The sequence below is a fragment of the Caballeronia sp. LZ032 genome (assembly GCF_031451315.1).
Classification (GTDB): domain Bacteria; phylum Pseudomonadota; class Gammaproteobacteria; order Burkholderiales; family Burkholderiaceae; genus Caballeronia.
In genome coordinates, this window is sequence record NZ_JARUXP010000004.1 from 379,219 (window position 1) to 435,190 (window position 55,972).

Sequence of the window (55,972 nt, forward strand, 5' to 3'; positions counted from 1 at the left end):
CGTCCGCAAGGGATGACGCAAACGAAACGGGCTCCGTGCCTTGCGGCGCGGAGCCCGTTTTAGGGAAGGCGAGGCGGCTTAGCTGCCGTACACGTCGAAGTCGAAGTACTTCTTCTCGATCTTCTTGTAGGTGCCGTCCTTGATGATGTCGGCGATGGCCTTGTCGATCTTGGTCTTCAGGTCGGTGTCTTCCTTGCGCAGGCCGATGCCGGCGCCGTTGCCGAGCGTCTTCGGATCGTCGAGGTCCTTGCCCGCGAAGTCGAAGCCCGCGCCGCGCGGCGTCTTCAGGAAGCCGATTTCGGCCTGCACGGCGTCCTGCAGCGCGGCGTCGAGGCGGCCCGACGTCAGGTCGGCGTAGACCTGATCCTGGTTCTGGTACGGCGTGACCGTCACGCCCTTCGGCGCCCAGTAGGTCTTCGCGTAGGTTTCCTGGATCGTGCCTTGTTCCACGCCGACGTTCTTGCCCTTCAGGCTTTCGGCCGTCGGCAGGATGTTGCTGCCTTTCTTCGCGACCAGTCGCGTGGGCGTGTTGAACAGCTTGCTCGAGAAGGCGATCTGCTCGGCGCGTTGCGGGGTCATCGACATCGACGAGAGCACGCCGTCGAACTTCTTCGCCTTGAGGGCGGGGATCATGCCGTCGAAGTCATTCTCGACCCACACGCATTTCGCCTTGAGGCGCGAGCAGATCTCGTTGCCGAGATCGATATCGAAACCGACCAGCTTGCCGTCGGAACCCTTGGATTCGAACGGGGGATAGCTGGCGTCGACACCGAAGCGGATCGTCGAATAGTCCTTCGCCTGCGCGGCGGTGACGGCGGTGAGCGACGTGGCGGCGAGAAGGGACATCGTCAGTGCCGCGAGCAGTTTCTTCACTGTTGTAACTCCAGAAGGTGGTCGGTTCTACCCGGAAGGTCTCGTTTCCAGGCGACCGGCGCATGGTTGGGGCGCCGGATCAGGTGCATTCCGCGGATCGTGTCCGCTCAGAATCGGCAGAAGGTTACCAAGCCAAAAATGTTGGGGAGCTAGTGAAAGCCCCGATAGCGGGTCTTCGAAGCCTTGCGGTGTGAGGAAGGTGCTTCATGCGGCCTTCAACTCGATGTGCGGATGCAACCCGACGCGCACGGCCAGTGCCAGCAGCATGTCGAGGCTGAACTTGTCCCACTTGCTTCGGTTTAGGTCGGAAACACGCGGCTGGGTGATGCCGAGCGCCTGAGCAGCCTGTGCCTGGGTCCAGCCGCGGGCTTCGATCACCTGACGCAACGAAGCCATCAGGTCGGCGCGGAGACTGAGCAGGAGAGCCTCTTCCTCGGGAAAGCCGAGGTCGGCGAAGACGTTTCCGCTCGAATCTACAATGGGTTCGTTCATGATTCAGCCTCCAATCAGCCGATAGCGGCGAGCCGCCAGTTCAATACCTTCGTGTCGCGTTTTTTGGGTCTTCTTTTGGAACGCGTGAAGCACATAGACTGCGTCGCTGAACTTCGCGACGTAAAGTACTCGCCACTCTCCCTCGACATGAATGCGGATTCATACGCCCCCGCGCCGACTGTTGGCATGGGTTTGAAGTCATCCGGCATCAGGCCACGCTGCACGGCGTCCAGCTGGAATCCGGTGTGGCGGCGCGCTTCCAAGGGAAATTTGCGCAGATCCTCCAATGTTGTACCGACGAAGCGTAAGGTTTTCATCCCTACAATATACAAGTATATGTATATTTTTGAGGCTTGGGCAATGTGAAATTTGGTCGTCGGCGTGTGTTGTCCGAGTTGCTTCGAATTGGCGTGACTTGGGAAGGATTTCGCGGCTCTGCGTGCACTTGCTGCATGTTTGCGTTCCGTGTGCCAAACTCCGCAGGACGTACCCGGGCCGAGACCAATCTTCGAATATGTCCGACACGCTCAACCCAGTCGAAGCAGATCATGCGATGCGCCACTGGACCTACCGGTCCACTGGGAAAATCCCGATCGGTTCGGACCTGCACAAGCGCATGTTCTGCGAGATGCTCCTCACGACGCACAACCCGTACAAGCCCGCCGTCATCGACTGGCCGCCGCTCGAACCCGCCGCGCTGAAGCGCGTGACCTCGCTGCCCATCTGGGATATCGCGGTGCAGACGGAAGGGCGCGCATCGATTCGCGTCGCCACCTACGCGGCCACGGTTGCCGACGCGCATCTGCGCGAGGCGCTGCGCATGAACGGCGGCGAGGAGGCGCGTCACAAGCTGGTGTTGTCGAAGCTGGTGGAGGCGTATGGCATCGAACTCGCGCCGGAACCGCCATATCCCGCCCCCGCCGATCCTTTACGCGCCTGGATGCTGACCGGCTACAGCGAATGCATCGACAGTTTCTTCGCGTTCGGGCTGTTCGAGGCGGCGCGGCAATCGGGCTACTTTCCCGAAGCGCTGGTCGAAACCTTCGAGCCGGTGATCCAGGAAGAAGCGCGTCATATCTTGTTCTTCGCCAACTGGGTGGCGTGGTACCGGCGCAGCCTGCCGTGGTATCGCAAGCCGTGGTTCCTGGCGAAGACCGCGACCGTGTGGGTCTCGCTGATCCGCGACCGCATTTCCCTCGCGCGCGGCTTTGATACGAGCGGCGCCGCGCAGGACGCGAATTTCCCGGCGAATGTCGGCGATTCGGTGGCGGGCGATGTTTCGGTGCGCGCGCTGATCGAAACGTGTCTGAAAGAGAACGACCGCCGCATGGGCGGTTACGACGCGCGGCTCCTGCGCCCCGTCACCGTGCCGAAGCTCGCGCGCCTCGCGCTGCGCTTCATCCGCAAATAAGGCCTCATTCTTCCTGTTTCCGCTTCGCTGACGCATCGAAGCGCCGCGAGGCTTCCTCGACCTCCTGCCGGAAGCGCACCAGCGCGGCCACCTGCGTGTCCGGCGGCTGCAGCGCCGCCCACAGGACGTCCACGAGTTCGTTCGCCGTCGTCTCGATCTGAGCCTGACTCAAGCGCCGCTTCGCGAGCGTCGCATCCCACAGAACGTGCTCCATCGGGCCGAACACGAGCGAGCGCAACAGCCGCAGCGGCACGTCGCTGCGCACGTGGCCGAGCGCCTGGCCGTGCGCGAGCACGTCCATCAGCGGCGCGGTGTAGCGGCGCTGCAATTCCGTGAGCGCGTCCGACAGATCGTGCTGCTTGGTGCGGCCCTCCGACAGCACCAGCGAGCAGAGCCCGGTGCCGTTCATCAGCATGAGCCGCATGTGCGTCCTGACGATGAACGCAAACTGCTGATGCACCGTGCCGTCGCGCGGCAGGCCGGTTTCGAAGGCATCGATGATCTCGTCGTACCAGTCGGCGATCACGCGCGCGCACAAATCCCGCTTGCCGCTGAAATAGCTGAAGACCGTGGCTTCGGAGATGCCCGCGCGCTGCGCGATCTCCGCGCTGGTTGCGGCGTCGTAACCCTTCTCGGCGAAGACTTCGCGGCCGGCCTGGAGAATCTCCTTCACGCGCTGCTGCGACTTGATGCCGGCGGGCGCGCGGCGGCCGGAAGCGGTGGTATGCGTCGACATGATCGGAATGCAGCCCTGGAAACGTCTCGAATAAATGTGAGCGTAGCTCAAAAACCTATTGACGGCCAGCCAATTTGAGCGTGAAATTGCCCAATCCAGCGGTTACCGGCGTGGTGTGAGCCAGACTCAACACGCGGTAGCCGCCGAAAACATCCGTATTCACGAGGAGACGCTTCATGAGCAACCTGCCCGGTCTGAATTTCGCGTTGGGCGAAGACATCGACATGCTGCGCGATTCGCTCGCCCATTTCGCGGCGAAGGAAATCGCCCCGCGCGCCGGCGAAATCGACCATTCGGATCAGTTCCCGATGGACCTCTGGAAGAAATTCGGCGACCTGGGCGTGCTCGGCATGACGGTGTCCGAGGAATACGGCGGCGCGAATATGGGCTACGTCGCCCACATGGTGGCCATGGAGGAAATCTCGCGGGCGTCGGCGTCGGTGGGCTTGTCGTACGGCGCGCATTCGAATCTGTGCGTGAACCAGATTCATCGCAACGGCACCGAGGCGCAGAAGCAGAAGTACCTGCCGAAGCTCGTTTCCGGCGAGCATATCGGCGCACTCGCGATGAGCGAGCCGAACGCGGGATCGGACGTCGTCAGCATGAAGCTGCGCGCCGAAGAGAAGGGCGACCACTACGTGCTCAACGGCACGAAGATGTGGATCACCAACGGCCCCGACTGCGACACGCTGGTCGTCTACGCGAAGACCGACATCGAAGCGGGCGCGCGCGGCATCACGGCGTTCATCGTCGAGAAGGGCATGAAGGGGTTCTCGGTCGCGCAGAAGCTCGACAAGCTGGGCATGCGCGGCTCGCATACCGGCGAACTCGTGTTCGAGAACGTGGAAGTGCCGAAGGAAAACATCCTCGGGCAGCTGAACGGCGGCACCAAGGTGCTGATGAGCGGCCTCGACTACGAACGTGCCGTGCTCGCGGGCGGCCCGACCGGCATCATGCTTGCGTGCATGGACGCGGTGGTGCCGTATATCCACGATCGCAAGCAGTTCGGCCAGGCCATCGGCGAATTCCAGCTGATCCAGGGCAAGGTCGCCGACATGTATTCCACGTTGCAGGCGTGCCGCGCGTATCTCTACGCGGTCGGCCGCCAGCTCGACACGCTCGGCGCCGGCCACGTGCGCCAGGTGCGCAAGGACTGCGCGGGCGTGATCCTCTACACCGCCGAAAAAGCCACGTGGATGGCCGGCGAAGCCATCCAGGTCCTCGGCGGCAACGGCTACATCAACGAGTATCCGGTGGGCCGTCTGTGGCGTGACGCCAAGCTGTATGAAATCGGCGCGGGCACGAGCGAGATCCGCCGCATGCTGATCGGCCGCGAACTGTTCGCCGAGACGGCTTGAGGGCGCGACATGACGATCATCGAATCGAAGCTGAATCCGCGCGGCGAGGAGTTCCGCGCCAATGTGCAGGCGCTCGAAGCGCTCGTCGCCGATCTGAAGCAGAAGGTCGCGAAACTCGCGGAAGGCGGCGGGCAGGCCGCGCGCGACCGCCACGTATCACGCAACAAGCTGCTGCCGCGCGACCGCATCGCGCAGTTGCTCGATCCGGGCACGCCGTTCCTGGAGCTGTCGCAACTGGCCGCGTACGGCATGTACAACGACGAAGCGCCGGGCGCGGGGATCATCACGGGCATCGGACGCATCGCGGGGCAGGAATGCGTGATCGTGTGCAACGACGCCACCGTAAAGGGCGGCACCTACTATCCCGTCACGGTGAAGAAGCATTTGCGCGCGCAGGAAATCGCCGAGCAGAACCGGCTGCCGTGTGTCTATCTGGTCGATTCGGGCGGCGCGAACCTGCCGAATCAGGACGACGTGTTTCCCGACCGCGATCACTTCGGCCGCATCTTCTACAACCAGGCGAACCTGTCGGCGCAAGGCATTGCGCAGATCGCGGTGGTCATGGGTTCGTGCACCGCGGGCGGCGCCTACGTACCCGCGATGTCGGATGAATCGATCATCGTGAAGAACCAGGGCACGATTTTTCTGGGCGGCCCGCCGCTCGTGAAGGCCGCGACCGGCGAGGAAGTGAGCGCCGAGGATCTCGGCGGCGGCGATGTCCATACGCGTCTGTCGGGCGTCGTGGATCATCTCGCGCAGAACGATGCACATGCGCTCGGCATTGCGCGCAGCATCGTCGGCAATCTGAACCGCGTGAAGACGCCTACGCTGGCGCTGAAGGATCCGCTGCCGCCGCGCTACGACCCGCAGAGCGTCTACGGCGTGATTCCCGCCGACACCCGCAAGCCCTTCGACGTGCGCGAAGTGATCGCGCGCATCGTCGACGACTCCGCCTTCGACGAATTCAAGGCCCGTTACGGCACCACGCTCGTCTGCGGCTTCGCGCATGTGTGGGGGCATCCGGTGGGCATCGTCGCGAACAACGGCATTCTGTTCAGCGAGTCCGCGCTGAAGGGCGCGCATTTCATCGAACTGTGCGCGCAGCGCAAGATTCCGCTCGTGTTCCTGCAGAACATCACCGGCTTCATGGTCGGCCGCAAGTACGAGAACGAAGGCATCGCACGCAACGGCGCGAAGATGGTGACGGCCGTCGCCACGGCGAAGGTGCCGAAGTTCACGATCATCATCGGCGGCTCGTTCGGCGCGGGCAACTACGGCATGTGCGGCCGCGCGTATTCGCCGCGCTTTCTGTGGATGTGGCCGAACGCGCGCATCTCGGTGATGGGCGGCGAACAGGCGGCGTCGGTGCTCGCCACGGTGCGGCGCGACGGCATCGAGAAGAAGGGCGGCGCGTGGTCGAAGGAAGAGGAAGAGGCGTTCAAGGCGCCGATCCGCGATCAATACGAAGTGCAAGGCCATCCGTACTATGCGAGCGCGCGTCTGTGGGACGACGGCGTGATCGATCCCGCGCAGACGCGCGACGTGCTGGGCCTCGGGTTGGCCGCGACGCTGAACGCGCCCATCGAAGACACGCGCTTCGGCGTATTCCGGATGTGACGACAGGAGTTGGCGCTTTAGCGCCTTACTCCTGTCCTCTGCAGAGCAAAGACATGTTCAACAAGATACTGATTGCAAATCGTGGCGAGATCGCCTGCCGTGTCGCGGCGACCGCCAAGCGGATGAACATCGGCAGCGTCGCCGTGTATTCGGATGCGGACGCGAAGGCCAAGCATGTCGCTGTCTGCGACGAAGCCGTGCACGTGGGCGGCGCGGCGGCATCGGAGAGTTATCTGCGCATCGAGCGCATCGTCGCGGCCGCGCTGGCGACCGGCGCGCAGGCCATTCATCCGGGCTATGGCTTTCTCTCGGAAAACGAGGACTTCGCCAACGCCTGCGAGAAGGCGGGGCTGGTGTTCATCGGACCGCCCGTCGATGCGATCCGCGCGATGGGTTCCAAGGCCGCCGCCAAGGCGCTGATGCAGTCCGCTGCGGTGCCGCTCGTGCCGGGCTATCACGGCGACGACCAGGATCCCGCGCTGTTGCAGCGCGAGGCCGACGGCATCGGTTATCCGGTGCTGCTGAAAGCGAGTGCGGGCGGCGGCGGCAAGGGCATGCGCGTGGTCGAACGCAGCGAGGATTTCGCGGCGGCGCTGGCCTCGTGCAAGCGCGAGGCGGCCTCGAGTTTCGGCAACGACCGCGTGCTGATCGAGAAGTATCTGCAACGTCCGCGGCACGTCGAAGTGCAGGTGTTCGCGGACCAGCATGGTCACGCGGTCTATCTGTTCGACCGCGATTGCTCCGTGCAGCGCCGCCACCAGAAAGTGCTGGAAGAAGCGCCGGCGCCGGGTCTCGCCGATGAAACCCGCCGCGCGATGGGCGAAGCCGCCGTTGCGGCGGCGCGCGCGGTGGATTACGTCGGCGCGGGCACGGTCGAGTTCATCATGACGCAGGACGGCCAGTTCTACTTCATGGAGATGAACACGCGCCTGCAAGTGGAACATCCGGTGACCGAGATGGTGACCGGACTGGACCTCGTCGAATGGCAGTTGCGCGTGGCGGCGGGCGAGCCGTTGCCGCTCGGCCAGGATCAACTGAAGGTACACGGACACGCCATCGAGGCGCGCATCTACGCGGAGAATCCGTCGCTCGGCTTCCTGCCGTCGACGGGCACGCTCAAGCATCTGAGCATGCCGCACGCGGTGGAATTTTCCATCGACGGCGACGTGCGCGTGGACAGCGGCGTACGTCGCGGCGATGCGATCACGCCGTTCTACGACCCGATGATCGCGAAGCTCATCGTGCATGGCCGCGACCGCCGCGACGCGCTCGCCCGCATGGGGCGCGCGCTGGCGCAATGCGAGATCGTCGGGCTGTCGACCAATGTCGAATTCCTGCTGCGCATCGTGCAGAGCGAGCCGTTCAGCACGGGGGAGCTGGACACGGGGCTGATCGAGCGGCATCACGACGCGCTGTTCGCGCCGTCGAAGGTATCGCGCAAGCATGCGCTGGCGCTCGCCTGCGCGGCACTCCTCACGCGCGAGGGCGGCGAGGCGCATGGTCACTCGCCGTGGGATGCGCTGTCGCACTGGCGCATGGCGGGCGGCTACAGCCAGGATCTGAACTGGCGCGCGGCGGACACGGACGAAACGCTGAAGGTGATCTTCACGAAAGCCGGCGACAAGCGTCTGCAACTCAACGGCGAGCAGGCGCGCTTCGACTGGTCGCATAGCGGCGAGACCTCGTTCGCGGTGCAACTGGACGACGCGCTCATCAAAGGTCACGTCTTCACCGACGGCGATCTGTTCCACGTCTTCCACGAAGGCGCGGCGATGCAGTTCGAGTGGCAGAACCTGATGGCCCACGCCGGCGATGTCGAGCAGGAAGGTCGCCTCACCGCGCCGATGCCGGGCAAGGTGATCGCCGTGCTGGTGGAACCGGGCGCGCTGGTGCAGAAGGGCGCGCCGCTGATGGTCATGGAAGCGATGAAGATGGAGCACACCATCGTCGCGCCGGGGCCGGGCACGATCGGCGAGATTCTGTTCGCGGTGGGCGATCAGGTTGCCGACGGCTCGCAGCTGCTCGTGCTGGAAGCCGCGCAGGCCGCCTGAAAGCTAGCGCCGGCCCCGGGTGGGCGTGCCGAGCAGCGTGCTTTCGCTTTCGGTGCGCACCAGGATTTCCACGCGCCGGTTCAGCGCGCGGCCTTGCGCGGTGTCGTTGCTGGCGATCGGCCGCAGCCAGGCCGCGCCCTTGGTCGTGATGCGCTGGGCCGGCACGCCGCGCTGGATCAGCGCCTGCGCCACCGCCTGCGCGCGCGCTTCGGACAGGTTGCGGTTGTAGCCGAGCGAGCCCTGGTTGTCGGTGTGTCCTTCGATCAGCACAGGCCGCATGCTGCGCTTCAGCACGACGGCGACCCGATCCAGCATCGGCGACTGTCCCGCGCGAATGTCGACTTCGTCGGTGTCGAACAGCGGCGCCTCGGGCAGCCGGATTTCGACGCCACCCTTCACGGCAAGCGTCGTGATGCCATAGCGTGCATTGACCTCGTCTTCCTTCGAGCGGTTGAGCTTGGTCGAACAACCGGCCAGCAGCGCGAGCGCCACGCATGCCGAAGCCGTGGCCCGCAGCGTCATTCCCTGTGCGGTCTTTCCCGTCATTGAACCTTCCCTGCATCGATGCGGAGCTTCGATTATAGGGAGAGCGGCGCGCCGTCCCGCAAAGGGGGCGTCGGCACGCGCCCGGGCATGCGTGATTACAATGAACGGGGACGATTTTTGCTTCCGATTTTTGCTTGCTTATCCGCACCCTCACGAGGCCCCCGTTTTCATGCCCATCCCGCCGCGCAACGACTCGACGCCGGATCCATCCGGACGCACCTTCAAGATGCAGCGCACGGCTTCGGCGGTGCTGTACGCGGTTCTCGTGCTGGTGGCGCTGTACACCGCGCGCACCTTCATCCCGGCGGTCGTGTGGGCGGCCGTGATCGCCATCGCGCTCTGGCCGGCCCTCGGCTGGCTCGAACGCAAGCCGTTCTTCAAGCACCATCACATCGTGCTTGCGGTGTGCCTGACGGCGGCCATCGGCCTGTTGTTCGTGGTGCCGTTCTTCATCGTCGCGGCGCAGACCATCAATGAAGCGCACGACATGCTGCACTGGTTCCACGATGTCCTGCGCACCGGCTTCCCGATGCCCGCCTTCGTCGATCATCTGCCGATGAGCGCGCAGATCTCGCGCTGGTGGCAGGCGAATCTCGCGACGCCGCTCGATGCCTCGCCCGCCGTCAAGAACCTGCACAGCGCCACCGTGGTCGCGATGACCCGTCACTTCGGCGGGCGCGTGGTGCATGGTTTCTTCATCTTCGGCTTCATGCTGATGACGCTGTTCTTCGTATTCCAGGCGGGATCGAAGCTCGGGCAGCAGTTGCTCGCGGGCTCGCGCCGCGCATTCGGCGCCGATGGCGCGGCGATCGTGCGGCGCATGGCCGAATCGGTGCGCAGCACGGTGGTCGGGCTGGTGGTCGTGGGGCTGGGCGAGGGCGCGCTGCTCGGCGTCGCGTACATTGTCACAGGCGTGCCGCACGCGAGCCTGCTCGGCATGCTCACCGCCGTCGCGGCGATGCTGCCGTTCTGCGCGCCGATCGTCTTTCTTGGCTCGGCGCTGTGGCTGCTCGCGCAGGGCTCGACGGTCGCGGCCATCTGCGTCGCCGTGTTCGGGCTGATCGTCGTGTTCGTGGCGGAGCACTTCGTGCGGCCGGTGCTGATCGGCGGCTCGGCGCGGCTGCCGTTCCTGCTGGTGCTGTTCGGGATTCTCGGCGGCGCGGAGACTTTCGGACTCATCGGCCTGTTCATCGGCCCGGCGCTGATGACGATCCTCGTCGTGCTGTGGACCGATTACGTCGTGGAGCGGCGCAGCGGTCCGCGCGCGTGACCGGGCCTCAGCCGCGTTCCTGCACGCAGACCCACGGCGACGTCACTACCGCCCACAATTCGGGGTCGCGCGCGGCGAGATCGGCGGCGGTTTCGGCCTGCATGCGCTCGACGAGCCCGGCCGAGAGCCATTGCGTGACCTGGCGGGTGTCGTCATTGGCAACGGCTTCCGCGACGCTCACCAGATCGAGATCGCCCTTGACCCAGATGAGCTTGCCCTGCGCGAAGAAGCGTTCGAGTTCGGACCAGCCGATCTGGGCGGTTTCACCGAGGAGCCGGGCGTAGAGCGGGCTGGGCGTGGAAGCGTCGGACATGATGTGAGGCGGGGAGAAAACGAAAGGCGTCCGACACTATAGCGCAGTGCCGGACGCCTTCTGTTCTGACTTCTGCCGCGCGTGTCTTACAGGTCGAAGAACACCGTCTCGTTCGGCCCGCGCAGATGGACGTCGAAGCGATAGATGCTGCCCGACGATCCCGGCTTCGCCGCCGGACCCGTCTCGCGCTTCGCAATCAGCGTATGCCGGCGCTCGGCCGGAACGCTCTGCAGCACCGCGTCCTTCGCGTTGGCTTCGGCTTCGTCCTCGAAATAGATGCGCGTGTAGGTATGCAGCAGCATGCCGCGCATCAGCACGATCACGTCCAGATGCGGCGCGGAATCGTCAGCGGTCTTGCCGGGCTTCACCGTATCGACGATGAAGCGCAGCTTCGGATCCGTGCCCGTGCCGACGCGGGCAAAGCCGCGAAAGCCCGACTCGCGCGCTTCCTGCACGCTCTGCACATAGCGGCCCGAGGCATCGGCCTGGGCGACTTCGAGCAGCGCGTCGTTGACGGGTTTGCCTTCGGCGTCGAACACATTGCCGACCACGGCGATATGTTCGCCCGGCACCTCACGGTCCGCCGCCGATGCGGTGAACAGGCTCTTCAGGTCGAAGTTGTACTGCTCGGGAACCAGGCCGTAGGCGAAGTACGGACCGACGGTCTGCGAAGGGGTTTGCTTGAGCGTGGTCATGGGGTTCACTCCGCCGGCGTCTGGTCGGGGCCGCGCAGCACGATGTCGAATTCGTAGCCGAGCGCGTAGCCTTCCTGCGTGGTGTCGATGGAAAAGCGCGACACGAGACGGTTGCGCGCCTGTTCGGGGATGCCCTGGAAGATCGGGTCCAGTTCCAGCAGCGGGTCACCGGGGAAGTACATCTGCGTGACGAGACGCGAACCGAAATACTCGCCGAACAGCGAGAAGTGGATATGGTTCGGGCGCCATGCGTTCGTGTGATTGCCCCACGGATACGCGCCGGGCTTGATCGTCATGAAGCGGTAGCGGCCTTCGTCGTCGGTCAGGCAGCGGCCCGCGCCGAGAAAGTTCGGGTCGAGCGGCGCGTCGTGCTGATCCGCCTTGTGCACGTAGCGGCCCGCCGCGTTCGCCTGCCACACTTCCACCAGCGTGTTGCGCACGGGGCGGCCGCCCTCGTCGAGCACGCGGCCCGTCACCACGATGCGCTCGCCCAGCGGCGCGCCGTTCTTCGCGGCGTTGCGGGTGAGGTCGGCGTCGAGCACGCCCAGATCGTCGGCGCCGTAGACCGGCACGCGGCGATTGCGCAGGTTTTCCTTCAGCGGGATAAGCGGCAGCCCGGGGCTGCGCAGCACCGACGACTTGTAGCCCGGCGACAGATACGGCGGATGGGATTCCCAGTCGCGCGGCGTGAGGATGGGGGAGGTCATTCGACTGTCTCCTTGAATTTTGTGAGGTCCGAACCCGGTGTTTCTGACAAGTACTTTATAGAACGACGCAAGTTATGGAAAATGATGTTTCGTGCCATCTTGCATAACCAATCCTCATGGATACCGACTTCACCAACACCCGCGTCAAGTTCCGGCATCTGCAGTGTTTCCTGGCCGTCACGCAGCTCGGCAGCGTGCAGCGCGCGGCCGACAGTCTGTCGATCACCCAGCCGGCGGTGTCGAAGACCATCGGGGAACTGGAATCGATGCTGGGCGTGCGTCTGTTCGAGCGCGGCCGGCGCGGCGCGGTTCCGACCCGCGAAGGGCGCCTCTTCGCGCCGCATGCGAGCGCGTGCGTGGCGTCGCTGCGGGAAGGCGTCGACATGCTGCTGCGCGAGCGCGGCGACGTGCCCGGTTCCATCTCCATCGGCATCCTGCCGACGGTCGCGCCCGTGCTGCTGTCGCCGGCGCTGCTGTCGTTCCGGCAGCAGTGGCCGGCGGTGTCGCTGTCCGTCTGGACAGATTCGAATGCGCTGCTGCTGGAAAAGCTCAAGGCGGGCGAGGTGGATCTGGTGGTCGGCCGGCTGTCCGAGCCGGAGGCCATGCACGGGCTGTCATTCGAGCAGATTTATCGGGAACCACTGGCGGTGGTGGTAAGGCGCGAACATCCGCTTACGCTGGAAACGCCGTTGACGCCCGCGCTGCTGGCGCGCTTTGCCATCGTCGTGCCGCCGTTCGGCACGCTGATTCGTCAGTCGGCTGAAAGCGTGCTGACCGCGTTCGGCGCGCATGCGCTGACGGCGCTGGTCGAGACGCTGTCGGTGTCGCTTGGACGTTCGCTCGCGCTGAACAACGATGCCGTCTGGTTCGTACCTGCGGGCGCGGTGGAGCAGGACATCGCGCTCGGGCTGCTGGCCGCCTTGCCGATGCCGTTCGCCGGCACCGACGAGCCGATCGGCCTGATCCGCCGCAACGACGCGGCGCGCACGCCGGTGGAGGAGACGCTGGTCGATGCGCTGCGGGAAGCGGGCAGGGGCCGTGCCGGGAGCAAATGACCGGAAGGCATGAGCGGCGCGCAAGTTGCTTAAGGAGCATTTACCGCGCAGATCTGGCGCGAAAGAAATACTATGACGATAGGGTGGAGGAACGGCGCGGCTGCAACGAATGCGGGCCACGACGGTCAGAAGCAGATTCCGCCCGCGTCATGGTTGCCACCGTTTGACCGCACCGTACCCCGAACATGTTCGCAAGATGAAGACAGTACTGCTCGTCGACGACGACCCCGCCACCATCGAAGCCTGGACCCTCTGCATGGAGGGCGAGGACTGCACCGTGTTATGCGCGTTCGACGGCAATGGCGCCCTGACGATACTCGGCGAGCAGCAAGTGGATATCGTCGTTTCGGACTGGATGATGCCGGGCCTGGGCGGCGCGCTGCTGTGCCAGACGATGAAGAACGACACGGCGTTCTCGCATATCCCTTTCCTGATGATTTCGGGCCATCCGAATCCACCCGCATTCGTCAGCTACGACGGCTACCTGCGCAAGCCCGTCGACATGGAAACGCTCATTTCCGCTGTCAACCGCTTGTGCGCCGCGAAGAAGCGGCCACTTTACTGAGGGATGGCTAGCGCAGGATCGCCAGCGCTTCGTCCATCTGCGTTTGCGCGAGCCGGTTCAGTTGCTGCGGGATCTCGCAGTCGAGCGGCAGGCACGGCGTAACGATCACGCGGATATGTCCGCCCCGGTCCGGCCAGCCTTTCGCGGGCCATACCTTGCCGGCATCGTGGACCACCGGCACGACGGGCACCCGCGCCGCGCAGGCGAGGCGCACGCCGCCCGAGGCCAGCTTGAGCGGCGCATCGTGCGCGACGCGCGTGCCTTCGGGGAAGATCACCACCGAGTCGCCCTTCTTCAGCCGCACGGCGGATTCGCGCGTCACCGCGCCGTGAGCCTGGCGGATCGAGCCGCGATCGAGGCTCACCATGTCGAGCCCGCGCAGCACCCAGCCGAAGAACGGGATGTTCATGAGTTCGTGCTTGAACACGAAGCTGATGCGGCGCGGGAAAAGCGCCATGAAGGACAGCGTTTCCCAGGTCGATTCATGCCGCGACAGGATGATGCACGGTCCGGCCGGCAGGTGCTCCAGACCTTCGATGGAACAGGTGACGCCGGTGATGACGCGCATCATCGTGACCATCGCGCGGCACCAGAGCCTTGCAAGCCGGTAGCGCCCGTTACGGCCCACGAAGGGAAACAGTGGCAGGATCAGGATCGACCAGACGATGCCGCTGCCGAGCAGATATGTGGCGAACAGCCACTTGACGAGGGTGCGGCGCATCGGATTCACAAGATGACGGGAGGGTGACAGCGGAGCAAGCCGCAAGCATAGCGTATCGGGCCTGGCCTGGCCTGGCCGGGGCGGCTGCGGCGGGCGACGCCTCCAGCGGCCTCGCGCGAGCGATGCAACAATGGACCCCCGGTCAAACCATCACGCAGGGAAGCGAGCTCATGGAAAATCAGGCGCCCAGGGATTTCGACGAAGGCATGCTCGAAGTGGGCGACGGCCATTCGATCTACTGGCGGGCACAAGGTCCGCGCGACGCGCCGGTGATGCTCGTCGTGCATGGCGGCCCCGGTGGCGCGATGAACCTCAAATGGGCGGACGTGCTGGAGCCGGACGCGTGGCGCGTCGTGTTCTTCGACCAGCGCGGCTGCGGCAAGTCCACGCCGTTCGGCAAGCTGGAGCACAACGGCATCGAGGCGCTGGTCGGCGACATGGAAAAACTGCGCGAGGCGTTGCAGATCGAGCGCTGGGCGCTGTTCGGCGGCTCGTGGGGCACGACGCTCGCGCTGGCCTACGGCGTCGCGCATCCCGAGCGCTGTCTCGGCTTCCTGCTGCGCGGCATCTTTTTGGCGCGGCGTGAGGACATCGACTGGTTCCTGTGGGACGTGCGCCGCGTCTTTCCCGATGCGCATCGCGCCTTTCTCGACGCCATCGAGACAGCCAGCGGCAAGCGGCCCGCCAGCGCGCCGGAGATCCTGCAATTGACCGAGGCGCCGCTCGCGCGTTTCGACGAAGCCGGTACGCAGCTCGCGCGTGCGTGGACCCGCTACGAAACCACGCTGTCGGTCGTGAACAAGCCCGAGAAGGAACCGTCGGACGAGGCGAAGCGGCCGAGCGCGGAAGCCAATGCCGCGGCAATCTCGATGGCCCTGCTCGAACGCCACTACATGGCGCACGAATTGCCGCCGGCGCCGCTGCTGCCGCAGGTTGCGCGCATCGCGCATCTGCCTTGCCGGATCGTGCACGGGCGCTTCGACATGGTGTGCCCGGCCGACCAGGCGAGCGCGCTCGCGTCTCACTGGCCCGGCGCGCACCTGTCGATCGTGGATGCGGCGGGGCACTGGACTTTCGAGACCGGAAATGGGGCGGCGCTGCGCGCGGGCGCGGCAGCGCTTGCCGGCGCGGTCAAGCAGGCCTAGGCAGGAGAGCGGCTCAGAGAATCGCGGGCGCGTCTTCAATCAGACGCCGCCAGTCGAGATCCGCGCCGATCACGACGGGCTTCGACGCGCGTTGCGTCGCGATGGTCAGCGTCACGCACAGCGAGGTGCCCGTCACGGAGAGATACGGCGCGCTGGTAATGACCTGCTGCGGGTTGGCGTGGGCATCGACGAAATACGGGCGGTTGTCCCAGCGGCCCGTCGCCGGGTCGGCGATCGGCGCGAAACGTTCGCTCGGCGTCTTCGCGGCGGAACCGGCCAGCCCCGGCGTGAATTCGCGGCCCGCCTGATCCAGAAAGAAGCAACTGAGGGTGCAGGGCAGGGCGAGCAGTTCGGCGCAGGCGCTGTGCGTCGCGGCGCCGGCGGCGAAGCGCTCGGCTGCCTGCAACAGCCCCGCACGATACGGCAGCACCAGCAGATCGCCCGCCAGCCGCTCGGCGCGGCGCAGGTGGGCGAGCTGGTCGAAGACGTCCTCGAAAAGCGGCGTGGCCGCGCCGCGTGCGGCGAGTTGCGCGGCGGGCAGCCCGAACAGATAGCCCTGCACGAAGTCGACGTTCGAGCGCGCGGCGAGCATCAGGTCCTCGCCCGTCTCGATGCCCTCCGCCACGACGAACATGCCCGATTCATGCAGCAGATCGACGAGCTTCGGCATCAGCGCGTCGCGCATGTGGGCGCTTTTCGCGCGCACGAGGCTGCGGTCGAGCTTGACGATATCCGGCCTGAGCGTGAGCAGCCGGTCGATATTGGAATGGCCCGCGCCGAAGTCATCGACCGCGACGAGGAAGCCCTGCGCACGGAACGCGTGCGTCGCGCGCGCGATTTCGACGACATCGGTGCCGCCGGATTCGAGCACTTCGATCACGAGCCGCTCTGGCGCCAAACCCGCGCCGCGCGTGGCCGCGGCGAGCCGTGCGGCATAGCCGGGATCGGTGAAGGTCGCCGGATTGATATTGAGGAAGAGCCATTGCGCGGGCGGCAGCAGCGGCGCGGCGTTGCGCAGATGCGTGACGTGGCTCATGCGGTCGAGTTCGGTCAGCGTGCCCGCGACGATCGCCCGCCCGAACAGATCGAACGGGCCGATCAGCGCGCCATCGCCCGCATCGCCGCGCAGCAGCGCCTCGTAGCCGACCTCGCGCTGATGCGGCAGGCTGTAGATCGGCTGCAGGTGCGTGCGCAGCGTGATCCCGTCGACGATTTGCGTCCGTGCGGTCGCCACGTTCAGACGGCGGAGACCGGCGTCGCCTGCGCGACGGCCGTATTCGGCTCGAGGGACGCGCGCGCCGTCGGACGAGCGCAGAAAATGGCAGACAGGTCGATGAACAACACGGCAGTCACGCGTTTTCGTGGGGATGTGGGCAATATCGGCTGATCGTGCTCAAACTTGAGCAGCGGTCGTCCAGACGTCTGCACTGCGCGCCCGGATTGCCGCCTTGGCCGCCGCGACCTATCTTTGTTGATGCGGCGGTATGATCCGGCTGCAACTTCTGCCGCGTGTCGCTCGTCGAACGCTGCAACGAACCCTAGAGAGAGACTGATGGCGCAACAAAAAACCAACCCGAAACTCGAACAGGCGCTGACCCGCGGCGATCTCGCGATCCGTCAGGCCAACTCGGGCCGCGCCACCGCGGTGCTCCGCGCACTCGGCAAGATGATCGTCGAGGCATCGGCGACCATCGGCGTTGAAGCGCACGTCGTCATTCACGATGGCGACAAGATCTACGATCCCGCCGACGGCGTCTGGCCGCAGCAATTGCTGATTTCGCTCGATGGCCCGGTCGAGGAAAACGATCCGGATGAAATCCGCACCGTAACCCTGCTTGCCGATACCCCGGCCACGATTTTCCGCTGCGAATGGCAACGGGCTGACGGGAATCTCGGCCGTCAGGAAGGCAAGCCGCTCGCGATGGTCGCGTTCATTACCGACGTGGATATTCCCTGGCTCGACGAAGACGACTGATTTTTTCAGACTGTTTTGTCGTCATTCACACGGCCGACATGATTATGTCGTGCCAAAGGCGGACGTCTCTCATCGCAGAGCGTCCGCTTTTCGTTTGTTCATTCCATTCGGGGTGAATCCGGATTTTCTCCATTTATGCCATTTCGCAGGATCTGCGAAGCGCCGCGGACAGCAAACGTTACCGCGTCGCGTTTTTCCCGTGTTTTCCAGTATTTACGATGTCCTCCGAAAAGGTTTTTCGAACGCTATTCTTCATCAGGCTTCTCACGTCGTCAGCACAGCACGCCCTGGTTGCCATTTCACTCAATTTCCGGCCCGCATATATCGGTAGCGCATATGCATATTTCGGCTTGCGGCGGCTGTCTGACGGTCGATTCGTCGATTAGAAGCTTTCCTCCAATGCTTTAGCCTGAAATTTGCTGGGAAACGGCGGCAAGCGCGCACCCCCGTATTTGACTTCGTGAGAGGCTCGTTGAGCCGTGTCTGAGGAACTCACCCAAAACCGTCCTTCACACACGGACCTTTCCAATCGCCAAGAAAAAATGGGGTATTACAAATGGAACGTCTTAACCTTGCCAATCACACCGCCGCTAACCTGACTGAAGCAGCGGCCCGTCCGACTCTCACCGTGGTGCCCACACTTCAGAAAACGGAGCGGATGCCGTTTACGATTCGTATCGTCCGTGACGATGCGGGGCTCCAGAAGGCCGTGAGCATCAGACGTTCGGCCTATGGGCGACATCTGCCCGAATTCGCCGATACGATGACCATCGAATCGTCCGACCGCGATCGCGGTACGGTCGTGCTGCTGGCGGAATCGAAGCTCGATGGCGCGCCGCTCGGCACCATGCGCATTCAGACCAATGCTTACAGCCCGCTGGCGGTGGAGCAGTCGGTGCGTCTGCCCGACGAACTGGCCGGCAGCCGGCTCGCGGAAGCGACCCGGCTCGGCGTGGCGGGCGGAATGGTGGGACGGGTGGTGAAGGTGGCATTGTGCAAGGCGCTGTGGATGCTGTGCGAATTGCACGAGATCGACTACATGGTGATCACGGCGCGTACGCCGCTGGACCGCGAGTACGAAGCGATGCTCTTCAAGGACGTGTTCGGCGTCAACGAGTTCCTGCCGATGACGCATGTCGGCGGCCTGCCCCACCGGGTGCTGGCCAAGGATGTCGCCGCCGCGCGCCAGCGTTGGGAGGAGGCGCGTCATCCGCTGTTCAACTACATGGTCAATACGCACCATCCGGACATCGATTTGCATTCTGTAGATTTATCTTTTGAGTGGGAAACGGTAGGATGTTCCAAGACCCCGTTGATGGCTTACGGACGGTAAAAATATGGGTCTCGTGCGGGTAAAAAAGTACGGTCGTATCTAGGACGGTAATAGCAAAAAAAACCGGACACGGAGCGGTCCGGTTGGCCAGAAGCGGCGGCGCCCGGGGATTCACACGGCTCCGCCGCCGCTTTGCGCAGACGCATCGGGCGTCGGCGCACACGGGGGTTTTTCCAGGTATGGCGTCGGTTATTCCAGCTTCCCTTTCGCGTATCAGACGCAGCGGCTCGTGGATCGACGACGCGCTTTATGTCGTCGCGGTTTATGCCGTGCCCGTCCTGATTCTGCTCGGCACGCTGGCCACGCTTTATTTTCTGCCGCGCCAATATGAAACCCGCGGCGCCATTCCGCTTTCTTTACAGGTTGTCGCCGATCGGAGCGATATCACCGACCCTGCCGACGCCCTCGAGGCATTGCACGGGACCGCGCCGGTCACAAGCTACAGCACGCGTCTTTCCGAAAAACCCATCTGGTTCAGCTTCACCTTGCCCAGTATGAGCGCGGACGCGTCGACGGCTGCGGAATTGCCGTCGCGCCACGCGCAGACTCTCGCCTGCTGGAATGCCAGCACGCTCGCGCCGCTGGGGACGGCGGACCGTGACAGCGTCAGCGGCTATATGCATCCGGTCAAGGCCGGTTATTACATTCAGGCGGGCCACCTGCGCCAATCTGAAAACATTCTCTGTAAAGGCACATTTTCAGGTCCCGCGCAAATCAACGCTTTTGCCTGGGAATGGCAAGGCCTGCGCAGTTCAGCGCTCGATTTTCAGGAAAGCTCGGGTTTGATTGCCGGCGGCTTGCTGACGCTCGCCGTTTTCGTGTTTGTCACCGCGCTGATCAATCACGAGTGGACCTATGTGATTTTTGCGGTATGGCTGGTCGGCAATTTGCGCTTGTGCGCGAATGCAATGGGCTGGGACATGCAATGGCTCGGCCGCATGCTGCCGTCGGATTACCTTCAGCCGTTGCGGCAAATTACCTTCGCCGCTTATTACCTGCTGACCGCCGCGCTGTTTCAGCAGTTGTTCAGGCGTGAACTGCGAGTCGTCGGATACCGGTGGCTGCTGCGGGTCATTCAATACGTCGGCATCGTGCTGCTCGCCGCTGCACTCGCGCTGCCGTATGCGTATTTCATTCCGGTGCTGTGGGTCATCGCCGGCTTCGGCATCTGTGTGCTGCTGTTCTTCCTCGTCCGGCTTGTGTGGATGGCGCGCTCGCGCACCGTCCTCTGGTATGTGGCCTCGCTCGCGGTCGTGCTGTTCGCCACCTTTTCCGAAGTCCTGGGCGCGGCCTTCGGCCTGAAGTTCCTGGTCGGCGGCGTCAATACCGTGATGGCCGCGTTGTCGTCGAGCATGATGGCGGCATTCGCCATTGCCGAGCAGATGCGCGCCGAGCGCGATTTCCGCCGTCAGGCGCAGATGGAACTGCGCAACACCTACGAAGTCACGCCCATCGGGCTTTTCACGCTCGATGCCGAAGGTCGCTTCGTGCGCGCGAATCCGTCCTTGCGCGCGATGCTCGACCTGCAGAAGTCCGACTACAAGATCCGCCACTGGAACGACTATTTCGAGGCGGGCGCCTGGGGAGCGCTGCAGGCGCTGGCGTCGAAGGGCAGCGACGGCGAACTCGAAATGAGCGGTTCGCCCGAACGCGGCACCGGCGAGCGTCGTTATTTGCTGAAGGCCATTCGCTCGAACGGCTGGATCGAAGGCTCGCTGCAGGATACGACCGAGCGCTCGAAGGCCGTCGAGCGCCTGCGCTTCCTCGCCGAACACGATCCGCTGACCGGCTCGCTGAACCGGCGCGGCATCGAAAAGGCGATCGCCGCGCAAAGCGATGAAACGTTGCCGTGGGCGCTGGCCTATGTCGATCTCGACCGCTTCAAGCTCGTCAACGACCTGTTCGGCCATCGCAGCGGCGACGAAGTGCTGCGCCAGGTCGCGGCGCGCACGCGGGCGCATTTTGCGCGCAGCTATCCGGTAGGGCGTATTGGCGGCGACGAGTTCGTCTGCGTGATGCACGACACGTCGATCGAAGAGGCCATCGCGCAATGCCGCGAGCTCATTTCCATCCTCTCCGACGCGCCTTATCAGGTCGGCAATCGCGCGTTCCAGGTGAAGGCGTCGATCGGCCTGGTCGAATGTTCGCAGGGCGTGCGCGTGCAGGAAGCGCTGTCGCACGCGGACCGCGCGTGCCGCGAGGCGAAGAAGGTCGCGCACACGCATCTGGTCACGTATCGCAAGGGCGCAGCCGCGTTCGAGGAGCGCGCGGAAGAATTGAGGCTGGTCGAGACGCTCGGCCGCAATCGCCTGCCGCCGGGCCTGTTCCTCGTCATGCAGCCGATCATGTCGCTCGCGGCGCCCACCGAATCGCTCAACTTCGAAGTGCTGCTGCGCATGCGCGCGCCCGACGGCGCCACGCTGCCCGCCGGCAAGGTGATCGTCGCGGCGGAGGAGTCGGGCAATATCGCGGCCATCGACCGCTGGGTCATCTCCACACTCCTCGAATGGATCGAGGCGCACCAGCATCTGCTGGCCAACACGCAGTTTATCTGCGTGAACCTGTCGGGCGGCTCGCTCAACGACGAGCAGTTCATGGAGGACATCTTCGCGCTGTTCGGCCGTTACCAGTCCATCGTGCATTACCTCTGCCTGGAAATCACCGAGAGCGTGGCGCTGCACGATCTCGAGAACACGCAGCGCTTCATCGCGCGCGTGCATGACATGGGCGGCAAGATCGCGCTCGACGACTTCGGCGCCGGCTACACGTCATTCAAGTATCTGAAGGCGCTGTCGGCGGATGCGCTGAAGATCGACGGCGAGTTCGTGCGCTCGATGTGCGCGCATCCGGCGGATATCGCGATCGTCGAGGCGATCGTCGCGCTGGCGCGTAATCTCGGCATGCGCAGCGTCGCGGAGTGGGTGGAGGATCTGGATACCTTGCGGGCGTTGCAGGAGATCGGCGTCGATTACGTGCAGGGCTACCTCGTTGCGCGGCCGCAGGAGAGCACCGCCATTCTCACGGCGGCTTCGGCGGCGAGCTTCCTCAAGGATCCGGACGTGGTGAGCTTTGTAGAAGGACTCTCGGAGCCCGTCCAGGCCACCGTCTTCAGTTACGACTGGCAGGCGCGCGCGTCGGGCACGCACTGAAGCGCGCCAGTCCGTCGATCACGCGGTGTCCATCTCGTTGAGAATCTTGCTTGCCGCGATGGGAATGCGGGTGTCGTCCCATTGCGCGAGCCACTGGATTTCCTTGCGGGTGAAATAGCCCGGGTGATTGCGCAGCGCGAACTGCAGCGAATCGACGATGTGATCGCGGATGATCTGGGGCGCGTTGTCGTCGTTGACGATGGCGTGCAGCGCTTCGAGTGTGCTCATGTTTCGGCGAGGTTTTAATGAATGATCCTGCGCCGAACATACCCGACTAAAAATCGCGTCAAAAATAACGGTTGGGCCGTCAAGTCAGGCGCTCACGTGCTTGCCGGAAGCGGAGCAGGCGGCCTTACCCGATAAAATCAGCAGAATGAGCCACACGGGGACCTGTCCATGAAAGTTGTCCGACGCGCGCGGCCGCGCCGCGAGGCCCGCGCCGATGCCTGAACCCAAGCTCGAGCGGGCGTCTCCGGCCTCCACGCAATCCATCGGCTCGAACCAGCTGGGCATGCGCCAGTTCAACGAGCGCATCGTCCTGCAGGCCATCCGCCTGCACGGCGCGCTGCCCAAGGCCGATATCGCCCGCCTCACGCGGCTCTCGATGCAGACGGTCTCGCTGATCGTCGATCATCTGATCGGCGACGGCCTGCTCGCCAAGGAACCGCGCACGCGCGTGCCGGGACGGCTTGGCCAGCCGTCGGTGCCCATTTCGCTGCGCGCGGATGGCGCGTTTTCGATCGGCGTGAAGGTGGGGCGGCGCAGTCTCGATGTGCTGTCGATGGACTTCGCCGGCAGCGTGCGCGCGCGCGAAACCCTCGACTATGCCTATCCCGATCCGCGCACGCTGTTTCCGGCGCTCGAAAAGCGTCTCGCGCGCGTGACGGCCGCGCTCGGCGAGCACGCAAGCAAGATCGCCGGAATCGGCGTGGCTGCCCCTCTGTGGCTCGGCGGCTGGCGCGATTTCTTCGACACGCCTCCCGACGCGCTCGCGGCGTGGAACGAGATCGACATCCGCGCGCGCATCGGCGCGATGACCGCGTTGCCGGTCGAGTTCGCGAAGGACACGACCGCCGCCTGCGCCGCCGAACTCGTAATGGGGCAGGGGCGCGGTCTGCGCAATTTTCTGTACGTGTTCATCGGCACTTTCATTGGCGGCGGACTCGTGATCGATGGCCGGCTGCACGCGGGCCCCGGCGGCAATGCGGGCGCGATCGGTTCCCTGCCGCTCACCCGTAGTGCCAGCGATGGGCAGCCGGGGCAACTGCTCAATACGGCATCGGTGTATGTGCTGGAGAAGGCGTTGGCCGCCGCGGGCGCACCCGCCGAGGCGGCGCACGACGCACGCGCGTGGTCCAGCGCCTGGCGGCCGCTCGCGCAAGCGTGGATGAGCGAGACGTGTCCGGCCATCGCGCACGGGATCGCGTCGTCGTCGGCGTTGCTGGATCTGGAGGCGGTGGTGATCGATGGGGAAATCGATCGCACGCTGCTGCGCGCAGTGATTCGTGCCACGGATCAGGCCCTGTCCGGTTTCGACTGGCAAGGCATGACGCGGCCGCGTCTGGTGGAAGGGCAGATCGGCCCCGACGCCCGCGCGATGGGCGGCGCGATCCTGCCGCTCTATGCGCATTTCGCGCCGAAGCACGAACTCTTTCTGAAGCCGCTGGAAAGCTGACTCGCCCGCGAAGCCGCGCGCTTCAGTCCAGCGACAGCCGCACGGCGAAGGCAAGCAGTGCGGCCGAAAAGGTCCAGCGCTGCACGGTCTGCGCTCTCGGATGGCGCTTGAGCCAGCCGGAGAGATGCGTGGTGCCAGCGGCCAGCGCGAGGTCGAAAGCCATGCCGACAAGCACCAGCACCACGCCCAGTTCAAGCACTTGCGACCACACCGGCCCGGCTTCCGGATGCACGAATTGCGGCAGCAATACGGAGCAGAAGAGCAGCGCCTTGGGATTGAGGATGCTGCTCAGAATGCCTTTCGCATAGGCGGCGCGCAGCGTCGGCGCACCGGCGCCGGCGGGCGGAGTATCGAGTCCGAAGGCCGGCGAGCGGAAGATCTGGATCGCGACATAGGCGAGATACAGGCCGCCCGCGATGCGCACGCCGTCATAGAGCCAGGGCGCACTGCGCAACAGCGCGGCGACGCCGAGCGCCGAGAGCGTCACATGCGTGGCACGGGCGGAGGCCAGTCCGAACGCCACCGCGACGCCATGGCGGATGCCCCGGGTCGCGCTCGTTTGCAGGACGAGCGCCATGTCGGGCCCTGGCAACGCGTAGACGATGGCGAGCGCGCCGATGAAAACCCAGAGCAAATGTGCCGAAACCATGATGTTGAAACTCCTTTGCGAGGGCTCTATCGTGCCATGCCGCGCGCGGCGATTTATGGCAATTTCAGACACGCGTTCGCGTCTTTGAGCGGCTTTACCCTAGAATGATCGAGAATAAAAGGGGAAACCACCATGACCGACCTGGACCGAATCGACCGCGCGATGCTCGCCGCGCTTCAGCAGGACGGACGCATGCCGGTGGCGAAGCTCGCCGAGCGCGTCGGGCTGAGCGAAACGCCCTGCGCTCGGCGGCTGAAGCGCCTGGAGAGCGAGGGTTACATCGACGGCTATCGCGCCGTGCTGTCGCGCAAGGCGCTGCAACTCGGCGTCGTGGCGTTTGCGCAGGTGCGCTTCAGCGTTCACGACCGCGCGTTGTCCGATCGCTTCGAGCGCGAGATTCGGGGCATTTCGCGCATCCTGTCGTGCCACAACATTTCAGGCACCGCTGATTACCTGCTTCAAGTCGTGGCGCGCGATCTGGACGAGTACGGCGAGTTCTTGCGCGACGTCTTGCGGACGCTGCCGGGCGTCACAGCGGTGGAATCGATGCTGTCGCTGCGCGAGATCAAGCGCGACAGCGGCCTGCCGATGCCATGAATATTGTCTATACAAGAATGTCGCCACCTGAACTGAAAAGCATAAGAAACGGCCTCGGGTTCGCCCTAATACAACCCAAGTTGTATATACAAGAAGATGAGATCGATCATCCATTCAGGAGCTGCCCGTGACTTCATCTTCCCGTTTCCGCGACATCGAGATTCGCGCGCCGCGTGGTGTCCAGTTGAACGCCAAAAGCTGGCTGACCGAAGCGCCCTTGCGCATGCTGATGAACAACCTCGATCCCGAAGTCGCCGAGAATCCGCGGGAACTGGTGGTGTACGGCGGCATCGGCCGGGCGGCGCGGGACTGGGCGTGCTTTGACAAGATCGTCGAGACGCTGAAGCGCCTCGAAGCCGACGAAACGCTGCTGATCCAGTCGGGCAAACCGGTCGGGGTGTTCCGGACGCATGAGAACGCGCCGCGCGTGCTGATCGCCAATTCGAATCTCGTGCCGCACTGGGCCAGCTGGGAGCATTTCAACGAACTCGACGCCAAGGGTCTCGCCATGTACGGCCAGATGACCGCCGGCAGCTGGATCTACATCGGCAGTCAGGGCATCGTGCAGGGCACGTACGAGACCTTCGTCGAAGCGGGACGGCAGCATTACGCCGGCGACCTCAAGGGTCGCTGGGTGCTCACGGCGGGACTGGGCGGGATGGGCGGCGCGCAGCCGCTCGCCGCGACGCTGGCGGGCGCGTGTTCGCTCAATATCGAATGCCAGCAGAGCCGTATCGATTTCCGCCTGAAGACGCGTTACGTCGATGAACAGGCCACCGATCTCGACGACGCCCTCGCACGCAAGCAGCGCTATACCGCGGAAGGCCGGGCGGTATCGGTCGCGCTGTGTGCCAACGCCGCCGACGTGCTGCCCGAACTGGTCCGGCGCGGCGTGCGTCCCGACATGGTCACCGACCAGACGAGCGCGCACGATCCGCTGAACGGCTATCTGCCGAAGGGCTGGACCTGGGCGCAGTACCGCGACCGCGCGCAGAGCGATCCCGCGGGCACGGTGAAGGCGGCGAAGCAGTCGATGGCGGAGCACGTGCGCGCGATGCTCGCGTTCCGCGAACAGGGCGTGCCCACTTTCGACTACGGCAACAACATCCGCCAGATGGCCAAGGAAGAAGGCGTCGCGAACGCGTTCGACTTTCCGGGCTTCGTGCCGGCGTATATCCGGCCGCTGTTCTGCCGGGGCGTCGGGCCGTTTCGCTGGGCCGTGCTGTCCGGCGATCCCGAAGACATCTACCGAACCGACGCGAAAGTGAAGGAACTGATCGCCGATGACGCCCATCTGCATCGCTGGCTCGACATGGCGCGCGAGCGCATCAGCTTCCAGGGCTTGCCCGCGCGCATCTGCTGGGTCGGGCTGGGCCAGCGCGCGAAGCTCGGTCTCGCGTTCAATGAAATGGTGCGCAACGGCGAACTGTCGGCGCCGGTCGTGATCGGCCGGGATCATCTGGATTCGGGTTCGGTCGCGAGTCCGAACCGCGAGACCGAAGCGATGCGCGACGGCTCCGACGCCGTCTCCGACTGGCCGCTCCTCAACGCGCTGCTCAACACCGCGAGCGGCGCGACGTGGGTGTCGCTGCATCATGGCGGCGGCGTCGGCATGGGCTTCTCGCAGCATGCGGGCGTCGTGATCGTGTGCGACGGCAGCCATGAAGCCGATGCCCGCATCGCCCGCGTGCTGCACAACGATCCGGCGAGCGGCGTCATGCGTCATGCGGATGCGGGCTACGACATCGCCGTGGAATGCGCGCGCGAGCAAGGCCTCGATCTGCCGATGATCACGCGATGAAGACACTCTGGCATCACTGCCACGCCGCGACGATGGCGCACGGCGCGTATTCGATCATCGAGGACGCGGCGATCCTCACCGATGGCCCGCGTATCGAGTGGATCGGTCCGCGCGCGGCGGCGCCCGAATTGGATGGATGCAAGCGCGTCGATCTGCAAGGCGCATGGGTGACGCCCGGTCTGATCGATTGCCACACGCATCTCGTGTTCGGCGGCGATCGCAGCGGGGAGTTCGAAGAGCGTCTGCAAGGCGTGAGCTACGCCGACATCGCGGCGCGCGGCGGCGGCATCGCCGGAACCGTGCGCGCGACTCGCGCGGCGAGCGAGGACAGCTTGTTCGACGACGCGCGCACGCGTGCGCTCGGCTTGCTGCGCGAAGGCGTGACGACGATCGAGGTGAAGTCCGGCTATGGACTGGATCTCGCCGGCGAGCGCAAGATGCTGCGGGTCGCGCGCCGTCTCGCCGATGCCCTGCCGCTGACGGTGCGCGCCACTTGTCTCGCCGCGCACGCGTTGCCGCCCGAATACACCGCGCGCGCGGACGATTACATCGGCCATATCTGCGATGTCATGCTGCCCGCGCTCGTGGCCGAAGGGCTCGTCGATGCCATCGATGCCTTCTGCGAGCACATTGCCTTCTCGCCGCAGCAAGTGGAGCGCGTATTCTGGCGCGCGCAGGAACTCGGCGTGCCCGTCAAGCTGCACGCGGAACAGTTGTCGTCCCTGCACGGCGCGACGCTGGCGGCGCGTTATCGGGCGCTCTCGGCGGATCATCTCGAATACATGACCGAAGGCGATGCCAAAGCAATGGCGCAGTCCGGCACCGTCGCCGTGCTGCTGCCGGGTGCGTTCTATCTGTTGCGGGAAACGCAGTGTCCGCCGGTCGATGCGCTGCGCCGCCACCATGTGCCCATCGCGCTCGCCAGCGACATGAATCCGGGCACGTCGCCCGCGCTGTCGCTGCGCCTGATGCTCAACATGGGCTGCACGCTGTTTCGCCTGACGCCGGAAGAAGCGCTCGCCGGTGTGACGCTTCATGCGGCGCGGGCGCTGGGTCTCGATGCCACGCATGGCTCGCTCGAAGCGGGCAAGGCGGCGGATTTCGTGGCGTGGCGCATCGGCCGGCCTGCCGAACTAGCCTATTGGCTGGGTGGCGCGCTGCCCGCGCGGGTCGTGCGCGGCGGCGCGGAATTGGACTTTGCGCGTCTGCCTGCATAGACGGCGCGCATAAAAAAACGCCTCGCCCGGTGCGGGGCGAGGCGTTGCCTGCCTCAATCTCGATGGGTGCTTACGTGCTGCGCTTGCGGATCATCCCCCAGATGACCAGCAGCACGATCGCACCGATCACGGAAGCGATCCAGCCGGCCGGTTGCCCCGGCTGATACCAGCCGAGCGCGCGACCCACATAGCCAGCGATCAGCGAGCCGGCGATGCCAAGCACGATGGTCATGATCCAGCCCATGTTGTCGTCGCCGGGCTTGACGGCGCGCGCGATCAGGCCAACGACGAGTCCCACGATCAAAGTACCGATGAATGCGAACATGCGCTTGCTCCTTAGCAGTAGTTGACGGCTTCTGACCTGAGCTGCCGGTTGTTTCCGGGAACATCCGGCAGCTTCAAATTAGCACGGCGCACTGCGTTTGGGTATGACAGGGCCATGCCGAAGCCCGCGAGGCCGGGATCGGCCATTCGGACGGTTGCATCAGCACGAACAATGCCGCGCGTCGTTGACACGGTAAAATTCGCGGCATTGCCTCACTGCCTGCTTGCGCATTCACGCCATGACCGATTCCGAATTTCCCTCCGCCGACGAAGCCATCCACGAAGACCGCCTGTGGCGCGATGACGGCTGGACCGCGCGGGTCATCAAGAACGAAGACGACGACGGCTGGGCTGTCGCGATGATCCAGGCGGGCGAGGCCGAGCCCGCGCTCGTCGGCCCGTGGACCATGGGTCGCGACAAGAAGAACCCCAAGCCGCTCGACGGCGCGGCGTTCCGCACGCTGGTGAAGACGGCCTCGGAAGTGCTGCGCCGCCACGAACAACAGCGGCATGCGATGCTGCACAAGAACGTGACGATCGAGGTGAACGGCGAGGAAATCACCGTGACGCTGGAGATCGTGCCCGACGAAGACGATCCCTACGCCAATCTGAAAGCGCTCGATGCCTTCGGCACGCAGCTCGCGCATGTGCGCGTCTCGCCGGCGTTCAAGCTCACGAAGGCGAGTGCCGAGCGCTGGGCGGAGAACGACTTCACCAAGCCGAACTGAGCCACGGCGGCGGGTGCTTCAACGTCGAAACAGGGCAAGCAGACGCCGCGCGCGCATGCGCAGCCATGAAGACCATGTACGCCGCGCTTCGCGCCGGGTCACCGTCAGCGTGATGAACACTTCCGTCGCGGGCGCACGCTTCGCTGCATCGAACCGGGCGGTCCACGCGCACGTCCGGCAGTCGCGCGTCAAACAGGTATTGCAGGGCGGTTGATTGCAGCTCATGACGGTCCTCGGCGGCTCCGCTTCATGATGGGCGAAGCCGTTTCGCAAAGGGATAGGACAGGTCTGATTGCCACTTGAAGCGTAACGCAAACCATCGCGTTGAAATTGCGCCAGAATCAGCTAAATCGGCGCTCCGCCGATTCACCCCGGGAGAAGGCGATGCATCACCTGTTGATCTACGAACTGTGTGCGGATTATCTGGCGCGTCGCGGCGAGTTTCGCGATGCGCATCTCGCGCTGGCGTGGGCCGCCGTCGAGCGCGGCGAGATCGTGCTGGCAGGCGCGCTCGACGCCCCCGCCGACCGCGCCATGCTGCTGTTTCACAGCGATTCGCCGGCGGTGGCGGAGGCGTTCGCCAAGAACGATCCGTATGTGACCAACGGCCTCGTCACGCGCTGGGAAGTGCGCAAGTGGAATACGGTCGTCGGCACGAACGCAGCGACGCCGGTGCGCTGACCTCTACGCCTGATAAAACGTCATCAAGCGTCCGCCGTCTCCTCTTCCGGACGATCGCGGCGCGGCCCGCCGCGCCGCTGCGCCGAGCGATACAGGTTCGTCAGCGTGTCGTCGATCAGCTGCGAGCGCTCGAACAGCGTCGCCAGCCAGTCGACGAACACCGACACGCGCGGCGTCGCCTGACGGCTCTTCAGGAACGCCACCGACACCTTGAGCGGCGGCGCCTTCAGATCCGGCAGCACTTCGTGCAGCTGGCCGGAGCGCAGATACGGCTGCGCCGCGATGCGCAGCGGCTGGATCAGCCCGAGCCCCTCGATGCCGCAGGCGAGATAGGCATGTTCGTCGGCCACTTGCACGAAGCCGCGCATCTTCATCGTGACGGGCTCGCCGTCCACGTCGAAATCGAAGTCGGCAGGGCGGCCTGTTTTCTCCGACACGCAGTTCACCGCGACATGCTGCGCCAGCTCGCCGAGCGTCGCGGGCGCGCCATGCTTCTCCAGATACGCGGGGCTCGCGCACGTCACCTGTTCGAGCACGCCGAGACGCCGGGCGATCAGACCGGAGTCGGGCAGTTCGCCCAACTGCACGCTGCAATCCACGCCGCTGCCGACCAGATCCACATTGCGATTGCCGATGCCGAGCGAGAGCTCGATCTGCGGAAAGCGCGCATGGAATTCCGGCAGCGCGGGCACGACGATGGACGTCGCGACGGTATCCGGCATTTCCACCCGCAGGCGGCCGCGCAGGCGTTCTTCGCCCGCGCCGAAACCGGATTCGAGTTCGTCGATGTCGGCGAGAATCTGCGCGCTGCGTTCGTAGTACGCCGCGCCGTCGACGGTGAGATTCAGGCGCCGCGTCGTGCGTGCAAGCAATTGCACGCCGACCAGCGCTTCGAGTTGTTGCACGGTCGTCGAAACACTCGCGCGCGGCATGCCGAGTGATTCGGCGGCGCGCGTGAAACTGTTCGTATCGACGACACGCGTGAAAACACGCATGGCATGGACGCGATCGATCACGTTGAGTTTTCCCTTGATGACGATTGAATGGCGATGCGCGAGAAAAAGCGTCTCCGCCGCGGCTGCAAGGCTGCGGAAAAAGGGCGCATCGGCGATGGTTAGATCGTACGGACGGGAGACGTCAACGTGAATACACAAAACTGGAGGATTCTTGCCTGATCCTTTTTTCAGGGTGGACCCTGACGAAGAGCATCGGGCAAGACGCCATGCGGCTCAGAGCGTCGGCATCTCGCCGCGCAGGCGCCCGGCCATGCCATTGAAGTCCGAGCCCGACGGCGCCTGATACAGCCGCAGCCCCATCTCGGGAAGGATGGACAGCAGATGGTCGAACACGTCGCCCTGGATGCGTTCGTATTGCGTCCATGCGGTCGTCGCGGTGAAGCAGTAGACCTCCACCGGAATGCCCTGCGACTCCGGCTCCATCATCCGCACCATGATCGCCATGTCCTGGCGGATCTCCGGATGCCGTTGCAGATACGCAAGCCCATAGGCGCGGAACGTGCCGATATTCGTGAGCCGCCGGCGATTGGCCGGCTCGTTCGCAAGTTCGCCGAGATTGCGGTTGGCCTGCTCCACTTCCGTCTGCTTCTGCTCGAGATAGTCGTGCAGCAGGCGGAAGCGCAGCAGCCGCGCGGTCTCCTCTTCGGTCAGGAAGCGCACGCATTGCGCGTCGATGCGCAGCGTGCGCTTGATGCGCCGCCCGCCCGATTCGAACATGTGCCGGTAATTGCGGTAGCTCTCCGAAAAGAGCTTGTAGGTGGGCACCGTCGTCACGGTGTTGTCCCAGTTCTGCACCTTGACCGTGTGCAGCGCGATGTCCTTCACGAAGCCGTCGGCGGCGGCCTGCGGCATCTCGATCCAGTCGCCGATGCGCAGCATGTCGTTCGACGTGAGCTGGGTGCTCGCCACCAGCGACAGCAGCGTGTCCTTGAACACCAGCAGCAGCACGGCCGAAAGCGCGCCGATGCCGGACAGCATCCAGAGCGGCGAACGGTCGATGAGAATCGACAGCACCAGCACGCCGCACACCAGCGCGAGCGCCAGCTTGCCGATCTGGATATAGCCCTTGATGGAGCGCGTCTGCGCTTCCTTGCTTTCCGCATAGACGTCCTGCCAGGCGGACAGCGCGCTGCCGGCGGCGAGAAACGCGCAGATCCACGCGCCGGCATGCGCGACGCGGCCGATCATCGTGGCCCAGTGACCGACGTGCGGCACCTCGTCGATACCGAGCGCGACCGTCGCGAAGGGCACCGCGTACCAGAGCCGGTGATAGGCGCGCCGCCGGATGAACGCCTGATCCCACTTCACATGACCGGCCAGCACCAGCAAGCGGTGCGCGAAATACAGGACGATGCGCGCGACGACCCATTGCACGAACAGCGCGATGAGCGCGAGCGCGATGAATCCCGCGAGGGTCTGCGCCCATGGATGGGCATCGAGTTGTTGCGGCAGCGTGCCGGGAAGGAAGTCGAAATTCATGCTGGGTCGTTGGCCGGTGGGCGCACACCTTGCAGCGCGTCTGGCCCCGTATTGTGCATGAAGGCGCGAGGCGGGGGCATCGGACAGGGCCGAACCGCGGTTCCTGGGGGAGCGGTGACAAAGCCTCCCGGAAAACCCGAGTTCGATGAAAATGAATTTTTTTTGGCGAGTTTTTCGAGTAAATATACTTTCATCGCTCACTGGCAACGAACTCGCGCGCTCCATGTCCCGAACGCAGTCAGTCCCCGCTCACATGCAGACAACGGCTCATGCCGATGATCTGATCGCCGCGCGCATCACCGCGGCCATGCCGACGCTCACGCCGATCCACCGGCGCATGGGGGCTTTCGTGCTGGCCAACCTGTTCCGTTCGGCGACCATGCGGATCGACGAACTGGCGGGCGCGGTGGGCGCATCGGTGGCGACGGCGAACCGCTTCGCGCGCGCGCTCGGCTTCTCCGGCTATCCGGCGTTTCGCGAGGCGCTGGTGCGCGGCTTCGAGGCGACGATTGCGCCGGTCGAGCGGCTGCGGACCGCGCTCGAACAGCCCGCGAGCGCCGCCGACGTGTTCGACGCGTCGCTGGCGCAGGCGGCGGCGAACCTGCATCTGGCGCAAACCTCCGTCGATGCCGCGACTGCCGAGACCATCGTGGACGCCATCCTCGCCGCGCCGCGCGTGTTCGTGCTGGGCTATGGCGCGAGCGCGTTCCTCGCCGGACTGATGGAGCACGGCCTCACGCCGTATTGCGCGAACGTGCAGTCGCTGGCGCTGATGGGCGGACCGTCGCACGCGGCGCGCCGCCTGTTCACCGCGACGCCCGGCGACGTGCTCGTGGCGATTGCATTCCCGCGCTACGTGGACGACACCATCACGCTGGCGCGGCGCGCGCGCGCTCACGGCTTGCGCGTGATCGCGCTGACGGATCATGCCGCCTCGCCGCTCGCGCAAGTGGCGGATCTCGTGCTCGCGATCCGCGCCGAGCGGCGGCTTGCGGCGAATTGCGATACGGCGGTGCTGGCCGTCATCGAAGCATTGTGCGATGCGGTCGCGCACCGGGCGAAGCGCTCGGTGGAGGCCGCATCGGGTCTGACCGAATTCGTGTTGCCCTGGCTCGTCGTGCCGCCGGTGCCGTCGGCGTCGAACGAAACGCCGGGGCTGCGGGCCAGCCGGCCCGCCACGTCAAAGCGACATCTTCAAACGGAACCGCGCGAATCATGAACGCCATCCCCGTCATCGCCATTCACGGCGGCGCAGGCACCATCGTGCGCAGCGCGATGAACACCGACGCCGAAGCGCGCTATCACGCCGCGCTCAACGAGATCCTGGGCGCGGCCCAGCGCCTGCTCGCCGGGGGCGGCAGCGCGCTCGACGCAGTCACCGAGGCCGTGCGCCTGCTTGAAGACTGTCCGCTCTTCAACGCCGGCCACGGCGCCGTGTTCACGGCGGCGGGCACGCATGAACTCGATGCTTCCGTGATGGACGGCGCGACGCTTGAAGCCGGTTCGGTCAGCTGCGTGACGCGCGTGAAGAATCCGGTGCTGGCCGCGCGCCGCGTGCTCGAGGTGAGCGATCACGTGATGTTCACGGCAGCGGGCGCGGAAGCGTTCGCGGCGGCGCAGGGGCTGGAATTCGTCGAGCCGTCGTACTACTACACCGAGGCGCGCCATCAGCAATGGCTCAAGGCGCGGGGCACCTCGCGCACGATGCTCGATCACGACGCCGCGACCTTTGCGTTCGCGGGTGCGTCTGAAATACAGGACGCGCCGGGCGAAGACGATCCGCTCGATCCGGCGAAGAAGTTCGGCACGGTCGGCGCGGTCGCGCTCGATGCGCACGGCCACCTCGCGGCGGCGACGTCGACGGGCGGCATCACCAACAAGCAGGCGGGCCGCGTCGGCGATGCGCCGCTGATCGGCGCGGGCTGCTACGCCAGCGACGCCACCTGCGCCGTGTCCACCACCGGCACGGGCGAGATGTTCATCCGCATGCTCGCGGCGTATGACGTGGCGGCGCAAATGGAATATCGCGGCGTGTCGCTCGACGAAGCCTCGCACGATGTCGTGATGAACAAGCTGCCGCGCATCGAAGGACGCGGCGGTCTCGTCGCCGTCGATGCGCGCGGCAACGTCGTGCTGCCGTTCAACACCGAGGGCATGTATCGCGGCTACGCGCGCGTCGGTGAAGCGCCCGTCACGGCGATCTACCGATGATCGATACGGCCAACACGCTTCCCGGTTCGCGCGTCATCGACGTGCGTGATCTGTCGGTGTCGTTCCGCTCGCGTGCGCGCACCGTCGAGGCCGTGCGCAAGGTATCGTTCGCCGTCGACCGTGGCGAGACGCTGGCGATCGTCGGCGAATCGGGTTCGGGCAAGTCGGTGACGTCGCTTGCGCTGATGCGGCTCGTCGAGCATGGCGGCGGGCGGATCTCGGCGGGCAGCATCGACTTCAGGCGGCGCAACGGCCAGGTGCTGGATCTCGCGAAGGCTTCCTCGGCGACGATGCGCGGCGTGCGCGGCGCCGACATCGCGATGATCTTCCAGGAGCCGATGACCTCGCTCAATCCGGTCTTCACGGTCGGCGACCAGATTGCGGAAGCCATTGCGCTGCATCAGGGCAAGAGCCGCGGCGAATCTCGCGCGGAGGCGCTGCGCCTCCTCGATCTCGTGCGCATTCCCGAATCGAAACGCGTGTTCGCGCGCTATCCGCACCAGTTGTCGGGCGGCATGCGCCAGCGCGTGATGATCGCGATGGCGCTCTCGTGCAAGCCCGCACTGCTGATCGCCGACGAGCCCACCACTGCGCTCGACGTGACCATCCAGGCGCAGATCCTGCAACTCGTGCGCGGTTTGCAGGACGAGATGAACATGGGCGTGATCTTCATCACGCACGACATGGGCGTGGTCGCCGAAGTGGCGGATCGCGTGCTCGTGATGTATCGCGGCGAAAAAGTGGAGGAGGCGGATTCCGACCAGCTGTTCCACGCGCCGCAGCACCCGTACACGAAGGCCTTGCTTGCCGCGGTGCCCACGCTGGGCGCGATGCACGGCACCGACCGTCCGGCCAAGTTCCCGATCCTCGAAGTCGCGCCGGTGGAAGCCGCGCCCGACGATGCAAGCGCGTTGCGCCCTTCGGCGGCGGTGGAACACGAGACCCAACCCGCCGTCGATCAGGCCACGCCGCCCATCCTGCGCGTGCGCGACCTGGTCACGCGCTTCCCGGTGAAGACGGGCCTGTTCGGGCGCACGACGGCGGCGGTGCATGCGGTCGAACGCGTGAGCTTCGACTTGCGCCCGGGCGAGACGCTGGCGCTCGTCGGCGAATCGGGCTGCGGCAAGTCGACCACCGGGCGCTCGCTGCTCAGGCTGGTGGAAAGCCAGAGCGGTTCCATCGAATTCGACGGACGCGACATCAGCAAGCTGCAAGGGCACGAACTTCAGGCACTCCGGCGCAATATCCAGTTCATCTTCCAGGACCCGTTCGCCTCGCTCAATCCGCGTCTTACGGTGGGCTTCTCGGTGATGGAGCCGCTGCTGGTGCATGGCGTCGCGAGCGGCCGCGAAGCGCAGGCGCGCGTGGACTGGCTGCTCGACAAGGTCGGCTTGCCGCCAGAAGCCGCGCAGCGCTATCCGCACGAATTCTCGGGTGGACAGCGGCAACGCATCGCCATTGCACGCGCGCTCGCGCTGAATCCGAAGGTCGTGATCGCCGATGAATCCGTCTCCGCGCTCGATGTTTCCGTGCGCGCGCAGATCGTCAATCTGATGCTCGATCTGCAACGGGAACTGGGCGTCGCGTATCTGTTCATCTCGCACGACATGGCCGTGGTCGAACGCGTGAGCCATCGCGTGGCGGTGATGTATCTGGGGCAGATCGTCGAGATCGGGCCGCGCGCCGCCGTGTTCGAGGCGCCGCGTCATCCCTATACGAGAAAGCTGATGAGCGCGGTGCCGGTGGCCGATCCCGCGCGCCGCCATGCGCAGCGCATGCTCGCCGCCGATGAAATCCCGAGCCCGATCCGCGCGCTCGGAGACGAACCCGTAGTCGCGAAACTGGTTGCGGTCGGACCAGACCACTTTGTCGCCGAGCATCACGTGGGCGGCGCTTACTAAAAGCACTTCAACAAGGAGTCAACCGATGCCGTCCTCTCGTCCTCATTCGTTGCGCGCGCTGATTGCAGCCGGCGCCTTCGCGACGCTCGCCGCGCTCGGCCCGGTCACGGCGGCGCATGCGCAAAGCACCGCCGTGATGGCCGTCGCCTCGACCTTCACGACGATGGATCCGTACGACGCCAACGACACGCTCTCGCAGGCGGTGGCGAAGTCCTTCTACCAGGGGCTGTTCGGCTTCGACAAGGACATGAAGATCCAGAACGTGCTCGCCACCAGCTACGAGGCGAGCCCGGACGCGAAGGTCTACACGATCCACTTGCGCCACGACGTCAAGTTCCACGACGGCACCGACTTCAACGCGGACGCGGTGAAGGCCGTGTTCGACCGGGTCACGAATCCGGACAACAAGCTCAAGCGCTACAACCTGTTCAACAAGATCGAGAAGACTGAAGTGATCGACCCGTACACGGTGAAGATCACGCTGAAGATTCCGTTCTCGGCGTTCATCAACGTGCTGGCGCATCCGTCGGCGGTGATGATCTCGCCGACCGCGCTCAAGAAGTACGGCAAGGAGATTGCGTTCCATCCGGTCGGCACGGGGCCGTTCGAGTTCGTCGAATGGAAGCAGACTGACGACCTGAAGGTGAAGAAGTTCGCCGGCTACTGGAAGAAGGGCTTGCCGAAGATCGACATGATCGACTGGAAGCCGGTGGTGGACAACAACACGCGCGCCGCGCTGATGCAGACCGGTGAAGCGGACTTCGCGTTCTCGATTCCGTTCGAGCAGGCCGCCGCGCTCAAGGCGAGCCCGAAGGTGGACCTGGTTGCGGCGCCGTCGATCATCCAGCGCTACGTCAGCATGAACGTGCTGCAGAAGCCGTTCGACAATCCGAAGGTGCGCGAGGCGCTCAACTACGCCATCAACAAGGAAGCGCTCGTGAAGGTCGCGTTCGCGGGCTACGCGGTGCCGGCCGAAGGCGTGGTGCCGCCGGGCGTCGATTACGCGACCAAGCTCGGCCCCTGGAAATACGATCCCGCGAAGGCGCGCGAACTGCTGAAGGAAGCGGGCTATCCGAACGGCTTCGAGACCACGCTCTGGTCCGGCTATAACCACACGACCGCGCAGAAGATCATCCAGTTCGTGCAGCAGCAGCTCGCGCAAGTGGGCGTGAAGACGACGGTCGAAGCGCTCGAGGCAGGGCAACGGGTGCAGCGTGTCGAGAGCGCGCCGGATCCGAAGACGGCGCCGGTGCGCATGCTGTACATCGGCTGGTCGTCGTCGACGGGCGAAGCGGACTGGGCCATTTCGCCGCTGCTGGGCGGCTCGTCCTTCCCGCCGAAGCTCTTCAACACCGCGTACTACAAGAACGACAAGGTCGACGACGATCTCGCGAAAGCGCTCGCCACGACCGATCGCGGCGAGAAGGCGAAGCTCTACGCCGACGCGCAGAAGCAGATCTGGACCGATGCGCCGTGGATCTTCCTCGTCACGGAGAAGGTGGTGTACGCGCACAGCAAGCGTCTGTCCGGCGCGTACGTGATGCCTGACGGCTCGTTCAGCTTCGACGAGATCGCGCTCAAGTAATGGCCCGTGGCCGGGCTTCGCCGCCCGGCCGCTCTCTCACTCAAAACGATGCTCACTTTCCTCGTCAAGCGTCTGTTCGGCCTGCTGCCGACGCTCGTCATCGTCGCGGTGCTGGTGTTCTTCTTCGTACACATGCTGCCGGGCGATCCGGCGCGGCTCGCCGCCGGCCCCGAAGCCGACGCACAGACCGTTGCGCTGGTGCGCGCCGATCTCGGCCTCGACAAGCCGCTGCCGCAGCAACTGGTGAGCTTCTTCGGGAAGATCGTGCAGTTCGACTTCGGCACCTCGACGCGCAGCAAGCGGCCGGTGTCGACGGAAATCGCCGAGCGCTTCATGCCGACACTCTGGCTCACGCTCGCGAGCATGGTGTGGGCCGTGATCTTCGGCATGGCGATCGGGATTGTTTCGGCGGTGTGGCGCAATCGCTGGCCCGACCGGCTCGGCATGACGCTCGCCGTCTCAGGCATTTCGTTTCCGGCGTTCGCGCTCGGCATGCTGCTGATCGAGATTTTCTCGGTGAAGCTCGGCTGGCTGCCGATTGTCGGCGACGGCACCTGGAAGGGCTACGTGCTGCCGTCCATCACGCTGGGCGCGGCTGTCGCGGCGGTGATGGCGCGCTTCACGCGGGCGTCCTTCGTCGAGGTGCTGGGCGAGGACTTCGTGCGTACCGCGCGCGCGAAGGGCGTCCACGAGCCGATGGTCATCGTCAAGCACTGCCTGCGCAACGCAATGATCCCGGTCGTCACGATGATGGGCCTGCAATTCGGTTTCCTGCTCGGCGGCTCGATCGTGGTCGAGAAGGTGTTCAACTGGCCGGGGCTCGGACGGCTGCTCGTCGATGCCGTCGAGATGCGCGACTACCCGGTGATCCAGGCGGAAGTGCTGCTGTTTTCGCTCGAATTCATCGTGATCAATCTGGTCGTGGACGTGCTGTACGCCGTCATCAACCCGACCATCCGTTTCAAGTAAGTCAAGTGAGGACCGCATGAGCGCGACCGCAGAAAGCGCAGTGAATGCCGCGCAGGAGATCCGCACGCCGTGGCGCGAATTCTGGCGCAAGTTCAAACGGCAGCATGTTGCATTGATCGCGGCGGGGTTCGTGTTGCTGCTGGTGGTGATCGCGATCATCGCGCCGTATATCGCGCCCTATGATCCGGAGAACTACTTCGACTACGACGCGCTCAACGCGGGTCCTTCGGCGGCGCACTGGCTCGGCGTCGATTCGCTCGGGCGCGATATTTTGAGCCGGATCCTCGTCGGCAGCCGCATCTCGTTGACGGCAGGCTTGCTGTCGGTCGTGATCGGCGCGGTCATCGGCACCTTCTTCGGGCTGCTCGCCGGTTACTACGAAGGCTGGTGGGACCGCATCGTCATGCGCGTCGCCGACGTGCTGTTCGCGTTTCCGGGCATTCTGCTTGCCATCGGCGTCGTCGCGATTCTCGGCAACGGCATGGTGAACGTGGTGTGCGCGGTCGCGATCTTCAGCATTCCCGCGTTCGCGCGGCTGGTGCGCGGCAACACGCTCGCGCTCAAGCATCTGACTTACATCGAGGCGGCGCGGAGCATCGGCGCGTCGGACTGGACGATTCTCGCGCGGCACATCCTGCCGGGCACGATTTCATCGGTGGTCGTGTACTTCACGATGCGCATCGGCACGTCGATCATCACTGCCGCCAGCCTGTCGTTCCTCGGCCTCGGCGCGCAGCCGCCGACGCCCGAGTGGGGCGCGATGCTCAACGAAGCACGCGCCGACATGGCCATGGCGCCGCACGTCGCGATCTTCCCTAGCCTGGCCATCTTCTTCACGGTGCTCGCCTTCAACCTGCTCGGCGACGGCCTGCGCGACGCGCTCGATCCGAAGCTCGACCGGCCATGATGCAGGCACCGCATATCGGCAGGTTGCGGACCGGCGCGCACGGCAGCATCGCGGACGTCGCCGGCGTAAGCGTCGGTCATTGCACGCTCGATCAAGGCGCGATCCAGACCGGCGTCACGGTATTGCGTACCCATCCCGGCAATCCGTACCGCGCGAAGACGCCCGCCGGCGTCTGCGTCATCAATGGCTTCGGCAAGAGCATCGGACTCGTTCAGGTGGAAGAACTCGGCGTGCTGGAAACGCCCATCGCGCTGACCAACACGTTCGGCGTCGGCACGGTCGCGAATGCGCAGATTCGCGCGGCGATTCGCGCGAATCCGCGCATCGGGCGCGAGGAGCCGAGCGTCAATCCGCTCGTGCTCGAATGCAACGACAGCTATCTCAACGACTTGCAGGCGCTTGCCGTGGACGAAGCGCATTACGGCAGCGCGCGCGATGCCTGCAGCGCCACGTTCGAGCGCGGCGCAGTGGGCGCGGGGCGCGGCATGTCGTGCTTCGAACTGAAGGGCGGCATCGGCACGGCGTCGCGCGTGGCGCGCGTCGAGGCAAGCGATTACACGACCGGTGCGCTCGTGCTCGCCAATTTCGGCCGCTTGCCGCAACTGACCATCGACGGTGTGGCGCTCGGCCGCGAGTTGCACGGCGATGCGAAAGCACAGCCCGAGCAGGGCTCGATCATCATGCTCGTCGCCACCGACGCGCCGCTCGATGCGCGCCAGTTGCGGCGGCTCGCGCAGCGCGCGGCGGCGGGCCTCGCGCGCACCGGTTCGGTTTATGGACATGGCAGCGGCGACATCGCGCTGGCCTTCTCGACGGCTTATACCGTGCCACACGACGCCGCTTACGTGAACGTGCCGCCGCTGCTCGCCGACGCCGCGCTCGACCCGCTGTTCCAGGCCGCCGCCGACAGCATCGAGCAGGCCATTCTCGACGCGCTGTTCAGTGCGCAGACGGTCACCGGGCGCGACGGCCATCGGCGTGTCTCGCTCAACGAAGCTTTGCAGGCGCGATCATGAAAGTCCTTATTTCGACGGATATCGAAGGCATCGCGGGCGTGTTCCATCCGGAGCAGGTGCGCGCCGGCAACGGCGAGTACGAGCAGGCGCGCCGCTGGATGTCCCGCGAGGCCAACGCGGCCGCGCTCGGTGCGTTCGAAGGCGGCGCGACGCAGGTATGGATCAACGATTCGCATGGCGGCTTTCGCAATCTGCTGCCCGACCTGTTCGATCCGCGCGTGCGCCTCGTGCTCGGCAAGCCGCGTACGCTCGGCATGATGGCGGGTCTCGAAGCCACGCCCGATGTGGTGTTCATGATCGGCTATCACGCGCGTGCGCAAAGCCGCGGCATTCTCGCGCACACCATTAACAGCGCGGCGTTCGCGCGCGTCACGCTCGACGGCGAGGAAACCGGCGAAGCGGGCCTGTATGGCCGGCTCGCCGAGGAACGCGGCGCACGTGTCGCGCTGCTCACCGGCGACGACGTATTCGGCGCCGAAACGCTGCCGGTGTTTCCCGGCGCGCGCTTCCTGTGCGTCAAGACCGCGCACGGCTATTCGAGCGGCGTGACTGAAACGCCCACAGCCGCCTGCGAGGCGATCCAGCTCGCGGCGCGCGAGACTATCGAAGGCGCGGCTTCGCTTGATCGGATGCCCAAGCTTTCACGCGCTGAGCATCGCTGTGAACTGCGCGCGCAGAGCAGCGCCTACGCCGATCTCTTCGGCCAGTGGCCTGCGCTTGAACGCATCGATGCCGTCACGCTCGCTTTCGATGCGCCCTGCATCGAACATGTGGTGCGCACATTAAATTGCCTTTCGGCAATGTCCTTCATGTTACGTTAAGCGCCTTAACGGATCGGGTGGTCTGTCGCTAGAATGGAGCCCGCCGTAGGACTGGCTACCCTTGACGCACATCGCAGGCGACCCTCATGCACGACGTGAAGCTCGAACACAACGACGACGAAACCCTCGATCCCGCCGCGCCCCAGGTCGCGGCGCGCGGCTCGCTGTTCATCGACGGTCATGACGCCGGCAGTTGGGAACAGCGGCGCGACGGCACGTGGGCCGCGCACGTGCGGCACCGCGACGGATGGATCGTCGAGCCGAGCCGGGACGCGCTGATCGGGCGGCTTGCCGGCGCGGCATGAGTCTGCCCGCGCAGCCATCGCACCATCCAAACAACATCGAAGCGGTTCAACTGACATGTATCTGTCGATCATCGCCGTGGGAATCGGCGGCGGCCTGGGGTCGCTGCTCAGGTGGGTCTTGAGCCTGCGTCTCAACGCTGTCTTTCCGAACCTGCCGCTCGGCACGTTCGCGGCCAACGTCATCGCGGGCTACATCATCGGCGTGGCAGTCGCGGTCTTCGCGCGCTTCCCCGATATCCCGGTGGAATGGCGGCTCTTCATCATCACCGGGCTGATGGGCGGACTTTCGACGTTCTCGTCGTTTTCCGCCGAAGTGGTCGCGCATCTTCAGCAAGGACGGCTCGGCTGGGCATTCACCGAGATCGCCCTGCACGTGGGCGCCTCGCTGCTCATGACCGCGCTCGGCATCGCGACGGTCGCCGTGGCCACCTGACACGACGCGTGTCATTACCGTCGCCGTCCTCTCACACGCATCAGGTCAAACGTTTGCGCGCCGCGTCTCCACGCCGGCCGCGCATGCAGCTGACGCAATGATTTTTTTACTCTTGAAAGCAGGAAGGTAAAGATATGGCAGGGTTCCCGCTCATCGAAGTCTGGCCCTATCAGCCGAGTGACCTATCGGCGGTGATCGAGCTGTTCCAGCATTCGATCCGCGAAACAGCCTCGGCCGATTACAACCAGGCGCAAATCGACGCATGGGTGCAAGTCGATCGCGACGAATGGGAACTCGCCCGCGCGAGCCGGCCGACCTGGGTGGCGCTGGTCGATGGCGACATCGCCGGATTCGCGGATCTGGAAAAGAACGGCCTGATCGACATGATGTTCGTCCATCCGAAATATCAGCGCCAAAGCGTCGGGACCTCGCTGCTCGCGCGGATCGAGGCCGAGGCCGACGAGTGCGGCATCACCTGCCTGCACACCTATTCCAGCATCACGGCGAAGCCGTTCTTCGAATATTGCGGCTTCACGATGCTGCTGGCGCGCGCCGTGGTCGTGCGCGATGAGCGCTTCATCCAGTACGTCATGGAAAAAGTGCTTTGACTGACTGAAAATGTATAGACAACATGCGGATTCTGCTTGCCGCAGGATTGGTGGAATCCCGCATGTCCCGTGTTTCGATCTTGTCGCGGGCTCGTGCTGCGTTTAGACTTGAGCCCAACTTGTATAGACAGGACGAATCATGATGATGCTCACGCCCGGCCAGTTGACCTTGCCACAATTGCGCCGCATCGCGCGCGGCTCGGACACGCTAGAGCTCGATCCCGCGAGCTTCGGCGCCATCGATGCCAGCGCGCGCGCCGTCGCGGCGATCGCCGCAAAGGGCGATCCGGCCTACGGCATCAATACGGGCTTCGGGCGGCTCGCCAACACGCATATCCCCGCCGATCAGCTCGAACTGCTGCAGAAGAATCTGGTGCTGTCGCATGCGGTGGGCGTCGGCGAGCCAATGTCGCGTCCCGTCGTGCGCCTCCTGATGGCGCTCAAGCTGTCGAGTCTCGGGCGCGGGCATTCGGGGATCCGCCGCGAGGTCATCGAGGCGCTCGTCACGCTGTTCAACGCCGACGTCCTGCCGGTCATTCCGGTGAAGGGCTCGGTCGGCGCATCGGGCGATCTCGCGCCGCTCGCGCATATGTCGACGGCCCTGCTCGGGCTCGGCGAAGTGACGATCCGCGGCGAGCGCGCCCAGGCCGCCGACGGTCTTGCGGCCGCCGGTCTCAAGCCATTGACGCTGCAGGCGAAGGAAGGCCTCGCGCTGCTCAACGGCACGCAGGCGTCGGCGGCGCTCGCGCTGCATAACCTGTTCGCGATCGAGGACCTGTTCCGCACCGGACTGGTCGCGGGCGCGCTGTCGGTGGATGCGGCGGCGGGTTCGGTCGTGCCGTTCGATGCGCGCATTCATGAACTGCGCGGGCATCGCGGGCAGATCGAGGCGGCGTCGGCGTATCGGACGCTGCTGAAGGGCTCGGGCATCAATCTGTCGCACGCGGACTGCGAGAAGGTGCAGGACCCGTACAGCCTGCGCTGCCAGCCGCAGGTGATGGGCGCGTGTCTCGACCAGATGCGGCATGCGGCCGAAGTGCTGCTGATCGAATCGAATGCGGTCTCGGACAATCCGCTGATCTTCCCCGACACCGGGGAAGTCCTCTCGGGCGGCAACTTTCACGCGGAGCCGGTCGCCTTCGCCGCCGACAATCTCGCGCTCGCCGCCGCTGAAATCGGCGCGCTGGCGGAACGTCGCATCGCGCTGCTGATCGACGCCACGCTCTCCGGGCTGCCGCCGTTCCTGGTCCGCGACGGCGGCGTCAACTCGGGCTTCATGATCGCGCACGTGACGGCGGCGGCGCTGGCGTCGGAGAACAAGACGCTGGCCCATCCGGCATCGGTCGATTCGCTGCCGACTTCCGCCAACCAGGAAGACCACGTCTCGATGGCTACCTTCGCCGCGCGCAAGCTCGGCGATATCGCCAGCAACACGGCCAACATCCTCGCCATCGAACTGCTGGCCGCGGCGCAGGGCGTCGATCTGCGCGCGCCGCATCGCACCAGCGCGCCATTGCTCGAAGTCATGGAGACCTTGCGCGCACACGTGCCGCATTACGATCTCGACCGTTATTTCGCGCCGGACATCGCGGCGATCGCCACGCTCGTGCAGCAGGGCGCGATTGCACGGCACAGCCCGTTTGCGTTCGCGTCGGAACAGGTGGCATGAGCACGCCTGCGTATCAGGAGATCAAGGACTACATTCTCCGGCGCATCCATGTGGGCGAGTGGCGCGAGGGCGATCAGGTGCCCTCCGAGAACGAGCTCGCGCGGGAGTTCAAGGTGGCGCGCATGACCGTCAACCGTGCGCTGCGCGAGCTGACCGCCGAGCAGGTTCTCACGCGCGTGCAAGGCGCGGGCACCTTCGTCGCGCAGCCGAAATATGCGTCGACGCTCGTGGAAATCCGCAGCATCTCGGACGAGATTGCCGCGCGCGGGCATGCGTATCGTGCGCAGGTGCTGCATCTGGGGGCGTCCATCGTCGACGAACAGCTGGCCGCCGAGATGCAGCTTGCGCTCGGCAGTCCGGTGTTCCATTCGCGCGTGCTGCATCTTGAAAACGACGAGCCCGTGCAGCTCGAAGAACGTTACGTGAATCCCGTGCTTGCGCCGGAATATGCGCGTCAGGACTTTACGACGATCACGCCTAACCAGTACCTGATGAGCGCGGCGCCGTTGCAGCGCGTGGAGTATCGGATCGAGGCGTCGGTGCCGTCGGCGGAGATCCGGCTTGCGCTCGCGATGAAAGAGCACGCGCCTTGTTTGCTGCTGCACCGGCGCACCTGGTCGCGCGACGCAGTGGCGTCCGTGGCCAACCTCTGGCATCCCGGCGACCGCTATCAGTTCACCGGACACTTCTGAATTCATGATGATTCGTGCAGCTTCGCTCGTGCCGCAGCCGTGGAAGAACGGCGGCGGGATGACGCGCGAAATCGCGACGGGGCCGCAGGGCGCGTCGCTGGATGGGTTCGCGTGGCGTCTTTCGCTCGCGGATGTGGCGCTGGATGGCGCGTTCTCTTCGTTTGCGGGCGTCGATCGGGTGCTCGTGCTGCTCGATGGCGCAGGCATGCGGCTCGCGGAAGCGGGCGGTGCGATGCATGTGCTCGACCGGCCGCTGGCCATGGCGCGCTTTGCGGGCGAGACAGCGATTCAGGCGACGCTGATCGACGGTCCGACGCGCGATTTCAACGTGATGGTGCGTCGCGATCTCGCGCGCGCGACTGTCGAGGCCCTGCGGGGCACGCATGCGATCGAGTGTGGGCATGATGTGACGTTCGTCTTTTGCGTGAGCGGACAGATCGACATGGCGCTTGCCGATGGCGCTTGTCTCACGCTTCATTCAGGCGACACGATGCGGCTCGATCAACCGGCAGCGTGCATCGCGCAGGACGAGGCGGGGTGGCTGCATATCGGTATCGACTTGAATCGGGATCGCGCGAAGGCCAGTTGAAGCTGTCAGGAAGATGGCGATTGGCTGGCCTATGCGCACTGACGTTTTCGCTTCGTTGCCGCGGGATAGCGGGCAAGGTACGGCTTATTTCTTAAAAAACACATTGAAATCAATAAGATGGAGCGGGCCAGCACGACTTGGGCTGCCGTCGGCGTTCTAACCTGAAGGAACGCATTATTGCAATAAGAACAAATAAGTTTCGTTGAAATCGGGGTTTCCCCTAGGTTGCATGCCTCCTACACTGTCTTCAAGCGAAACAAATCTGAAACGACTTAATTAGCTTCCGATTCGGTTTCGATTTCAAAACAAGACAATCTGGAGGTTCATCATGATCAAGGCATTCGTTCCCGCGCTCGTCATCGCCACTGCTCTTGCTGCTCCGAGCTTCGCGTTTGCACAAAGCAATGCGCCGGTGACCCGCGCTCAAGTCCGCGCCGAACTGGTTCAACTGGAAAAGGCCGGCTACAACCCGTCGCAAGACCGCGTGAACTATCCGCAGCAACTGCAAGCAGCACAAGCCCGCGTGAACGCCGAAGACGGCCAGACGGCTTATGGCGCTTCGACCGCAGGTACCTCGCAGTCGGGTGCTGCGAACGGTGCAGCGCGCGCCAATGTGTCGATGTCGGATCGCAACTCGGTCTACTTCGGTCACTGATTCGACCCGGCGGATGCGCCGGGCCAGCAGCGTTGAAGAGCAGGTGCAGTTGATGTAGCAACTGAGGTGGCAGTTGAAGGTGAAGAAGCAGTTGACGTTGTAGTTGCAGTCTCAGAAAGCAAGAGCAGTGGCAGTACCAGCAGTATTTGCGAGAAATGCAGTAGGCAGTGAAGCATTACCGCTGCAAGCAGTAAGCATCACGCAGTACCGGAACGCCGGCCGCTACAGAGCGACCGGCGTTTTTTTTATTTCTCGACTGCGTCTGCATTGCCAGGCGACACCGCGCCGCATGCGCGAATCACGAGCCTGACCACTTCCTCCGTCTGCGCATCGAAGGCCTTGCGCGTCAGCGCACGTTTGCCCTTGAGCGCGCGGATCTGTGCATCGAAGTCGGCGTAATGCTGGGTAATCGCCCAGATCATGAACATGAAGGTATCCGCCTCGACCGGCGCGAGCAGGCCGCGCGCGACCCAGCCGTCGATCACCTTCACGCGCGTGTCGAGCCAAGGCTTCACGCGCTCGTTGAGAATGTCCTGCATGTGATGGGCGCCGTGGATGATCTCGCTCGCCCACACCTTCGAGCCGAGCGGCCTGCGTCGCGACAGCTCCATCTTCGCGCGGACATAGCCGCCAATCGCTTCCACCGGATCATCGCTGCATTCGAACGTGTCCGCCGCGCGATGCCAGTCTTCGAACAGGTCTTCGAGCACCCGGCGGTACAGCGCCAGCTTGGTCGGAAAGTAGTAATGCAGGTTGGCCTTGGGCAGGCCGGCGCGCTCGGCGATCATCGCGGTGCTCGCGCCTTCGAGTCCCTTCTCCGCAAATACCTCCTCCGCGCAGGCCAGCAACTGCGCCTCGTTGCTCTCGCGGATCTGCGCCTTGCGCCGCCGCAAGGGGGGCGTCTCGGCCTCGCTTCCGGTGATGCCGTGTGCCGCGTCGTCGTGTCTCATCGTCGATTGTCGAGCTCGTGTGTGCCGCATCGTGCCTCAATTGCGCCGTTCATGCACGCCGCGCTGCATCGCGACGAAAGCGCCGCCTGAGCCATGCCACATCGATGCTGCACAGCAATGGCATGCAAATCGCTTGGTACGCCTGCGCACGAAAGACGTTGATTTGCTTATTTTAATCGGCTACAACCTGTCCAACCGGACAGGATTCGACAAGTGCTTCGATCGAAAAGAAGCACACCGCTTGCAGCATGCATCGCAGAACAGACTTGTGCACCGCCACTGTGCGGCATGCACAAGCGCGGTTCCCACAGACGAAGGCCGATAGTAAGGAGCGCGTCGCATGAACGCTGTCACGGATTCACTTCGAGAGGCTGGTCTCGACACATCCATCAAGGTCAACGGCGAGAGACTGTGGAACAGTCTCATGACGATGGCGAAGATCGGCGCCACGCCCAAAGGCGGCGTGTGCCGCCTGGCGCTGACCGACCTCGACCGGGAAGGCCGCGATCTCATCGTTTCCTGGGCGAAGGAAGCGGGCTGCACGGTGAGCGTCGATCAGATGGGCAACGTGTTCATGCGGCGCGCCGGCCGCAACCTCGACGCCTTGCCCGTGATGACCGGCTCACACGCCGATTCGCAGCCCACCGGCGGCCGCTTTGACGGCATCTATGGCGTGCTCGGCGGACTGGAAGTGATCCGCTCGCTGAACGATCGCGGCATCGAGACCGAACATCCGATCGAAGTCGTCATCTGGACCAACGAGGAAGGCTCGCGCTTCGCCCCGGCGATGGTGGCGTCCGGCGTCTTCGCAGGCGCCTTTACGCTCGACTATGGCCTGTCGCGCAAGGACACCGACGGCAAGACGATCGGCGAGGAACTGAAGCGCATTGGCTATGCGGGCGATCAGCCATGCGGCGGGCGCAAGCTGCATGCGGCATTCGAACTGCACATCGAGCAGGGACCGATACTCGAAGCCGAAAACAAGACGATCGGCGTCGTGACCGATGCGCAGGGTCAGCGCTGGTATGAGATCACGCTGACGGGTCAGGAAGCGCACGCGGGCCCCACGCCGATGCCGCGCCGCAAGGACGCCTTGCTCGGCGCCGCGCGCGTGGTGGATCTGGTGAACCGCATCGGCCTCGACCATGCGCCGCTTGCCTGCGCGACGGTCGGCATGCTGCAGGTGCATCCGAATTCACGCAATGTGATCCCGGGTCGCGTGTTCTTCACGGTGGACTTCCGTCATCCCGACGACGCCGTGCTCGCCCGCATGGATGCGGCGCTGCGCGAAGGCGTCGAGCGCATTGCGGGCGAGATCGGCTTGCAGACCGAACTCGAGCAGATCTTCTACTACGAACCCGTCAAGTTCGATGCCGCGTGTGTCGCGTCCGTCCGCGCGGCGGCGCAGCGCTTCGGCTATTCGCATCGCGACATGGTGTCGGGCGCGGGCCACGACGCGTGCTATCTCGCGCGGGTCGCACCGACATCGATGGTGTTCGTGCCGTGCGTGGACGGCATCAGTCATAACGAAATCGAAGACGCGACGCAGGAGTGGATCGAGTCGGGCGCCAACGTGCTCCTGCACGCGATGCTCGAACGCGCGTCGGAACCCGCCTCTTAAGCAACGCTTTTGTCATCGCAAATCAATCCGTCCGCGACCCCAAACGCGGACGGAAGGCATCGTCACGCCTTCATCGAGGAACGTGTATGACCATGAAAACCATCGGCGACATTGCGACCGGACGCCTTGCACCGGAACAGCTCGCCTGCGAATTCGCGGATGTCGCGCCCTTGCTCGACGCCACCGCCGCGGCCGCTGCGGCGAGCCGCTGCTTTTACTGCTACGACGCGCCGTGCATCCAGGCCTGTCCCACGCAAATCGACATTCCCGGCTTCATTCGCAAGATCGGCAACGGCAACCTGAAGGGCGCCGCTGTGGACATTCTCTCCGCCAATCCGCTCGGCGGCATGTGTGCGCGCGTCTGCCCGACGGAGATTCTTTGCGAAGGTAGTTGCGTACGCAATCATCCGGGCGACCAGCCGGTGGCGATCGGCGCATTGCAGCGTCACGCCACCGACCGCGCAATGGCCCGGGGCGAGCCCTTGTTCGCGCGCGCGCCGGAGACGGGCCGGCGCGTGGCGGTCGTCGGCGCGGGTCCGGCGGGGCTCGCGTGCGCGTACCGGCTCGCGCTGGCGGGTCATCGCGCGGTGATCTTCGATGCGCGCGACAAACCGGGCGGCCTCAACGAATACGGCATCGCGGCGTACAAGACGGTCGAAGACTATGCGCAACGCGAGATCGAATGGCTGCATTCGATTGGCGGCATCGAGATCAGGACGGGCATGGCGCTCGGCCGCGATGTCACGCTCGACGAACTGCGCACGCAATACGACGCGGTGTTCATCGGCTTCGGGCTGGCGGGCGTGCGTGAGCTGGCGCTCGAAGGCGAGACGCTCGGCGGCGTGATGAACGCGGTGGATTTCATCGAGCAGGTGCGTCAGGCCGATGAACTCGCGAGCGTGCCGGTGGGGCGGCGTGTCGTTGTGATCGGCGGCGGCAATACGGCCGTGGATGCCTGCGTGCAGAGCCGCAAGCTCGGCGCGACCAGCGTGACGATGGCTTACCGGCGCGGCGTCGACAACATGAGCGCAACGTGGGCGGAGCGCGAGTTCGCGCAAACCAACGGCGTCACGATCGTCACGCATGCGAAGCCCGTACGGCTGCTCGGCATGGACGGTCAGGTGAGCGGCGTCGAGTTCGAACGGGATGCGGAGCGCTTCGTGATCGAGGCCGACATGGTGCTGAAGGCGATCGGTCAGACGCTCGTGCCGGTGGGCGTTGCGCGCGAACTGCTGACGCTGGATGGCGGACGCATCGTCACGGACGAGAACCGTCAGACGACCCTCGCGAAAGTCTGGGCGGGCGGCGACTGCGCGACCCATGAAGGACTCGATCTCACCGTGCAGGCCGTGCAGGACGGCAAGATCGCGGCGGCGTCCATCGATGCATCGTTCGAACTGACCGCCATCAAGGCTGCGTGAATCCCTGCGTGAATCCCTGGAAGGAATCCAACGAACATGGCTGACCTGACTTGCAACATCGCCGGCATCACTTCGCCGAATCCCTTCTGGCTGGCCTCCGCGCCGCCCACTGACAAGGCCTATAACGTCAACCGCGCCTTCGAGGCGGGCTGGGGCGGCGTGGTCTGGAAGACGCTGGGACTGGACCCGCACGTCGTCAACGTGAGTTCGCGCTACGGCGCGGTGCAATGGAACGGCCAGCGTATCGCGGGGCTGAACAACATCGAGCTGATTACCGACCGGCCGCTCGACATCAACCTGCGCGAGATCGAACAGGTGAAGCGCGACTGGCCCGATCGCGCGCTGATCGTGTCGCTGATGGTGCCGTGCAACGAACGCGACTGGAAGTGGATCCTGACGCAGGTCGAGGACACGGGCGCCGATGCGGTCGAACTGAACTTCGGCTGTCCGCACGGCATGAGCGAGCGCGGCATGGGCGCGGCTGTGGGACAGGTGCCCGAATATGTGGAGATGGTCACGCGCTGGGTGAAGGAGGGCACGAAGCTGCCGTGCCTCGTCAAGCTGACGCCCAACATCAGCGACATCCGCATGGGCTCGCGCGCCGCGTTCAAGGGCGGCGCGGACGGCGTGTCGCTGATCAACACGATCAACTCGATCGTGGCCGTCGATCTCGACGAGATGGCGCCGATGCCCACCGTCGATGGCCGCGGCACGCACGGCGGCTACTGCGGCCCGGCCGTGAAGCCGATCGCGCTGAACATGGTCGCGGAAATCGCACGGGATCCGGAGACGCCGAACCTGCCGATCTCGGGCATCGGCGGTATCTCGTCGTGGCGCGACGCGGCCGAGTTCATGGTGCTGGGCGCGGGCAGCGTGCAGGTCTGCACGGCGGCGATGCACTACGGCTTTCGCATCGTCAGCGATCTCGCGGATGGCCTCTCGAACTGGATGGACGAAAAAGGCTATGCGACGCTCGACGACATTCGCGGCCGCGCCGTGCCCAACGTCACCGACTGGAAATACCTCAACCTCAAGTACGACATCAAGGCGCGCATCGATCAGGACAAGTGCATTCAGTGCGGGCTGTGTCATATCGCGTGCGAGGACACATCGCATCAGGCCATTCTTGCGCAGAAGGACGGCAAGCGTCATTTCGAAGTGGTCGATGCGGAATGTGTCGGCTGCAACCTGTGCATGCATGTGTGCCCGGTCGAGCAGTGCATCACGATGGAACGCGTCGATGCCGGCGAGTACGCGAACTGGACCACGCACCCGAACAATCCGGCGCGCGTGACCGACGAAGAGTCCGTGAAGGCAGCTTGAGCGAGGCTTAGCGTTCCGCATCCATCGTTTCCTGGACACATCAACCGGAGTGCATCGGATGAAGCAGACAGCGCACGACGTCGAGGCCAGCAGCCTGTACAACGACGATCTCGCGCCCACCGGCCCCGCGCAGCGAACCTGGAAGTGGTATCACTTCGCGGCGCTGTGGGTCGGCATGGTGATGAACATCGCGTCGTACATGCTCGCGGCAGGTCTCACGGAGCAGGGCATGTCGCCGTGGCAGGCGGTGCTGACCGTGCTGCTCGGCAACCTGATCGTGCTCGCGCCGATGCTGTTGATCGGCCATGCGGGCGCGAAGCACGGCATTCCTTATGCGGTGCTCGTGCGTTCGTCGTTCGGCACGCAGGGCGCGAAGCTGCCCGCTCTGCTGCGGGCGGTGGTCGCGTGCGGCTGGTACGGCATCCAGACCTGGCTGGGCGGCAGCGCGATCTACACGCTGTTGAACATCCTCACCGGCAACGCGCTGCACGGCGCCGCGCTGCCGCTCATCGACATCTCGCTCGGACAGCTGGCGTGCTTCCTTGTGTTCTGGGCCTTGCAGCTGTACTTCATCTGGCATGGCACGGATTCGATCCGCTGGCTCGAAAGCTGGTCGGCGCCGATCAAGGTCGTGATGTGCATCGCGCTCGTGTGGTGGGCGACTTCGAAGGCGGGCGGACTGGGTTCGATGCTGTCGGCGCCGTCGCAGTTCGCGGCGGGCGGCAAGAAGAAAGGGTTGTTCTGGGCGACCTTCTGGCCGGGACTCACGGCGATGGTCGGCTTCTGGGCGACGCTCGCGCTCAACATTCCCGACTTCACGCGTTTCGCCCGCACGCAGCGTGATCAGGTGATCGGCCAGTCGATCGGACTGCCCGTGCCGATGGCCTTGCTCTCCGTGATCTCGGTGGTCGTGACCTCGGCGACGGTCGTGATCTACGGCCACGCCATCTGGGACCCGATCGACCTGACGAGCCGCATGACGGGCATCGGCGTGGGTGTCGCGCTGCTGATTCTCACGCTCGATACCATGTGCTGCAATCTCGCGGCCAATCTCGTCGGACCGGCCTATGACTTTTCGAGCCTGTGGCCGAAGGGCATTTCGTACCGGGCGGGCGGCATGATCACGGCGACCATCGCCATCGTGATGATGCCGTGGAAGATCCTCGCGACCACGCAGGGCTATATCTTCACCTGGCTGGTCGGCTATTCGGCCTTGCTCGGACCGGTGGCGGGCATCCTGATGGTCGATTACTTCCTGATTCGCGGCACGCGGCTCGATCAGCGCGAACTCTTCGACGAGCACGGCCAGTACTCGTATAGCAACGGCTGGAACGTGGCCGCCGTGGTTGCGTTGCTGGTCGGCGTGCTGCCCAACTTGCCGGGCTTCCTGCACACCGCGTTTCCAGCCTCGTTCCCGGGTGTACCGGCTTTCTTCAATACGCTCTACACGTATGCGTGGTTCGTGGGCCTCGTGCTGGCGGCGCTGGTCTATGGATCGTGGATGAAACTGCGCGGCTCGCCGCGCGCCGGCGTACTCAGCGCCTGAACGGCTCATTATCGGATTGCTTTCTGGAGGACGACTCATGCCTATCCTGATTCGCGGCGGTACCATCATCGATGCGGACCGCACCTGGCGCGCCGACGTGCTGTGCGCGGACCGGCAGGCCGGCGGCGCGATACTCGCCATCGGCACGGATCTCGACGCGCCCGCCGGCACGCAGACGGTCGATGCGGGCGGGCAGTACGTGATGCCCGGCGGCATCGATCCGCATACGCACATGGAACTGCCCTTCATGGGCACGACCGCCAGCGACGACTTCTACACCGGCACGGCGGCGGGTTTGTCGGGCGGCACGACGAGCATCATCGACTTCGTGATTCCGAGCCCGAAACAGCCGCTGATGGACGCGTTCAAGGAGTGGCGCGGCTGGGCCGAGAAGGCGTCGGCGGATTATGGCTTTCACGTCGCGGTGACGTGGTGGGACGAGTCCGTGCACCGCGACATGGGTTTGCTCGTGCAGGAACACGGGGTGTCGAGCTTCAAGCATTTCATGGCGTACAAGAACGCCATCATGGCCGACGACGAAGTGCTGGTGAACAGCTTCACCCGCTCGCTCGAACTCGGCGCGTTGCCGACGGTGCATGCCGAGAACGGCGAACTCGTATTCCAGCTGCAGAAGCAGTTGCTGGCCAAGGGCTTTCGCGGACCGGAGGCGCATCCGCTGTCGCGTCCGCCGGAAGTGGAGGGTGAGGCCGCCAACCGCGCGATCCGCATTGCGCAGGTGCTCGGCGTGCCGCTGTACATCGTGCATGTGTCGGCGAAGGATGCCGTCGAGGTCATCGCTAAGGCGCGCAACGACGGCCTGCGCGTGTTTGGCGAAGTGCTGCCGGGACATCTGGTGATCGATGAATCCGTTTATCGCGATCCGGACTGGACGCGTGCCGCCGCGCACGTGATGAGCCCGCCGTTCCGGTCGGCCGAACATCGCGAGGCCTTGTGGCGCGGCTTGCAATCGGGCCAATTGCACACCACGGCGACGGATCATTGCGTGTTCTGCGCGTCGCAGAAGGCGATGGGCCGCGAGGACTTCACGCGCATTCCAAACGGCTGCGGCGGCGTGGAAGACCGGATGTCGGTGCTGTGGCACCACGGCGTCAACATGGGCCGCCTGACGCCGAACGAATTCGTGCGCGTGACCTCGACCAATGCGGCGCAGATCTTCAATCTGTATCCGCGCAAGGGCGCGGTGCAGGTGGGGGCGGACGCGGATCTGGTCGTCTGGGATCCAAACGCGACGCGCACCATCTCCGTGAAGACGCATCATCAGAACGTGGACTTCAATGTCTTCGAGGGGATGACGGTACAGGGCGTCGCGACCAGCACGCTTTCGCGGGGCGCGCTCGTCTGGACGGACGGCGAGTTGCGCGCGGAGCGCGGCGCGGGGCAGTATCTGAAGCGTCCGCCGAATGGGTCTTACTTCGAGGCGGCTCGGGTGGCGAACCGGCTGAAGGAGCCGCATCCGGTGGAGCGGGTCTGAGGCAGCCGCTGCGTGGCGTGGCTGTTTTTGCAGATGCGGTTTCACGCTCTTTCACGCGCTCGCAAGCATAATCCGGCAGGCTGGTGACTTTCTCACACTGCCGGATCATGCCGATGAAGATTGTTCAGGGAATGGGGCGCCTTGTGGCGCTGTGCGGCGTCGCAGTTGCGCTCGCGTTGCCGCTCGCATGCGTGGCGAACCCGAACGCATTGTGGGACATCGTCCACGATTATTGCGAGCCGGCCGCCGAAGGCGCGCCGGTGAAGCAGAAGTGCGCAGACGTAAATCTGCCGGAAGGTTATGCGGTGCTGAAGGATCTTGTGGGCGTCGCGCAATATCTGCTGATTCCGACGGCGCGCGTCTCCGGTATCGAAAGTCCCGCGCTGCTGGCACCGGATTCACCCAATTACTTTCGCGATGCCTGGAACGCGCGCGGGTACGTCGACCGCAAGCTGCATCGCACCTTGCCGCGCGATGAAGTGTCGCTTGCGATCAACTCCGCGAGCGGGCGCACGCAGAATCAATTGCATATCCATATCGATTGCCTCGCCGCCGATGTCGCGCAAACGCTGCGTGAGGTCGGGCCGCGTATTGGCACGGAATGGGCGCCGCTGCCGGTGCGGTTGCGGGGGCACGTCTACAGCGCGATGCGCATCGACGACGCTGATTTGTCGCACACGGATCCGTTCAAGCTGCTCGCGCCGTATGCCGCGCAACGCGGACAGACGATGGGCCAGCAGACGCTGCTGCTGGTGGGCGCGGTGCGCGGCGACGGGACGGCTGCTTTCTATCTGCTCAACGATCATGTGCAGGCGGGCGACTGGGCTTCGTCGGAGGAGCTTCAGGATCACACGTGCTCGCTGGCCGATCGGTCTATAGAGAAACCCTGAGGGTCGCAGAAGAATGAAGTGACGCGGGATCTCGCGAGGATTCGTATCAGGCGGTTGCGAATTCGGAGATTTCGCGGGTTGTTACTTCATCTTCCGGGAACCACAATGAATGCATTCGGATATCACGTTTGACCCGTTGAAGGACGCGATCAACTGTACCGTAACCTGGCTAAAAGAAAGAGTAATGGA

Annotated in this window: 56 protein-coding genes (1 of these 56 cut by a window edge); 39 read left to right on the forward strand and 17 right to left on the reverse strand. The window is 64.8% G+C overall.

Features of this window, described 5'->3' with window-relative positions; genetic code table 11:
• Nucleotides 1–78 precede the first annotated feature (78 nt).
• The 3 genes from QCE69_RS29475 to QCE69_RS39595 all read right to left on the reverse strand — a co-directional run bounded on the left by QCE69_RS29475 (nt 79) and on the right by QCE69_RS39595 (nt 1,524).
• Entirely contained in the window at nt 79–873 is a 795-nt protein-coding gene (locus QCE69_RS29475; protein ID WP_309925808.1) for an ABC transporter substrate-binding protein, read from the reverse strand.
• A gap of 204 nt (nt 874–1,077) precedes the next feature.
• Nucleotides 1,078–1,365 (reverse strand): helix-turn-helix transcriptional regulator, encoded by a 288-nt coding sequence (locus QCE69_RS29480; RefSeq protein WP_309819528.1) that lies wholly within the window; start codon nt 1,363–1,365, stop codon nt 1,078–1,080.
• 3 nt (nt 1,366–1,368) lie between these two features.
• Nucleotides 1,369–1,524 (reverse strand): type II toxin-antitoxin system RelE/ParE family toxin, encoded by a 156-nt coding sequence (locus QCE69_RS39595; RefSeq protein ID WP_404987788.1) that lies wholly within the window; start codon nt 1,522–1,524, stop codon nt 1,369–1,371.
• A gap of 355 nt (nt 1,525–1,879) precedes the next feature.
• Between QCE69_RS39595 and QCE69_RS29490 the strand changes: the two genes are divergently transcribed.
• A complete protein-coding gene (locus tag QCE69_RS29490) occupies nt 1,880–2,776 on the forward strand; it encodes a ferritin-like domain-containing protein (RefSeq protein WP_309934494.1) in 897 nt (298 codons plus the stop codon).
• A gap of 4 nt (nt 2,777–2,780) precedes the next feature.
• Here QCE69_RS29490 and QCE69_RS29495 read toward each other — a convergent pair whose 3' ends face one another.
• On the reverse strand, nt 2,781–3,512 hold the full coding sequence (locus QCE69_RS29495; protein WP_309925815.1) for a TetR/AcrR family transcriptional regulator: 732 nt from the start codon (nt 3,510–3,512) through the stop codon (nt 2,781–2,783).
• A 176-nt stretch (nt 3,513–3,688) separates the two neighbouring features.
• On the opposite strand from QCE69_RS29495, the gene QCE69_RS29500 reads away from it, so the two are divergent.
• Genes QCE69_RS29500 through QCE69_RS29510 form a run of 3 tightly spaced genes read left to right on the forward strand, consistent with a single transcriptional unit; the run spans nt 3,689 to nt 8,538 of the window.
• Nucleotides 3,689–4,870 (forward strand): isovaleryl-CoA dehydrogenase, encoded by a 1,182-nt coding sequence (locus QCE69_RS29500; protein ID WP_309934496.1) that lies wholly within the window; start codon nt 3,689–3,691, stop codon nt 4,868–4,870.
• Nucleotides 4,871–4,879: 9 nt separating this feature from the next.
• A complete protein-coding gene (locus QCE69_RS29505) occupies nt 4,880–6,487 on the forward strand; it encodes a carboxyl transferase domain-containing protein (protein ID WP_309934497.1) in 1,608 nt (535 codons plus the stop codon).
• A gap of 53 nt (nt 6,488–6,540) precedes the next feature.
• The gene (locus tag QCE69_RS29510) at nt 6,541–8,538 is read left to right on the forward strand and encodes an acetyl/propionyl/methylcrotonyl-CoA carboxylase subunit alpha (protein WP_309934499.1); all 1,998 of its coding nucleotides are present in this window, start codon (nt 6,541–6,543) and stop codon (nt 8,536–8,538) included.
• A gap of 3 nt (nt 8,539–8,541) precedes the next feature.
• Here the strand turns inward: QCE69_RS29510 and QCE69_RS29515 are convergent, their stop codons facing one another.
• Nucleotides 8,542–9,084 carry an OmpA family protein gene (locus QCE69_RS29515; protein WP_309925825.1) on the reverse strand — a complete coding sequence of 181 codons (543 nt, stop codon included), beginning with the start codon at nt 9,082–9,084 and terminating at the stop codon, nt 8,542–8,544.
• A 169-nt stretch (nt 9,085–9,253) separates the two neighbouring features.
• On the opposite strand from QCE69_RS29515, the gene QCE69_RS29520 reads away from it, so the two are divergent.
• Nucleotides 9,254–10,354 carry an AI-2E family transporter gene (locus tag QCE69_RS29520; RefSeq protein ID WP_309934500.1) on the forward strand — a complete coding sequence of 367 codons (1,101 nt, stop codon included), beginning with the start codon at nt 9,254–9,256 and terminating at the stop codon, nt 10,352–10,354.
• Nucleotides 10,355–10,361: 7 nt separating this feature from the next.
• On the opposite strand, the gene QCE69_RS29525 is transcribed toward QCE69_RS29520, so the two are convergent.
• The 3 genes from QCE69_RS29525 to pcaH form a co-directional block, all read right to left on the reverse strand.
• The gene (locus QCE69_RS29525) at nt 10,362–10,667 is read right to left on the reverse strand and encodes a DUF2288 domain-containing protein (protein WP_309925828.1); all 306 of its coding nucleotides are present in this window, start codon (nt 10,665–10,667) and stop codon (nt 10,362–10,364) included.
• Nucleotides 10,668–10,753: 86 nt separating this feature from the next.
• Entirely contained in the window at nt 10,754–11,362 is a 609-nt protein-coding gene (gene pcaG / locus QCE69_RS29530; protein ID WP_309925829.1) for a protocatechuate 3,4-dioxygenase subunit alpha, read from the reverse strand.
• Nucleotides 11,363–11,367: 5 nt separating this feature from the next.
• A complete protein-coding gene (gene pcaH / locus QCE69_RS29535) occupies nt 11,368–12,069 on the reverse strand; it encodes a protocatechuate 3,4-dioxygenase subunit beta (RefSeq protein WP_309934501.1) in 702 nt (233 codons plus the stop codon).
• A 116-nt stretch (nt 12,070–12,185) separates the two neighbouring features.
• Here pcaH and pcaQ point away from each other — a divergent pair, with 116 nt between their 5' ends.
• Together pcaQ and QCE69_RS29545 are read left to right on the forward strand one after the other, a co-directional pair.
• Complete coding sequence (gene pcaQ / locus QCE69_RS29540; protein WP_309925830.1) at nt 12,186–13,124, forward strand: pca operon transcription factor PcaQ; 939 nt, start codon at nt 12,186–12,188, stop codon at nt 13,122–13,124.
• Nucleotides 13,125–13,320: 196 nt separating this feature from the next.
• Nucleotides 13,321–13,689, forward strand: coding sequence for a response regulator (locus QCE69_RS29545; protein ID WP_309925831.1), 369 nt, complete (start codon nt 13,321–13,323; stop codon nt 13,687–13,689).
• A gap of 7 nt (nt 13,690–13,696) precedes the next feature.
• Here QCE69_RS29545 and QCE69_RS29550 read toward each other — a convergent pair whose 3' ends face one another.
• On the reverse strand, nt 13,697–14,410 hold the full coding sequence (locus QCE69_RS29550) for a lysophospholipid acyltransferase family protein (protein WP_309819555.1): 714 nt from the start codon (nt 14,408–14,410) through the stop codon (nt 13,697–13,699).
• 170 nt (nt 14,411–14,580) lie between these two features.
• On the opposite strand from QCE69_RS29550, the gene pip reads away from it, so the two are divergent.
• Entirely contained in the window at nt 14,581–15,555 is a 975-nt protein-coding gene (gene pip, locus QCE69_RS29555; RefSeq protein ID WP_309934503.1) for a prolyl aminopeptidase, read from the forward strand.
• A 13-nt stretch (nt 15,556–15,568) separates the two neighbouring features.
• Here pip and QCE69_RS29560 read toward each other — a convergent pair whose 3' ends face one another.
• Nucleotides 15,569–16,789, reverse strand: a complete 1,221-nt coding sequence (locus tag QCE69_RS29560) for an EAL domain-containing protein (protein WP_309925834.1) — start codon at nt 16,787–16,789, stop codon at nt 15,569–15,571.
• Between the two features lie 318 nt (nt 16,790–17,107).
• On the opposite strand from QCE69_RS29560, the gene QCE69_RS29565 reads away from it, so the two are divergent.
• The 3 genes from QCE69_RS29565 to QCE69_RS29575 all read left to right on the forward strand — a co-directional run bounded on the left by QCE69_RS29565 (nt 17,108) and on the right by QCE69_RS29575 (nt 22,012).
• On the forward strand, nt 17,108–17,530 hold the full coding sequence (locus QCE69_RS29565; RefSeq protein WP_309819560.1) for a hypothetical protein: 423 nt from the start codon (nt 17,108–17,110) through the stop codon (nt 17,528–17,530).
• Nucleotides 17,531–18,086: 556 nt separating this feature from the next.
• Nucleotides 18,087–18,863, forward strand: a complete 777-nt coding sequence (locus QCE69_RS29570; protein ID WP_309934504.1) for an N-acyl amino acid synthase FeeM domain-containing protein — start codon at nt 18,087–18,089, stop codon at nt 18,861–18,863.
• A gap of 179 nt (nt 18,864–19,042) precedes the next feature.
• Nucleotides 19,043–22,012: a putative bifunctional diguanylate cyclase/phosphodiesterase gene (locus tag QCE69_RS29575; RefSeq protein ID WP_409021246.1), complete on the forward strand. Its 2,970-nt coding sequence runs from the start codon at nt 19,043–19,045 to the stop codon at nt 22,010–22,012.
• Nucleotides 22,013–22,030: 18 nt separating this feature from the next.
• Here QCE69_RS29575 and QCE69_RS29580 read toward each other — a convergent pair whose 3' ends face one another.
• Nucleotides 22,031–22,240 (reverse strand): hypothetical protein, encoded by a 210-nt coding sequence (locus QCE69_RS29580; RefSeq protein WP_309819565.1) that lies wholly within the window; start codon nt 22,238–22,240, stop codon nt 22,031–22,033.
• A 214-nt stretch (nt 22,241–22,454) separates the two neighbouring features.
• Between QCE69_RS29580 and QCE69_RS29585 the strand changes: the two genes are divergently transcribed.
• Nucleotides 22,455–23,687, forward strand: a complete 1,233-nt coding sequence (locus tag QCE69_RS29585) for an ROK family transcriptional regulator (RefSeq protein ID WP_309925839.1) — start codon at nt 22,455–22,457, stop codon at nt 23,685–23,687.
• A 22-nt stretch (nt 23,688–23,709) separates the two neighbouring features.
• On the opposite strand, the gene QCE69_RS29590 is transcribed toward QCE69_RS29585, so the two are convergent.
• Nucleotides 23,710–24,336, reverse strand: coding sequence for a LysE family translocator (locus QCE69_RS29590; RefSeq protein WP_309925840.1), 627 nt, complete (start codon nt 24,334–24,336; stop codon nt 23,710–23,712).
• A 132-nt stretch (nt 24,337–24,468) separates the two neighbouring features.
• Between QCE69_RS29590 and QCE69_RS29595 the strand changes: the two genes are divergently transcribed.
• The 3 genes from QCE69_RS29595 (at nt 24,469) to hutI (ending at nt 27,951) form a co-directional block, all read left to right on the forward strand.
• Entirely contained in the window at nt 24,469–24,933 is a 465-nt protein-coding gene (locus tag QCE69_RS29595) for an Lrp/AsnC family transcriptional regulator (RefSeq protein WP_309925841.1), read from the forward strand.
• A gap of 127 nt (nt 24,934–25,060) precedes the next feature.
• Nucleotides 25,061–26,734: a urocanate hydratase gene (gene hutU, locus QCE69_RS29600; protein WP_309934508.1), complete on the forward strand. Its 1,674-nt coding sequence runs from the start codon at nt 25,061–25,063 to the stop codon at nt 26,732–26,734.
• Entirely contained in the window at nt 26,731–27,951 is a 1,221-nt protein-coding gene (gene hutI, locus QCE69_RS29605) for an imidazolonepropionase (protein ID WP_309934509.1), read from the forward strand. The genes hutU and hutI overlap by 4 nt, the downstream gene beginning before the upstream one ends.
• 70 nt (nt 27,952–28,021) lie before the next feature.
• On the opposite strand, the gene QCE69_RS29610 is transcribed toward hutI, so the two are convergent.
• Entirely contained in the window at nt 28,022–28,276 is a 255-nt protein-coding gene (locus QCE69_RS29610; protein WP_309925851.1) for a GlsB/YeaQ/YmgE family stress response membrane protein, read from the reverse strand.
• 238 nt (nt 28,277–28,514) lie between these two features.
• Between QCE69_RS29610 and QCE69_RS29615 the strand changes: the two genes are divergently transcribed.
• A complete protein-coding gene (locus QCE69_RS29615; RefSeq protein ID WP_309925853.1) occupies nt 28,515–29,003 on the forward strand; it encodes a hypothetical protein in 489 nt (162 codons plus the stop codon).
• A gap of 18 nt (nt 29,004–29,021) precedes the next feature.
• On the opposite strand, the gene QCE69_RS29620 is transcribed toward QCE69_RS29615, so the two are convergent.
• Nucleotides 29,022–29,228, reverse strand: coding sequence for a hypothetical protein (locus tag QCE69_RS29620; protein WP_309934511.1), 207 nt, complete (start codon nt 29,226–29,228; stop codon nt 29,022–29,024).
• Nucleotides 29,229–29,387: 159 nt separating this feature from the next.
• Here QCE69_RS29620 and QCE69_RS29625 point away from each other — a divergent pair, with 159 nt between their 5' ends.
• Nucleotides 29,388–29,684: a YciI-like protein gene (locus QCE69_RS29625; RefSeq protein ID WP_309934513.1), complete on the forward strand. Its 297-nt coding sequence runs from the start codon at nt 29,388–29,390 to the stop codon at nt 29,682–29,684.
• Nucleotides 29,685–29,707: 23 nt separating this feature from the next.
• Here QCE69_RS29625 and QCE69_RS29630 read toward each other — a convergent pair whose 3' ends face one another.
• Nucleotides 29,708–30,700, reverse strand: a complete 993-nt coding sequence (locus QCE69_RS29630) for a LysR substrate-binding domain-containing protein (protein ID WP_309934515.1) — start codon at nt 30,698–30,700, stop codon at nt 29,708–29,710.
• A 213-nt stretch (nt 30,701–30,913) separates the two neighbouring features.
• Nucleotides 30,914–32,179: a mechanosensitive ion channel family protein gene (locus QCE69_RS29635; protein WP_309925862.1), complete on the reverse strand. Its 1,266-nt coding sequence runs from the start codon at nt 32,177–32,179 to the stop codon at nt 30,914–30,916.
• 223 nt (nt 32,180–32,402) lie between these two features.
• On the opposite strand from QCE69_RS29635, the gene QCE69_RS29640 reads away from it, so the two are divergent.
• From QCE69_RS29640 to QCE69_RS29710, 15 genes are all read left to right on the forward strand, one after another.
• The gene (locus QCE69_RS29640; protein WP_409017933.1) at nt 32,403–33,398 is read left to right on the forward strand and encodes a MurR/RpiR family transcriptional regulator; all 996 of its coding nucleotides are present in this window, start codon (nt 32,403–32,405) and stop codon (nt 33,396–33,398) included.
• Nucleotides 33,395–34,390 carry an isoaspartyl peptidase/L-asparaginase gene (locus tag QCE69_RS29645; protein WP_309934517.1) on the forward strand — a complete coding sequence of 332 codons (996 nt, stop codon included), beginning with the start codon at nt 33,395–33,397 and terminating at the stop codon, nt 34,388–34,390. The genes QCE69_RS29640 and QCE69_RS29645 overlap by 4 nt, the downstream gene beginning before the upstream one ends.
• Entirely contained in the window at nt 34,387–36,291 is a 1,905-nt protein-coding gene (locus tag QCE69_RS29650; protein WP_309934518.1) for a dipeptide ABC transporter ATP-binding protein, read from the forward strand. The genes QCE69_RS29645 and QCE69_RS29650 overlap by 4 nt, the downstream gene beginning before the upstream one ends.
• Before the next feature lie 25 nt (nt 36,292–36,316).
• Nucleotides 36,317–37,876, forward strand: coding sequence for a glutathione ABC transporter substrate-binding protein GsiB (gene gsiB, locus QCE69_RS29655; protein WP_309925870.1), 1,560 nt, complete (start codon nt 36,317–36,319; stop codon nt 37,874–37,876).
• Between the two features lie 48 nt (nt 37,877–37,924).
• Nucleotides 37,925–38,845, forward strand: coding sequence for a glutathione ABC transporter permease GsiC (gene gsiC, locus QCE69_RS29660; protein ID WP_309819598.1), 921 nt, complete (start codon nt 37,925–37,927; stop codon nt 38,843–38,845).
• A 16-nt stretch (nt 38,846–38,861) separates the two neighbouring features.
• Nucleotides 38,862–39,752, forward strand: a complete 891-nt coding sequence (gene gsiD / locus QCE69_RS29665; protein WP_309819600.1) for a glutathione ABC transporter permease GsiD — start codon at nt 38,862–38,864, stop codon at nt 39,750–39,752.
• On the forward strand, nt 39,749–40,768 hold the full coding sequence (locus QCE69_RS29670) for a P1 family peptidase (RefSeq protein WP_309934521.1): 1,020 nt from the start codon (nt 39,749–39,751) through the stop codon (nt 40,766–40,768). Before gsiD ends, QCE69_RS29670 begins: the two co-directional genes overlap by 4 nt.
• On the forward strand, nt 40,765–41,589 hold the full coding sequence (locus QCE69_RS29675) for a M55 family metallopeptidase (protein ID WP_309925874.1): 825 nt from the start codon (nt 40,765–40,767) through the stop codon (nt 41,587–41,589). Before QCE69_RS29670 ends, QCE69_RS29675 begins: the two co-directional genes overlap by 4 nt.
• Before the next feature lie 86 nt (nt 41,590–41,675).
• Nucleotides 41,676–41,894, forward strand: a complete 219-nt coding sequence (locus tag QCE69_RS29680) for a hypothetical protein (RefSeq protein WP_309925876.1) — start codon at nt 41,676–41,678, stop codon at nt 41,892–41,894.
• A gap of 55 nt (nt 41,895–41,949) precedes the next feature.
• Nucleotides 41,950–42,327 carry a fluoride efflux transporter CrcB gene (crcB, locus tag QCE69_RS29685; protein ID WP_309925878.1) on the forward strand — a complete coding sequence of 126 codons (378 nt, stop codon included), beginning with the start codon at nt 41,950–41,952 and terminating at the stop codon, nt 42,325–42,327.
• Nucleotides 42,328–42,461: 134 nt separating this feature from the next.
• A complete protein-coding gene (locus QCE69_RS29690; protein WP_309925879.1) occupies nt 42,462–42,935 on the forward strand; it encodes a GNAT family N-acetyltransferase in 474 nt (157 codons plus the stop codon).
• Nucleotides 42,936–43,074: 139 nt separating this feature from the next.
• Complete coding sequence (hutH, locus tag QCE69_RS29695) at nt 43,075–44,604, forward strand: histidine ammonia-lyase (protein WP_309934523.1); 1,530 nt, start codon at nt 43,075–43,077, stop codon at nt 44,602–44,604.
• On the forward strand, nt 44,601–45,296 hold the full coding sequence (hutC, locus tag QCE69_RS29700; protein ID WP_309925882.1) for a histidine utilization repressor: 696 nt from the start codon (nt 44,601–44,603) through the stop codon (nt 45,294–45,296). Before hutH ends, hutC begins: the two co-directional genes overlap by 4 nt.
• Before the next feature lie 7 nt (nt 45,297–45,303).
• Entirely contained in the window at nt 45,304–45,885 is a 582-nt protein-coding gene (locus tag QCE69_RS29705) for a HutD family protein (RefSeq protein WP_309935407.1), read from the forward strand.
• 331 nt (nt 45,886–46,216) lie between these two features.
• Nucleotides 46,217–46,540, forward strand: coding sequence for a DUF4148 domain-containing protein (locus tag QCE69_RS29710; protein WP_309927490.1), 324 nt, complete (start codon nt 46,217–46,219; stop codon nt 46,538–46,540).
• Nucleotides 46,541–46,785: 245 nt separating this feature from the next.
• Here the strand turns inward: QCE69_RS29710 and QCE69_RS29715 are convergent, their stop codons facing one another.
• The gene (locus QCE69_RS29715; RefSeq protein WP_404987555.1) at nt 46,786–47,490 is read right to left on the reverse strand and encodes a TetR/AcrR family transcriptional regulator; all 705 of its coding nucleotides are present in this window, start codon (nt 47,488–47,490) and stop codon (nt 46,786–46,788) included.
• Nucleotides 47,491–47,830: 340 nt separating this feature from the next.
• Between QCE69_RS29715 and QCE69_RS29720 the strand changes: the two genes are divergently transcribed.
• The 7 genes from QCE69_RS29720 to QCE69_RS29750 all read left to right on the forward strand — a co-directional run.
• Nucleotides 47,831–49,111, forward strand: a complete 1,281-nt coding sequence (locus tag QCE69_RS29720) for a Zn-dependent hydrolase (RefSeq protein ID WP_309934525.1) — start codon at nt 47,831–47,833, stop codon at nt 49,109–49,111.
• Between the two features lie 86 nt (nt 49,112–49,197).
• Nucleotides 49,198–50,532 carry an NAD(P)-dependent oxidoreductase gene (locus QCE69_RS29725; RefSeq protein ID WP_309925887.1) on the forward strand — a complete coding sequence of 445 codons (1,335 nt, stop codon included), beginning with the start codon at nt 49,198–49,200 and terminating at the stop codon, nt 50,530–50,532.
• A 36-nt stretch (nt 50,533–50,568) separates the two neighbouring features.
• Entirely contained in the window at nt 50,569–51,855 is a 1,287-nt protein-coding gene (preA, locus tag QCE69_RS29730) for an NAD-dependent dihydropyrimidine dehydrogenase subunit PreA (protein WP_309934527.1), read from the forward strand.
• A gap of 58 nt (nt 51,856–51,913) precedes the next feature.
• Nucleotides 51,914–53,401 carry an NCS1 family nucleobase:cation symporter-1 gene (locus tag QCE69_RS29735; protein ID WP_309934530.1) on the forward strand — a complete coding sequence of 496 codons (1,488 nt, stop codon included), beginning with the start codon at nt 51,914–51,916 and terminating at the stop codon, nt 53,399–53,401.
• Nucleotides 53,402–53,438: 37 nt separating this feature from the next.
• Nucleotides 53,439–54,893, forward strand: coding sequence for a dihydropyrimidinase (gene hydA / locus QCE69_RS29740; protein WP_309925893.1), 1,455 nt, complete (start codon nt 53,439–53,441; stop codon nt 54,891–54,893).
• Nucleotides 54,894–55,006: 113 nt separating this feature from the next.
• Nucleotides 55,007–55,783: a CDP-diacylglycerol diphosphatase gene (locus QCE69_RS29745; RefSeq protein ID WP_309934531.1), complete on the forward strand. Its 777-nt coding sequence runs from the start codon at nt 55,007–55,009 to the stop codon at nt 55,781–55,783.
• A 109-nt stretch (nt 55,784–55,892) separates the two neighbouring features.
• Nucleotides 55,893–55,972, forward strand: partial view of a hypothetical protein gene (locus QCE69_RS29750; RefSeq protein WP_309935450.1) — the start only. It continues 172 nt past the right edge of the window; only the first 80 of its 252 coding nucleotides appear in the window; its start codon is at nt 55,893–55,895; the stop codon falls past the right edge of the window.

Bases quoted from the DNA above. Each gene is read 5' to 3' on its own strand.
- QCE69_RS29545 (WP_309925831.1), top strand. From the start codon at position 13,321: ATGAAGACAGTACTGCTCGTCGACGACGACCCCGCCACCATCGAAGCC.
- QCE69_RS29515 (WP_309925825.1), bottom strand. From the start codon at position 9,084: ATGACGGGAAAGACCGCACAGGGAATGACGCTGCGGGCCACGGCTTCG.
- crcB (WP_309925878.1), top strand. From the start codon at position 41,950: ATGTATCTGTCGATCATCGCCGTGGGAATCGGCGGCGGCCTGGGGTCG.
- QCE69_RS29580 (WP_309819565.1), bottom strand. From the start codon at position 22,240: ATGAGCACACTCGAAGCGCTGCACGCCATCGTCAACGACGACAACGCG.
- QCE69_RS29650 (WP_309934518.1), top strand. From the start codon at position 34,387: ATGATCGATACGGCCAACACGCTTCCCGGTTCGCGCGTCATCGACGTG.
- QCE69_RS29510 (WP_309934499.1), top strand. From the start codon at position 6,541: ATGTTCAACAAGATACTGATTGCAAATCGTGGCGAGATCGCCTGCCGT.
- pcaQ (WP_309925830.1), top strand. From the start codon at position 12,186: ATGGATACCGACTTCACCAACACCCGCGTCAAGTTCCGGCATCTGCAG.
- QCE69_RS29525 (WP_309925828.1), bottom strand. From the start codon at position 10,667: ATGTCCGACGCTTCCACGCCCAGCCCGCTCTACGCCCGGCTCCTCGGT.
- QCE69_RS29675 (WP_309925874.1), top strand. From the start codon at position 40,765: ATGAAAGTCCTTATTTCGACGGATATCGAAGGCATCGCGGGCGTGTTC.
- QCE69_RS29495 (WP_309925815.1), bottom strand. From the start codon at position 3,512: ATGTCGACGCATACCACCGCTTCCGGCCGCCGCGCGCCCGCCGGCATC.
- QCE69_RS29735 (WP_309934530.1), top strand. From the start codon at position 51,914: ATGAAGCAGACAGCGCACGACGTCGAGGCCAGCAGCCTGTACAACGAC.
- QCE69_RS29500 (WP_309934496.1), top strand. From the start codon at position 3,689: ATGAGCAACCTGCCCGGTCTGAATTTCGCGTTGGGCGAAGACATCGAC.
- hydA (WP_309925893.1), top strand. From the start codon at position 53,439: ATGCCTATCCTGATTCGCGGCGGTACCATCATCGATGCGGACCGCACC.
- QCE69_RS29490 (WP_309934494.1), top strand. From the start codon at position 1,880: ATGTCCGACACGCTCAACCCAGTCGAAGCAGATCATGCGATGCGCCAC.
- QCE69_RS29575 (WP_409021246.1), top strand. From the start codon at position 19,043: ATGGCGTCGGTTATTCCAGCTTCCCTTTCGCGTATCAGACGCAGCGGC.
- QCE69_RS29565 (WP_309819560.1), top strand. From the start codon at position 17,108: ATGGCGCAACAAAAAACCAACCCGAAACTCGAACAGGCGCTGACCCGC.
- QCE69_RS29610 (WP_309925851.1), bottom strand. From the start codon at position 28,276: ATGTTCGCATTCATCGGTACTTTGATCGTGGGACTCGTCGTTGGCCTG.
- pcaG (WP_309925829.1), bottom strand. From the start codon at position 11,362: ATGACCACGCTCAAGCAAACCCCTTCGCAGACCGTCGGTCCGTACTTC.
- QCE69_RS29705 (WP_309935407.1), top strand. From the start codon at position 45,304: ATGATTCGTGCAGCTTCGCTCGTGCCGCAGCCGTGGAAGAACGGCGGC.
- QCE69_RS29550 (WP_309819555.1), bottom strand. From the start codon at position 14,410: ATGCGCCGCACCCTCGTCAAGTGGCTGTTCGCCACATATCTGCTCGGC.
- QCE69_RS29645 (WP_309934517.1), top strand. From the start codon at position 33,395: ATGAACGCCATCCCCGTCATCGCCATTCACGGCGGCGCAGGCACCATC.
- QCE69_RS29505 (WP_309934497.1), top strand. From the start codon at position 4,880: ATGACGATCATCGAATCGAAGCTGAATCCGCGCGGCGAGGAGTTCCGC.
- QCE69_RS29570 (WP_309934504.1), top strand. From the start codon at position 18,087: ATGGAACGTCTTAACCTTGCCAATCACACCGCCGCTAACCTGACTGAA.
- QCE69_RS29745 (WP_309934531.1), top strand. From the start codon at position 55,007: ATGAAGATTGTTCAGGGAATGGGGCGCCTTGTGGCGCTGTGCGGCGTC.
- QCE69_RS29620 (WP_309934511.1), bottom strand. From the start codon at position 29,228: ATGAGCTGCAATCAACCGCCCTGCAATACCTGTTTGACGCGCGACTGC.
- QCE69_RS29680 (WP_309925876.1), top strand. From the start codon at position 41,676: ATGCACGACGTGAAGCTCGAACACAACGACGACGAAACCCTCGATCCC.
- QCE69_RS29520 (WP_309934500.1), top strand. From the start codon at position 9,254: ATGCCCATCCCGCCGCGCAACGACTCGACGCCGGATCCATCCGGACGC.
- QCE69_RS29590 (WP_309925840.1), bottom strand. From the start codon at position 24,336: ATGGTTTCGGCACATTTGCTCTGGGTTTTCATCGGCGCGCTCGCCATC.
- pip (WP_309934503.1), top strand. From the start codon at position 14,581: ATGGAAAATCAGGCGCCCAGGGATTTCGACGAAGGCATGCTCGAAGTG.
- QCE69_RS29615 (WP_309925853.1), top strand. From the start codon at position 28,515: ATGACCGATTCCGAATTTCCCTCCGCCGACGAAGCCATCCACGAAGAC.
- hutC (WP_309925882.1), top strand. From the start codon at position 44,601: ATGAGCACGCCTGCGTATCAGGAGATCAAGGACTACATTCTCCGGCGC.
- hutH (WP_309934523.1), top strand. From the start codon at position 43,075: ATGATGATGCTCACGCCCGGCCAGTTGACCTTGCCACAATTGCGCCGC.
- QCE69_RS29585 (WP_309925839.1), top strand. From the start codon at position 22,455: ATGCCTGAACCCAAGCTCGAGCGGGCGTCTCCGGCCTCCACGCAATCC.
- QCE69_RS29625 (WP_309934513.1), top strand. From the start codon at position 29,388: ATGCATCACCTGTTGATCTACGAACTGTGTGCGGATTATCTGGCGCGT.
- QCE69_RS29725 (WP_309925887.1), top strand. From the start codon at position 49,198: ATGACCATGAAAACCATCGGCGACATTGCGACCGGACGCCTTGCACCG.
- QCE69_RS29715 (WP_404987555.1), bottom strand. From the start codon at position 47,490: ATGAGACACGACGACGCGGCACACGGCATCACCGGAAGCGAGGCCGAG.
- gsiB (WP_309925870.1), top strand. From the start codon at position 36,317: ATGCCGTCCTCTCGTCCTCATTCGTTGCGCGCGCTGATTGCAGCCGGC.
- QCE69_RS29640 (WP_409017933.1), top strand. From the start codon at position 32,403: ATGTCCCGAACGCAGTCAGTCCCCGCTCACATGCAGACAACGGCTCAT.
- pcaH (WP_309934501.1), bottom strand. From the start codon at position 12,069: ATGACCTCCCCCATCCTCACGCCGCGCGACTGGGAATCCCATCCGCCG.
- QCE69_RS29670 (WP_309934521.1), top strand. From the start codon at position 39,749: ATGATGCAGGCACCGCATATCGGCAGGTTGCGGACCGGCGCGCACGGC.
- QCE69_RS29635 (WP_309925862.1), bottom strand. From the start codon at position 32,179: ATGAATTTCGACTTCCTTCCCGGCACGCTGCCGCAACAACTCGATGCC.
- QCE69_RS29720 (WP_309934525.1), top strand. From the start codon at position 47,831: ATGAACGCTGTCACGGATTCACTTCGAGAGGCTGGTCTCGACACATCC.
- gsiC (WP_309819598.1), top strand. From the start codon at position 37,925: ATGCTCACTTTCCTCGTCAAGCGTCTGTTCGGCCTGCTGCCGACGCTC.
- hutI (WP_309934509.1), top strand. From the start codon at position 26,731: ATGAAGACACTCTGGCATCACTGCCACGCCGCGACGATGGCGCACGGC.
- QCE69_RS29595 (WP_309925841.1), top strand. From the start codon at position 24,469: ATGACCGACCTGGACCGAATCGACCGCGCGATGCTCGCCGCGCTTCAG.
- QCE69_RS29480 (WP_309819528.1), bottom strand. From the start codon at position 1,365: ATGAACGAACCCATTGTAGATTCGAGCGGAAACGTCTTCGCCGACCTC.
- preA (WP_309934527.1), top strand. From the start codon at position 50,569: ATGGCTGACCTGACTTGCAACATCGCCGGCATCACTTCGCCGAATCCC.
- gsiD (WP_309819600.1), top strand. From the start codon at position 38,862: ATGAGCGCGACCGCAGAAAGCGCAGTGAATGCCGCGCAGGAGATCCGC.
- QCE69_RS29690 (WP_309925879.1), top strand. From the start codon at position 42,462: ATGGCAGGGTTCCCGCTCATCGAAGTCTGGCCCTATCAGCCGAGTGAC.